This is a genomic window from Devosia sp. Z11_6 (assembly GCF_058133665.1).
Genome location: NZ_JBYUNQ010000003.1, coordinates 450726 through 506712 on the forward strand (window position 1 = coordinate 450726; position 55987 = coordinate 506712).

56 protein-coding genes (2 of these 56 only partly in view) are annotated in these 55987 nt (G+C 63.3%); 41 read left to right on the forward strand and 15 right to left on the reverse strand.

Annotated elements, in window-relative coordinates:
• From AC3YMN_RS11665 to AC3YMN_RS11680, 4 genes are all read right to left on the reverse strand, one after another.
• A protein-coding gene (locus tag AC3YMN_RS11665; RefSeq protein ID WP_489890198.1) for an ABC transporter substrate-binding protein crosses the window boundary here: on the reverse strand, nt 1–637 show its 5' portion. 344 nt of this gene lie to the left of the window's left edge; 637 of the gene's 981 nt are visible here — the first part of the coding sequence; it begins with the start codon at nt 635–637; the stop codon falls past the left edge of the window.
• A 219-nt stretch (nt 638–856) separates the two neighbouring features.
• Complete coding sequence (locus AC3YMN_RS11670; RefSeq protein ID WP_489890199.1) at nt 857–1582, reverse strand: SDR family oxidoreductase; 726 nt, start codon at nt 1580–1582, stop codon at nt 857–859.
• On the reverse strand, nt 1572–3227 hold the full coding sequence (locus AC3YMN_RS11675) for a GMC family oxidoreductase (RefSeq protein ID WP_489890107.1): 1656 nt from the start codon (nt 3225–3227) through the stop codon (nt 1572–1574). Before AC3YMN_RS11675 ends, AC3YMN_RS11670 begins: the two co-directional genes overlap by 11 nt.
• Before the next feature lie 43 nt (nt 3228–3270).
• Nucleotides 3271–3963, reverse strand: coding sequence for an FCD domain-containing protein (locus tag AC3YMN_RS11680; protein WP_489890108.1), 693 nt, complete (start codon nt 3961–3963; stop codon nt 3271–3273).
• 212 nt (nt 3964–4175) lie between these two features.
• On the opposite strand from AC3YMN_RS11680, the gene AC3YMN_RS11685 reads away from it, so the two are divergent.
• From AC3YMN_RS11685 to AC3YMN_RS11710, 6 genes are all read left to right on the forward strand, one after another.
• A complete protein-coding gene (locus AC3YMN_RS11685; RefSeq protein ID WP_489890109.1) occupies nt 4176–5654 on the forward strand; it encodes an aldehyde dehydrogenase family protein in 1479 nt (492 codons plus the stop codon).
• A 5-nt stretch (nt 5655–5659) separates the two neighbouring features.
• The gene (locus AC3YMN_RS11690) at nt 5660–6751 is read left to right on the forward strand and encodes a mandelate racemase/muconate lactonizing enzyme family protein (RefSeq protein ID WP_489890110.1); all 1092 of its coding nucleotides are present in this window, start codon (nt 5660–5662) and stop codon (nt 6749–6751) included.
• 229 nt (nt 6752–6980) lie between these two features.
• Nucleotides 6981–8003: a sugar ABC transporter substrate-binding protein gene (locus AC3YMN_RS11695; protein WP_489890111.1), complete on the forward strand. Its 1023-nt coding sequence runs from the start codon at nt 6981–6983 to the stop codon at nt 8001–8003.
• 73 nt (nt 8004–8076) lie between these two features.
• Nucleotides 8077–9153, forward strand: a complete 1077-nt coding sequence (locus tag AC3YMN_RS11700; RefSeq protein WP_127752772.1) for an ABC transporter permease — start codon at nt 8077–8079, stop codon at nt 9151–9153.
• Nucleotides 9150–9926 carry an ATP-binding cassette domain-containing protein gene (locus tag AC3YMN_RS11705; RefSeq protein WP_173087593.1) on the forward strand — a complete coding sequence of 259 codons (777 nt, stop codon included), beginning with the start codon at nt 9150–9152 and terminating at the stop codon, nt 9924–9926. The genes AC3YMN_RS11700 and AC3YMN_RS11705 overlap by 4 nt, the downstream gene beginning before the upstream one ends.
• A gap of 2 nt (nt 9927–9928) precedes the next feature.
• Complete coding sequence (locus AC3YMN_RS11710) at nt 9929–10714, forward strand: SDR family NAD(P)-dependent oxidoreductase (RefSeq protein ID WP_489890112.1); 786 nt, start codon at nt 9929–9931, stop codon at nt 10712–10714.
• Nucleotides 10715–10818: 104 nt separating this feature from the next.
• Here the strand turns inward: AC3YMN_RS11710 and AC3YMN_RS11715 are convergent, their stop codons facing one another.
• Nucleotides 10819–12477 carry a Na/Pi cotransporter family protein gene (locus AC3YMN_RS11715; protein WP_489890113.1) on the reverse strand — a complete coding sequence of 553 codons (1659 nt, stop codon included), beginning with the start codon at nt 12475–12477 and terminating at the stop codon, nt 10819–10821.
• Between the two features lie 277 nt (nt 12478–12754).
• Between AC3YMN_RS11715 and ugpB the strand changes: the two genes are divergently transcribed.
• The 6 genes from ugpB (at nt 12755) to AC3YMN_RS11745 (ending at nt 18530) form a co-directional block, all read left to right on the forward strand.
• Nucleotides 12755–14080: a sn-glycerol-3-phosphate ABC transporter substrate-binding protein UgpB gene (gene ugpB, locus AC3YMN_RS11720; protein ID WP_489890114.1), complete on the forward strand. Its 1326-nt coding sequence runs from the start codon at nt 12755–12757 to the stop codon at nt 14078–14080.
• 69 nt (nt 14081–14149) lie between these two features.
• Complete coding sequence (ugpA, locus tag AC3YMN_RS11725) at nt 14150–15034, forward strand: sn-glycerol-3-phosphate ABC transporter permease UgpA (protein ID WP_127752767.1); 885 nt, start codon at nt 14150–14152, stop codon at nt 15032–15034.
• A 10-nt stretch (nt 15035–15044) separates the two neighbouring features.
• Nucleotides 15045–15893, forward strand: coding sequence for a sn-glycerol-3-phosphate ABC transporter permease UgpE (gene ugpE, locus AC3YMN_RS11730; protein WP_127752766.1), 849 nt, complete (start codon nt 15045–15047; stop codon nt 15891–15893).
• Nucleotides 15894–15895: 2 nt separating this feature from the next.
• A complete protein-coding gene (locus tag AC3YMN_RS11735) occupies nt 15896–16948 on the forward strand; it encodes a sn-glycerol-3-phosphate import ATP-binding protein UgpC (RefSeq protein WP_489890115.1) in 1053 nt (350 codons plus the stop codon).
• 46 nt (nt 16949–16994) lie between these two features.
• A complete protein-coding gene (locus AC3YMN_RS11740; RefSeq protein ID WP_489890116.1) occupies nt 16995–17741 on the forward strand; it encodes a glycerophosphoryl diester phosphodiesterase in 747 nt (248 codons plus the stop codon).
• Between the two features lie 6 nt (nt 17742–17747).
• The gene (locus tag AC3YMN_RS11745; RefSeq protein ID WP_127755195.1) at nt 17748–18530 is read left to right on the forward strand and encodes a DeoR/GlpR family DNA-binding transcription regulator; all 783 of its coding nucleotides are present in this window, start codon (nt 17748–17750) and stop codon (nt 18528–18530) included.
• Between the two features lie 46 nt (nt 18531–18576).
• On the opposite strand, the gene AC3YMN_RS11750 is transcribed toward AC3YMN_RS11745, so the two are convergent.
• The 5 genes from AC3YMN_RS11750 to AC3YMN_RS11770 form a co-directional block, all read right to left on the reverse strand.
• Nucleotides 18577–18837, reverse strand: coding sequence for an SWIB/MDM2 domain-containing protein (locus AC3YMN_RS11750; protein ID WP_127752763.1), 261 nt, complete (start codon nt 18835–18837; stop codon nt 18577–18579).
• A gap of 118 nt (nt 18838–18955) precedes the next feature.
• Nucleotides 18956–21655, reverse strand: coding sequence for an ATP-binding protein (locus AC3YMN_RS11755; RefSeq protein ID WP_489890117.1), 2700 nt, complete (start codon nt 21653–21655; stop codon nt 18956–18958).
• Entirely contained in the window at nt 21655–21888 is a 234-nt protein-coding gene (locus AC3YMN_RS11760) for a hypothetical protein (RefSeq protein ID WP_489890118.1), read from the reverse strand. Before AC3YMN_RS11760 ends, AC3YMN_RS11755 begins: the two co-directional genes overlap by 1 nt.
• Nucleotides 21875–22258 carry a response regulator transcription factor gene (locus AC3YMN_RS11765; protein ID WP_127752760.1) on the reverse strand — a complete coding sequence of 128 codons (384 nt, stop codon included), beginning with the start codon at nt 22256–22258 and terminating at the stop codon, nt 21875–21877. The genes AC3YMN_RS11760 and AC3YMN_RS11765 overlap by 14 nt, the downstream gene beginning before the upstream one ends.
• A gap of 53 nt (nt 22259–22311) precedes the next feature.
• Nucleotides 22312–23934: a helix-turn-helix domain-containing protein gene (locus AC3YMN_RS11770; RefSeq protein WP_489890119.1), complete on the reverse strand. Its 1623-nt coding sequence runs from the start codon at nt 23932–23934 to the stop codon at nt 22312–22314.
• A gap of 179 nt (nt 23935–24113) precedes the next feature.
• On the opposite strand from AC3YMN_RS11770, the gene AC3YMN_RS11775 reads away from it, so the two are divergent.
• The 7 genes from AC3YMN_RS11775 (at nt 24114) to AC3YMN_RS11805 (ending at nt 31948) form a co-directional block, all read left to right on the forward strand.
• Nucleotides 24114–25472: a substrate-binding protein gene (locus AC3YMN_RS11775; protein ID WP_172123042.1), complete on the forward strand. Its 1359-nt coding sequence runs from the start codon at nt 24114–24116 to the stop codon at nt 25470–25472.
• A gap of 174 nt (nt 25473–25646) precedes the next feature.
• On the forward strand, nt 25647–26675 hold the full coding sequence (locus AC3YMN_RS11780; protein WP_489890200.1) for a branched-chain amino acid ABC transporter permease: 1029 nt from the start codon (nt 25647–25649) through the stop codon (nt 26673–26675).
• Nucleotide 26676: 1 nt separating this feature from the next.
• Nucleotides 26677–27825 carry a branched-chain amino acid ABC transporter permease gene (locus AC3YMN_RS11785; RefSeq protein WP_489890120.1) on the forward strand — a complete coding sequence of 383 codons (1149 nt, stop codon included), beginning with the start codon at nt 26677–26679 and terminating at the stop codon, nt 27823–27825.
• Between the two features lie 11 nt (nt 27826–27836).
• Entirely contained in the window at nt 27837–28604 is a 768-nt protein-coding gene (locus tag AC3YMN_RS11790; RefSeq protein WP_489890121.1) for an ABC transporter ATP-binding protein, read from the forward strand.
• Nucleotides 28601–29371: an ABC transporter ATP-binding protein gene (locus AC3YMN_RS11795; protein WP_489890122.1), complete on the forward strand. Its 771-nt coding sequence runs from the start codon at nt 28601–28603 to the stop codon at nt 29369–29371. The genes AC3YMN_RS11790 and AC3YMN_RS11795 overlap by 4 nt, the downstream gene beginning before the upstream one ends.
• A 117-nt stretch (nt 29372–29488) precedes the next feature.
• Nucleotides 29489–30178, forward strand: coding sequence for an alpha/beta hydrolase (locus AC3YMN_RS11800; RefSeq protein ID WP_489890123.1), 690 nt, complete (start codon nt 29489–29491; stop codon nt 30176–30178).
• 144 nt (nt 30179–30322) lie between these two features.
• Nucleotides 30323–31948, forward strand: a complete 1626-nt coding sequence (locus AC3YMN_RS11805; protein WP_489890124.1) for an MFS transporter — start codon at nt 30323–30325, stop codon at nt 31946–31948.
• Between the two features lie 72 nt (nt 31949–32020).
• On the opposite strand, the gene AC3YMN_RS11810 is transcribed toward AC3YMN_RS11805, so the two are convergent.
• The 3 genes from AC3YMN_RS11810 to AC3YMN_RS11820 form a co-directional block, all read right to left on the reverse strand.
• Nucleotides 32021–32671, reverse strand: a complete 651-nt coding sequence (locus AC3YMN_RS11810) for an SH3 domain-containing protein (protein WP_489890125.1) — start codon at nt 32669–32671, stop codon at nt 32021–32023.
• A 232-nt stretch (nt 32672–32903) separates the two neighbouring features.
• Nucleotides 32904–33506 (reverse strand): SH3 domain-containing protein, encoded by a 603-nt coding sequence (locus AC3YMN_RS11815; protein ID WP_489890126.1) that lies wholly within the window; start codon nt 33504–33506, stop codon nt 32904–32906.
• 150 nt (nt 33507–33656) lie between these two features.
• On the reverse strand, nt 33657–34304 hold the full coding sequence (locus AC3YMN_RS11820; protein WP_489890127.1) for a DUF2161 domain-containing phosphodiesterase: 648 nt from the start codon (nt 34302–34304) through the stop codon (nt 33657–33659).
• 268 nt (nt 34305–34572) lie between these two features.
• Between AC3YMN_RS11820 and AC3YMN_RS11825 the strand changes: the two genes are divergently transcribed.
• The 8 genes from AC3YMN_RS11825 (at nt 34573) to AC3YMN_RS11860 (ending at nt 40816) form a co-directional block, all read left to right on the forward strand.
• The gene (locus AC3YMN_RS11825) at nt 34573–35688 is read left to right on the forward strand and encodes a sugar ABC transporter substrate-binding protein (protein ID WP_489890201.1); all 1116 of its coding nucleotides are present in this window, start codon (nt 34573–34575) and stop codon (nt 35686–35688) included.
• 56 nt (nt 35689–35744) lie between these two features.
• Nucleotides 35745–37289 (forward strand): sugar ABC transporter ATP-binding protein, encoded by a 1545-nt coding sequence (locus AC3YMN_RS11830; RefSeq protein WP_489890129.1) that lies wholly within the window; start codon nt 35745–35747, stop codon nt 37287–37289.
• The gene (locus tag AC3YMN_RS11835; protein WP_127752747.1) at nt 37286–38272 is read left to right on the forward strand and encodes an ABC transporter permease; all 987 of its coding nucleotides are present in this window, start codon (nt 37286–37288) and stop codon (nt 38270–38272) included. The genes AC3YMN_RS11830 and AC3YMN_RS11835 overlap by 4 nt, the downstream gene beginning before the upstream one ends.
• Nucleotides 38273–38279: 7 nt before the next feature.
• Complete coding sequence (locus AC3YMN_RS11840; protein ID WP_489890130.1) at nt 38280–39269, forward strand: ABC transporter permease; 990 nt, start codon at nt 38280–38282, stop codon at nt 39267–39269.
• A gap of 67 nt (nt 39270–39336) precedes the next feature.
• On the forward strand, nt 39337–39591 hold the full coding sequence (locus tag AC3YMN_RS11845; protein WP_489890131.1) for a helix-turn-helix domain-containing protein: 255 nt from the start codon (nt 39337–39339) through the stop codon (nt 39589–39591).
• A 98-nt stretch (nt 39592–39689) separates the two neighbouring features.
• Complete coding sequence (locus AC3YMN_RS11850) at nt 39690–39890, forward strand: hypothetical protein (protein WP_489890132.1); 201 nt, start codon at nt 39690–39692, stop codon at nt 39888–39890.
• Between the two features lie 52 nt (nt 39891–39942).
• Complete coding sequence (locus tag AC3YMN_RS11855) at nt 39943–40410, forward strand: GFA family protein (protein WP_489890133.1); 468 nt, start codon at nt 39943–39945, stop codon at nt 40408–40410.
• Nucleotides 40411–40423: 13 nt separating this feature from the next.
• Complete coding sequence (locus AC3YMN_RS11860; RefSeq protein ID WP_489890134.1) at nt 40424–40816, forward strand: ester cyclase; 393 nt, start codon at nt 40424–40426, stop codon at nt 40814–40816.
• Between the two features lie 53 nt (nt 40817–40869).
• On the opposite strand, the gene AC3YMN_RS11865 is transcribed toward AC3YMN_RS11860, so the two are convergent.
• On the reverse strand, nt 40870–42783 hold the full coding sequence (locus tag AC3YMN_RS11865) for a glucose/sorbosone family PQQ-dependent dehydrogenase (protein WP_489890135.1): 1914 nt from the start codon (nt 42781–42783) through the stop codon (nt 40870–40872).
• 320 nt (nt 42784–43103) lie between these two features.
• Between AC3YMN_RS11865 and AC3YMN_RS11870 the strand changes: the two genes are divergently transcribed.
• Nucleotides 43104–43784 (forward strand): spermine/spermidine synthase domain-containing protein, encoded by a 681-nt coding sequence (locus AC3YMN_RS11870; RefSeq protein ID WP_489890136.1) that lies wholly within the window; start codon nt 43104–43106, stop codon nt 43782–43784.
• Nucleotides 43785–43807: 23 nt separating this feature from the next.
• Here the strand turns inward: AC3YMN_RS11870 and AC3YMN_RS11875 are convergent, their stop codons facing one another.
• A complete protein-coding gene (locus AC3YMN_RS11875; protein WP_489890137.1) occupies nt 43808–44164 on the reverse strand; it encodes a hypothetical protein in 357 nt (118 codons plus the stop codon).
• Between the two features lie 281 nt (nt 44165–44445).
• On the opposite strand from AC3YMN_RS11875, the gene ytfQ reads away from it, so the two are divergent.
• The 13 genes from ytfQ to dld all read left to right on the forward strand — a co-directional run.
• Entirely contained in the window at nt 44446–45417 is a 972-nt protein-coding gene (gene ytfQ / locus AC3YMN_RS11880; RefSeq protein WP_489890138.1) for a galactofuranose ABC transporter, galactofuranose-binding protein YtfQ, read from the forward strand.
• A 54-nt stretch (nt 45418–45471) separates the two neighbouring features.
• Nucleotides 45472–47055, forward strand: a complete 1584-nt coding sequence (locus AC3YMN_RS11885; RefSeq protein ID WP_489890139.1) for a sugar ABC transporter ATP-binding protein — start codon at nt 45472–45474, stop codon at nt 47053–47055.
• A complete protein-coding gene (locus tag AC3YMN_RS11890) occupies nt 47052–48056 on the forward strand; it encodes an ABC transporter permease (RefSeq protein ID WP_127752737.1) in 1005 nt (334 codons plus the stop codon). Before AC3YMN_RS11885 ends, AC3YMN_RS11890 begins: the two co-directional genes overlap by 4 nt.
• Nucleotides 48053–49030, forward strand: coding sequence for a galactofuranose ABC transporter, permease protein YjfF (yjfF, locus tag AC3YMN_RS11895; RefSeq protein ID WP_172123023.1), 978 nt, complete (start codon nt 48053–48055; stop codon nt 49028–49030). The genes AC3YMN_RS11890 and yjfF overlap by 4 nt, the downstream gene beginning before the upstream one ends.
• Nucleotide 49031: 1 nt before the next feature.
• Nucleotides 49032–49808, forward strand: a complete 777-nt coding sequence (locus AC3YMN_RS11900; RefSeq protein ID WP_489890140.1) for a FadR/GntR family transcriptional regulator — start codon at nt 49032–49034, stop codon at nt 49806–49808.
• Nucleotides 49809–50038: 230 nt separating this feature from the next.
• Complete coding sequence (locus AC3YMN_RS11905; protein ID WP_489890141.1) at nt 50039–51019, forward strand: TRAP transporter substrate-binding protein; 981 nt, start codon at nt 50039–50041, stop codon at nt 51017–51019.
• 136 nt (nt 51020–51155) lie between these two features.
• Nucleotides 51156–51683, forward strand: a complete 528-nt coding sequence (locus AC3YMN_RS11910; RefSeq protein ID WP_489890142.1) for a TRAP transporter small permease — start codon at nt 51156–51158, stop codon at nt 51681–51683.
• Nucleotides 51684–51688: 5 nt separating this feature from the next.
• A complete protein-coding gene (locus AC3YMN_RS11915) occupies nt 51689–52972 on the forward strand; it encodes a TRAP transporter large permease (protein WP_489890143.1) in 1284 nt (427 codons plus the stop codon).
• 3 nt (nt 52973–52975) lie between these two features.
• A complete protein-coding gene (locus tag AC3YMN_RS11920; protein WP_489890144.1) occupies nt 52976–53704 on the forward strand; it encodes a FadR/GntR family transcriptional regulator in 729 nt (242 codons plus the stop codon).
• Nucleotides 53705–53725: 21 nt separating this feature from the next.
• The gene (gene kduI / locus AC3YMN_RS11925; protein ID WP_489890145.1) at nt 53726–54568 is read left to right on the forward strand and encodes a 5-dehydro-4-deoxy-D-glucuronate isomerase; all 843 of its coding nucleotides are present in this window, start codon (nt 53726–53728) and stop codon (nt 54566–54568) included.
• Nucleotides 54565–55329 (forward strand): 2-dehydro-3-deoxy-D-gluconate 5-dehydrogenase KduD, encoded by a 765-nt coding sequence (gene kduD, locus AC3YMN_RS11930; RefSeq protein WP_489890146.1) that lies wholly within the window; start codon nt 54565–54567, stop codon nt 55327–55329. Before kduI ends, kduD begins: the two co-directional genes overlap by 4 nt.
• 4 nt (nt 55330–55333) lie before the next feature.
• Entirely contained in the window at nt 55334–55660 is a 327-nt protein-coding gene (locus tag AC3YMN_RS11935; RefSeq protein WP_248306945.1) for a cupin domain-containing protein, read from the forward strand.
• Between the two features lie 128 nt (nt 55661–55788).
• On the forward strand, nt 55789–55987 hold the 5' end (the start) of the coding sequence (gene dld, locus AC3YMN_RS11940) for a D-lactate dehydrogenase (protein WP_489890147.1). Its footprint extends 1487 nt past the window's final position; the window shows 199 of its 1686 coding nt (coding positions 1–199); its start codon is at nt 55789–55791; the stop codon falls past the right edge of the window.

Below are 55987 nucleotides of genomic sequence, written 5' to 3' on the forward strand. Positions count from 1 at the left end.
GGCGGCCCTTGTCGCGGGCGAAGTCGCCGGACTGGGAGGCCACGATCTGGAAGTCCGAATGCTGGGCAATGACGTCATCAAAGCCCTTCTTGCGATCATTGGCGGGCGAAGAGCCGGTGGTGCCTTCAAGTTCGATGATGACCTTTTTGTCGAGGCCGAGACCGACCAGATATTCGGCCACGCGCTGGCCTTCTTCCACGAAATTGGAGCCGATGAAGGTCACGTAATCTTCGCCGGGCTTGGCGAGGCTCTGGTCCACATTGCGATCGAGCAGGATGATCGGAATGCCGGCGCCCTTGGCGGCCATGATGGCGGGGATCAGCGGCTTTTCTTCGCGCGGGGCGAGGAAGATCAGATCGACGCCCTGGGCAATCATGGAGTTGACGTCGGCCACCTGCTTGGCGGCAGAGCCGGCCGCATCGGTATAAACCAGCTGCCAGCCGCGGGCGGCGGCTTCGTCCTGCATGGACTTGGTTTGCGCGAGGCGCCAGGGATTGTTGCTTTCGGTCTGGGCAAAGCCGACCTTGTAGGTGTCCTTCTGTTCCAGCGGGGGCGCGGCGGCAAAGGCACGCGAGGCCAGAATGGACGCTGCGGCGCTGGCGGCCGAAGCAATCAGCAGACTACGACGGGTAATCATCATGTAGTTTTCCTCCCAGTTTGGCCGCTATTGCGCGACCAGTGGCTTGAGCCACGAACCATGATAGTTGACCAAATAATCTTGCGACGTCAATGCAGCTAATTAGCCTTAACTAGCTGATATTCTTGATGTATTATGCGACACGCACCTGCGCCCGGAGCATGGCCGGAACCTGCGTCTACCTCCCTCACATTTCCTGCCGGGCTCCCTCTGCTTGCTTCAGTTCACGGCGAAACCCGCATCTATCGGCAGGGCGACGCCATTGATCATGGCGGCCGCGTCGCTGAGTAAAAACAGGATCACGGATGCGACCTCTTCGGGCTGCACGAACCGCCCGAGGGGCATGCGGCGCAGCATGGGATCGGCCTTGGCCGGATCGCTCCAGGCCTTGACCGCCATGGGCGTCAGCGTAATCGCTGGATTGACGGTGTTGACGCGGATGCCATGTCGGCCAAGCTCATTGGCCATGACGCGGCTCATGGCATCAAGGGCACCCTTGCTGGCGCAGTAAGCGGCGTGATCAGCCCAGCCCATCCATGCCGCATTGCTCGAGACATTGACGATGGCGCCGCCCAGACCGCGGCTGATGCGATCGCGCGCATATTCCTGGGCGAGCAGCATCGGGGCGCGCAGGTTAACGGCCATCAACTGATCGAGGCTGTCGACGCTGGTTTCGAGGAAGCTTTCGAGAATGGTGGTGCCGGCATTGTTGACGAGATAGTCGACCGGTCCACCTGCATGGGCTGCGGCGACAGTAGCCTCAGGGTCGGACAAGTCTACGACGACGGGGGTGCAGCCAATTTCCTCGACGAGGCTATCCAGGTCAGACTCGGTGCGGCTGAGCGCCACGACATGGGCGCCCGCCTTGGCGAGCATAAGAGCGGTGGACCGGCCGATACCCTTGCCCGCACCACTGACCAGAACTGATTTGCCTTCAAGCGACATGGCCAACGCGTACTCCGTCCATTTGATTGACTGTGCTGCCCAAGATGAAGTTGGCGCAGCGATCGCCCAGCATCATGGCCGGCGCCGCGGTGTTGCCGGCATTGATGGTGGGGCACGCCGACATATCAGCGACGCGCAGATTGTCGATGCCGCGCACCTGCATCTGGGCGTCGAGGACGGCCAAGGGATCGCCATCAGGCCCCATGCGACAGGTGCCGGCGGGGTGGTAGTTGGTCTTGACCATGCGCTTGCAGTGGGTGGCCAGCGCCCCGTCACTGAGGTCAGCCGGGTCGGGGCGCAGGATCTTATCCACGCGCGAGCCCAAGGGGCCATTCTGGAAGGCACGGAGGAAGAAGCGCTGGCCGGCGATCATGGTGGCCATGTCGTCGGGGTGCTTGAGCAGATGGGGGGAAACGATGGGCATGTCGGCGGGGTTGGCGGAGCGGAGTTTCACAAAGCCGCGCGATTTGGGCTTGGTGACGACGGTGGTGACGGTGACACCATGGGTGGGCGCGATGAGCTTGAGCAGGTCGCGGTCGAGATACACAAAGGGGACGCAGAAGGCCTGGATGCTGGGTTCGGCCTCCGCGTCGATGGGATTGACGAAGGCCCCGGCTTCAACGCCCGCCGAGGTCACCATGCCGGAGCCAAAGACCTTGAATTGCAGGCCGTGCATCAGCATGCGCCAGCCATCGGTGTGGCCGAAATAGCCATAGGGACCATTGAAGTGCGCAAGGATCGGTACTTCGGGATGATCGATCAGGTTCTGGCCGACGCCGGGCGCGTCAAGGGTGACGGAAAGTCCGTGCCCGCGCAGTTCATCGGCGGGGCCGATGCCCGAGAGCATCAGCAGCTTGGGGGAAACCAGCGCCCCCGAGCAGACGATGATATCGGCGGCGGAATGGGCGGTGTGCTCGCCCGAGCTGTCGGCGTAAACGACGGAGGTCGCCCGCTCCTTGTCGATGACGAGGCGCTGCACGGCGGCGTTGAGCTTGACCGTGAGGCGCGGATGCTTGAGCAGCGGCTCGATGAAAGCGTAAGCGGCGCTGGAGCGTTTGCCGCGCCGGTTCATGAACTGGTAGAAGCCGACCCCGGTTTGGCGGGGGCCGTTGAAATCGGGATTGAAGGGGACGCCCAGGCCCTGCATGGTTTGCACGAACCAGCGCGACACATCGTCGATGTGGCCGGGATCGGACACGAGCAGCGGGCCGCTGTCGTTGTGGCGCTCGTCAAAGAAGCGGTTATTGCCTTCCATGCCGCGAAAATGGGGGAGCACATGCTCCCAGTCCCAGCGCACACCGGCATTGTTGCCGCGCAAGAGCTCGTCCCAGGCATCGTAGTCGGATGGGCGGCCGCGCATATAGACCTGGGCGTTCACCGAAGTGCCGCCGCCCAGCACATTGCCCTGGCTGATCTCATGGACGCGCCCGTCCAGATGCTCCTGAGGCGTCGTGGCGTGATAGCGCATGAATTTGGAGCCGTTGATCATCTTGAAGATGCCCGGCGGCATATCGAGCAGCGGATGATGGTGGGAGTGCCCGGCTTCCAGGAGCAGCACCCGGCGCCCGGCCTCGACCAGCCGCGCGGCCGCCACGCAGCCCGACGCGCCGCCGCCCACAACGATATGATCGTATTCCTGCGTCACGCTTGGTGGTCCTCCTCGGGTGGGCGTCCTCTCTTGGCGGAGTTCAGCCCTGGTCGAATGTTCCTCGTACATATTCCCAGGCGGCGGTCAGGTGGCCATTGAGGGCGCGCTCGGCCCCCTCGGGGTCACGTTCGGCAATGGCCTGGTAGATTTCGCGGTGGCTGAGCCAGTTGGTGCGGTTGCGCTCCGAGGAGCGATCCATGCGCTCCCAATGGGGGCGCAGCCAGCCGGTGAAGGCGCGATGGATCGAGGGCATCACCGGATTGCGCGGCAGCTCATAAAAGACGGCGTGAAAAGCCATATCGGTGCGATAGAATTCAGCGGCATCACCGATGGCAGCTTCATTGGCCTCGAGCGCGGTGCGCAGGGCGGCGAGATCGTCCTTGCGGGCATGAAGCGCGGCATGGCGCACCAGCGCGGCTTCGAGAAAAACGCGGGTGTCGTAGAGGTTTTTGACGCCCGCGGTCTGGCCGAGCAGCTGACCGACAACGCCACCGAGGGCTGAAAGGGCCGCATCATAGCCGGCGCGGCGCACGACTGGGCGGAAGCGCGGGCGGGTTTCGACCAGCCCCCTGCCCGCCAGTTGCGCCACCGCTTCGCGCGCGACGGTGCGGCTGATGTTGAACTGGGCCATGAGTTCGCGTTCGGCGGGCAGATAGCTGCCATCGGGCAGTTCGCCGCTGCCGATCATGGCTTCGAGCCGGGCCACGACCATATCGGCGGCGCGATCACTCACTCCGCTTCGGTGTTCCGCTGCCAGCTCCATTGTACCCGTCACGTCACCGCTCTCCTTTGCCCGATACCTCAACCAAGTTCGCATCAGAATGCAAGCGCAAAACGTGGTTTGGTCCGTCCAAAGTTTCGATGAACTGCGGCGGGACTTGACTTTCGCCGGCCGGACGGCCTCACTTGTGCTGGTTTGGTCGGAGCAAAGCGGAGGAGCCGTTGATGCTGCAGGAGATGTTGGCGGAGCTGGCCGGTAGCGGGGTGTATCGCGGGCAGATGCTGATCGACGGGCGCTGGACCGATGGGGGCGCGCGCGATGTGTTCGAGGTGGAGAACCCGGCCAACCAGCGCATCATCGGCACCATCCCCCAAGGCGGGCCCGAGGATGCGGCGGCGGCAATCGAGGCGGCGCGGCGGGCACAGCCGGCCTGGGCGGCACTGCCGCCGATCGAGCGGGCCAAGCTGCTGTTCAAGCTGGCCGATGCGGTGCGGGCGAATGATGGGGTGCTGGCGCGCATCGTCGTGGCCGAACAGGGCAAGCCGCTCAACCAGGCAATGGGGGAGATCGGGGCGACGGAGACTTTTCTGCGCTATGCGGCGGAGTCGGCGCGGCGCATCGAGGGGGATATTTTTCCCTCGGACATGGCCAATGAGGAAGTGTGGATCCGGCGGGTGCCGCATGGGGTCGTGGTGGGGCTGACGGCGTGGAACTTCCCCGCGGCGCTCGCCACGCGCAAGCTGGGGCCGGCGCTGGTGGCGGGCAATACATTCGTGCTCAAGGCGCATGAGTTCACGCCGTTTTCGGGGCTGGCCCTCGCGGCACTGGCGCAAGAAGTGGGGTTCCCGCCGGGGGTGTTCAATGTGGTGACGGGCGCTGGGCGGAGCGTCGGGGAAGCGCTGGTGACCCATCCCCATGCCGACCTCATCACCATGACCGGCAGTACGCGGGCGGGCAAGGAAATCTACCGGGCGGGCGCCGACCAGATCAAGGTGCTGCGGCTCGAACTCGGGGGCAAGGCACCGTTTATCGTCATGGACGATGCCGATGTGGATGCGGCCGTCGAAAGCGCGGTGGCGGCGCGGTTCAGCAATTGCGGGCAGATCTGCACCTGCAATGAGCGAATGTATCTGCATCGCGCCATTGCCGATGAATTCCTGGACAAGTTCGTGGCACGCACGCAGCGGTTGCGGATCGGCGATCCGCTGAGTGACCCCGATCTTGGGCCCAAGATCAGTGGACCGGAGGTGGAAAAGGTCGCCGCTATCGTCGCGCAATCGATAGCGGCGGGCGCCGAGGTGCTGCTCGAGGGCGGGCCGCTGCGGGAGGGGGAGTTTGCCCGCGGGCATTGGTATGCGCCCACGGTGATGAAAGTGCCCAACAACTCGGTGCCGGCGATGCAGCAGGAGATCTTCGGACCCGTGGTGCCGGCCATGGTGGTGGGGGATTTCGAGGAGGCGCTGAGCCTCGCCAATGATAGCGAATATGGACTCTCCGCCTATGTTTATACGCAGAACTTCAAGCGGCTGATGCGCTTGGCGGAAGCGCTGCAGTTCGGGGAAATCTACTGCAACCGCTCGAGCGGCGAGCTGGTGCAAGGTTTCCATACCGGCTGGGGGCAATCGGGGCTGGGCGGGGAGGACGGCAAATATGGGCTCGACGGCTATTTCCGCAAGAAAACCATGTATGTGAACTGGTCCTGAACCCCATGAACACGCCACTGATCGAGGCCGTGGAGGCCCATCTGTTCCGGGTGCCGCTCCCCAAGGTGATGGTGGATGCCAAGCATGGCGCGCACACCCATTTCGAGCTCGTGACCGTCACCATCCGCACCAGCGAAGGGGTGGAGGGCACCGGCTACACTTATACCGGCGGCAAGGGTGGACGGGCGATACTCGCCGTCGTCGAGGATGACCTGACACCCATGCTCCTGGGGCGCGATGCCGGGGAGATCAACGCCATCTATGACGCGATGTGGTGGCACATCCATTATGTGGGGCGCGGCGGGATCACGGCGTTTGCGATGTCGGCGGTGGATATTGCGCTCTGGGACCTCAAGGGCAAGCGCGAGGGGCGGCCGCTCTGGCAGATGGCCGGCGGCGCGGGAGCAACGGCCAAGGTTTATCGCGGCGGGATCGACCTCAACTACACGCTGCCCGAGCTACTGGAGAGCATTCAGGGGTATCTGGCGGCAGGATTCAGGGCGATCAAGATCAAGGTGGGCAAGGACGACCTCGCAGAGGATGTCGAGCGGGTGCGGGCGGTGCGGGCGCTGATCGGGCCGGATACCCCGTTCATGGTGGATGCCAATTATGCGCTGGATGTGCCCCGCGCCGTTGCGGCGGCGAGAGCGTTCCAGCCCTTCGACCTGCTCTGGTTTGAGGAGCCGATCATCCCTGATGATTACCTCGGCTATGCGGCGATCGTCGAGGCAACGGGGATGCCGCTGGCGATGGGGGAGAACCTCCACACCATCCACGAGTTTGAATACGCCTTGGCGCAGTCGCAACTCTCGTTCATCCAGCCCGATGCCTCCAACTGTGGGGGGATAACCGGGTTCCTGCGGGTGGCGGAGCTATCGCGCTCCCACGGCATTCCGGTGTGCAGTCATGGGATGCAGGAATTGCATGTGAGCCTTGTGGCCGGACAGCCCAATGCCGGCTGGGTCGAGGCCCACAGCTTTGACATCGACCACTACACCATCCGCCCCCTGCAGTTGCGCGACGGGTTGGCGGTGGCGCCGGATGTGCCTGGCACGGGCGTGGAGTTCGATTGGGGTAAATTGCGCAGCGTTACGTAAAGCAAATGCACAAGGAAACGGCAGCATATACTTGCCGCCAGGCTCTCGCACCAAGATAGGACGGAAGCAACAGCAACAAACGAGCAAAGCCCCATTCCGGTTGATTGACAGGCCCCAAGGTGGCGTGCTGACATCATCTTTATCGAAGCGGCGCACGAGGAGTGCGCGCGAACTTCGCAGCGGTCGTGACCGGAAAAATCCGGGACGTCCATGTTCTGGAGGAGAACACATGAACAGGTTCTGGAAAGCCACGGCGGCTAGCGCCGTGCTGCTCGGCCTTGCGTCCGGCTCGGCCTATGCGCAGGAAATTGTCGGACTGATCACGAAGACCGAGGGCAATCCCTTCTTCGTCAAGATGCGCGAAGGCGCGCAGGCCAAGGCGCAGGAACTCGGGCTCGAGTTGCGCACCTTTGCCGGCGAGTTCGATGGCGACAATGAAAGCCAGATCGCCGCTATCGAAAGCCTGATCGCCGCGGGCGCCAAGGGCTTTGCCATCGTTCCTTCGGATTCGTCAGCTATCGTGCCCACTATTCAGCAGGCCCGCGATGCCGGGCTGCTGGTCATTGTGCTGGATACCCCGCTCGACCCGATGGATGCGGCCGACGCGACCTTTGCCACCGACAACCGGCAGGCGGGACGGCTGATCGGGCAATGGGCCGCTGGCACGCTGGGCGATGAAGCGGCCAATGCCAAGATCGCGTTCCTCGATCTGGCAACCAACCAGCCCACCGTCGACTATCTGCGCGACCAGGGCTTCATGGAAGGCTTCGGCATCGATGTGAAGGATCCCAATCGCTATGGCGACGAGGACGATCCGCGCATTTGCGGGCATGAAGTCACCGGCGGCGCCGAAGAAGGCGGGGTGACCGCGATGGAAACGCTGCTGCAACGCTGCCCGGATGTGAATGTGGTTTATGCCATCAACGAGCCGGCGGCGGCGGGGGGCTACCAGGCCCTGCAGTCGGTGGGCAAGGATGATGGTTCGGTGCTGATCGTGGCCATCGATGGCGGCTGCCCGGGCGTGCAGAACGTCAAGGAAGGCATTATCGGCGCGACCTCGCAGCAATACCCGCTCGACATGGCATCGCTCGCCATGGAGGCAATCGCCAAGTTTGCCGAGGACGGCACCAAGCCGGAAGTCGATCCGGAACTGGGCTTTTACGATACGGGGGCACGCCTTGTGACCGACAAGCCGGTGGACGGCGTGGAATCGATCGGCACCACCGAAGCTGCCGAACTCTGCTGGGGCTAAGCGCCTCCTCGGCCTCTCCGGCCACTTGCCGGAGGGGCCCACTGCATTCCGCTCACCCCAGGAGGAGCAGGCGATGAGTGACGACGCCAGCGGCGTGACGACGGCAGAGCGCGGCCTTGGCAGCGGACCTGCCGGAGTGGCGAGCTTTGAGGACGAGGCACCCGGTGCGGGGCGCCGGATCCAGCACTTCTTTCACCAGAACCCAACAGCGATTCCCGCCATCATCCTGCTGGTGGCGGTGGCGGTGTTCGGGTTCGTGACCGGCGGTCGGTTTTTTGGCTCACTTAACCTGTCGCTGATTTTGGCGCAGGTGACGCTGATTGCCTTGTTGGGCACGGCGCAGACCCTCGTGATCATCACTGCGGGGATCGACCTGTCCGTCGGCGCGATCATGGTGCTGTCCTCCATCATCATGGGCAAGCTGGCGGTGGACTACCAGGTGCCGGTCGCCATCGCCTTTCCCGCGGGATTGTTGACGGGGCTGTTGTGCGGCTTCCTCAATGGCCTTCTCGTTACCGCGCTCAAGCTGCCACCGTTCATCGTGACGCTGGGCACCTGGAGCATTTATGGGGCGCTGATTACGCTGGTGTCCAACGCCGCGACGATCCGGGCGCAGGCGCTGGATCAATATGCGCCGTTTCTGCGCTGGATGGGTGCGCGCATTCCGCTCGGAGGTGGCGCCTTCTTGATGTATGGCTCGATCCTGATGCTACTAGTCGCGGTGGTGATCTGGTATCTCCTGAGCCGCACGGCCTTTGGGCGGCATGTTTATGCCATTGGCGATGATGCCAATGCCGCACGGCTTGCGGGCATTCAGGTCAACCGCACCCTTTTGGGCGTTTATACCCTGGCAGGGCTGCTGTGCGGGATTGCCGGTTGGGTACTGATCGGCCGGGTGGGCGCCGTGTCGCCGCTGGGCAATCAAACCGCCAATCTCGACGCCATCACCGCCGTCGTGATCGGGGGCACGTCGCTGTTTGGGGGACGCGGCTCGATTCTGGGGACGCTGTTTGGCGCACTGATCGTGGGCGTGTTCGATTCGGGATTGTCGCTGACCGGGGTGGATCCCTTGTGGCGGCAGCTAACCGTGGGCGCGCTGATCATCATCGCCGTGGCGATCGACCAATGGATCCGGAGGGTTTCGGCATGACCCAGCCCATTCTCGAAGCGCGGCAACTGACCAAGCGCTATGGCCGGGTGGTGGCGCTCGACCATGCCGATTTCGAGTTGATGCCCAACGAGATCCTCGCCGTGATCGGGGATAATGGTGCGGGCAAATCCACCCTGATCAAGGCGCTGTGTGGCGCGGTGCTGCCCGATGGCGGGGAGATCCTGCTGGAAGGCAAGCCGGTCAATTTTCGCTCCCCGCTCGAGGCCCGGATGGCGGGGATCGAGACGGTGTACCAGGATTTAGCGCTATCCCCTGCCCTCTCGATTGCCGACAACATGTTCCTGGGCCGGGAGTTGCGCAAGCCCGGCATCGTTGGGTCGGTGTTTCGCGGCCTCGACCGGGCGCGGATGCAAAAGATCGCGCGCGAAAAGCTGTCTGAGTTGGGACTGATGACGATCCAAAACATCAACCAGGCGGTGGAAACCCTGTCGGGCGGGCAACGGCAGGGCGTCGCGGTGGCGCGGGCCGCGGCCTTTGGCAGCCGGGTCGTGATCATGGATGAGCCGACAGCGGCGCTCGGGGTCAAGGAAAGCCGGCGCGTGCTGGAACTGATCCTTGATGTGCGGCGGCGCGGCTTGCCGATCGTGCTCATCTCGCACAACATGCCCCATGTATTCGAGGTGGCTGATCGCATTCACATCCACCGCCTCGGCAAGCGAATCGCAGTGATCAACCCCAAGGACTTTTCCATGTCCGATGCGGTGGCGATCATGACCGGGGCGATGCCGCCGCCGGTAGAACAAAAGGTTTGAGCATGGATTTGGGTTTGCGGGACAAGGTCGCGGTGATCACCGGCGGCACGGTGGGGATTGGGCTGGCGGTGGCCGAGGGGCTGGCGACAGAAGGGGCCAATCTGGTGCTGGTCGGGCGCGATGGGGAGCGCGCCGAGCGGGAAGCCATCCGCATTGCCGAAACCTATGGGGTCATTGTTTCCGCAATTGCCGCGGATGTGGCCACGGCCGAAGGCTGCGAGGCGGTGATCGCCGGGGCCAAGCGCGGCTTTGGCGGGGTCGATATCCTCATCAACAATGCGGGCACCGGCTCCAACGAAACCATCCAGGAGGCCGATGACGCCAAATGGCAGTATTACTGGGACCTGCATGTGATGGCGGCGATGCGGCTGGCGCGCGGGCTGGTGCCCAGCATGAAGGCGCGGGGCGGCGGCGTCGTGCTGCACAATGCCTCGATCTGCGCGGTGCAGCCGCTTTGGTATGAGCCGATCTACAACACCACCAAAGCTGCGCTCATGATGTTCAGCAAGACGCTCTCGACCGAGGTCGTCGGCGACAATATCCGCGTCAACACCATCAATCCCGGGCTGATCCTGACGCCAGACTGGATCAAGACGGCCAAGCAGATCGCGGGCGAAGATGGCTGGGAAGCCCATCTGCAGGGCGTCGCCAACGAGGCGGGAGGCATGAAGCGCTTCGCCAGCCCCGAGGAACTGGCGAATTTCTTTGTGTTCATGTGCTCGGACAAGGCGAGCTATTCGACGGGCTCGACCTATTTCGTCGATGGCGGCTGGCTGAAGACGGTTTAGCTTAGAGGGAGCGACGTGCGCAAAAGCGCACGCGCGGGGGCGACGAACGCTAGCGTTCGCGCCGGGTTTGCGCTGCGCGACAAACGCGGGGCGTTTGCGCTGGACTAACCCGTCTGCACGAGGCGGGTGCGGAGCAGCTCGCCGCTGTCGCTGAGGATGGAATAGGCGATACCGGTCAGCAGGGAATTGATCCGGCGCAGCGCGTGCACGGTTTCAAGGTGCAGGTCGCTGGACTGGATGCTGGTAGGGTTGCCGTCGCGCATGCGGCTGAAATGCTGCTCCATGCTGCGCCGCTCGAGCACGCCGATCTCGTCCTTTTCAGCCACGAGCTGGCGGGCCGAATCGGTGTCCTCGGACACAAGCACATTGAAGGCCAGCTGCATGTTGCCCAGGACGCGCGCATGCAGGTCCGTCAGCTCGTTCCAGCCCTGGGACGAAAAGGCGAGGCGCCGCTCCTGCTTTTGCTCGGCGAGCTTGAGCAGCTGCTTGACGATGATGTCGCCGGCCTGTTCGAGGCTGATGGCGAAATTGGTCAGGTCCTTGGCGCGGCGGGTCTGGGCGGCGTCCATTTCCTCCCATTCAAGGCGCGTCAGGAACAGCTTGATCTCACGATTGGCCTGATCGACCTCGGACTCGAGCGCCTTGATGCGGCGGATGGCTGTCTTGTCGCAGCTTTGGAAGATTTCCATCACCGGCTGGAGCATGACCTCGACCGTTTCGCTCATGCGCAGCAACTCGCGCGTGGCGCTGGCGAGCGCGGCATCGATGTTGCCGGTAGGGGTCGAGAGCAGAGCGTTGCTGCGCAGCCGCGCGACATTGAGCTCGCCTTCGACCGGCGCTTCGCTGATGAAGCGTTCGGTCAGGCGGGCAACAAGGCCGGTCAGCGGCAAGCCCAGCGCGAGAACGGCGAAGTTGAAGCCGATATGGAGGATGCTGGCCTGGAGGCCGACACTGCCTGGAATAGCGTCAAGCAGATGGGGCAGCAGCTGGACCAGCAGCAGAACGAGAATCGCGGCGCCGCCGCGGAAGGCCAGCGCGCCAACAGCGATGCGGCGGGCGCGCACATCGGCGGCCCGGGTCATGCTCCAGGAGATCAGCGTGCCGCCCAGATTGGCGCCGAGCACAAAGGCGGTGGCCACTTCGAGCGGGATAAGGCCGGTGGCGCCAAAGGAGATGATGACGAGAACGCTGGCGACGGAGGAATAGGACGCCCAGGTGATAAGCGCGGCGACAAGGAAACCGGTCCAGAGATCGCCCTGCAGATAGGTGATGACCGAGCCCAGCGCGCGGCTGTCGCGCCAGGGGGCGGTGGCTTCCCCCACCATTTGCAGCGACAGGAGAACAAAAGCGATGCCCAGCACCATGCGGCCGAGCTGCTTGGTGCCGCGGCTTTGGCCGCGCAGGAACAGCATGCCGCCGATGATGATCAGCGGGGGCATGAGGACGGTGAGATCAAAGGACAGGATGCTGGCGACGAGCGCCGAGCCGAAATAGGCCCCCAGCATCAGTGCGAGGCCCGTCCCGCCTTCGAGGAGCCCGCCGGCAGCAAAGCTCGAGGCGAGCGCGGCCACGGCAGTGGAGCTTTGCAGGGCAACGGCCATGGCAGTGCCGGCAGCGGCGGCGCCGATGCGGCTTTTGTTGGCGTAAGCCAGCAAACGCTTAAGCTGGGGCGAATAGGCGCGCTCAACCGCGGTCCGCACCATGCGCACTGCCCAGAGCAGCAGCACGATGGCGGCTACCAGATGCACTGCGATGAAATACAAACGACGCCTCCTTGAGCGGCCAAATGGCCAGCCCCTATGATGTTCACATGAACCCCAGTGATGCAACTGCTTGGGGCAAAACCGCGAATGACGCTGTGCGCTGTCATAAAACGGTTAGGTGCTCCAACTAGAAGCCTAAGCAGGCTGCAGCAAGGCCATCAACCCCCCTTCTTGAATGTTCAAATGAGCATTTCAGTTTGCAAAGGAAGAATCGATGCTATCAAGTGGTGCCAAGCTTGGGACGAAAAGCTCCCAGCGCAATAACATGGGAGTGAGCATGTTCAAAAACGCTTTGCTGTTGTCTGCAGGACTGGTCGCCGTGATGTCGGCAACACCGGCCTATGCCCAGACCGAAATCACCTGGTGGCACGCCATGAGCGCCGAACTCGGCGAAAAGCTCGAGGAAGTGGCGCAGGGCTTCAATGAAAGCCAGACCGAGTACAAGGTTACCCCGGTTTTCAAGGGCACCTATCCTGAAACGCTGAACGCCGCGATTTCGGCGTTCCGCGCCAACGAGCAGCCCGCCATCGTGCAGGTTTATGAAGTTGGCACCGGCACGATGATGGCTGCCCAGGGCGCCGTTTATCCCGTGCACCAGCTGATGACCGACAAGGGCGAGCCCTGGGATCCGAGCGCGTTCCTGCAGCCAGTGGTCGGCTATTATTCGGACACCGAAGGCAACATCCTGTCGATGCCCTTCAACTCGTCCACGCCGATCTTCTACTACAACAAGGACGTGTTCGAAAAAGCCGGCCTTGATCCGGAAGTCGCGCCCAAGACCTGGGCCGAAGTGGAAGAATTCTCGCGCAAGATCGTCGATTCCGGCGCAGCCAAGTGTGGCCTGACCACGGCCTGGATCACCTGGATCCACACCGAAAACATGTCGGCGCTGCATGACCAGCCATATGGCACGCTGGAAAACGGCTTTGGCGGCCCGGCTTCCGAGCTGAGCTTCAACAATGAAGCCGTCGTCAAGCATTGGGGCAATCTCAAGAAGTGGGCTGACGAAGGCCTGTTCCAGTATGGCGGCCCGGTGGGCGGCAACGATTCACAGCCCAAGTTCGTGGCGCAGGAATGCGCGATGTTCATGAACTCCTCGGCTGGCCGCGCTGGCGTGATCCGCAATGCCGTGGACTTCGAAGTCGGCTTTGCGCCCCTGCCCTATTATGACGACCTGATCGACGAACCCAAGAACTCGATCATCGGCGGCGCGACCCTGTGGGTGCTGAACGGCAAGTCCGACGAAGTGTATTCGGGCGTCGCCAAGTTCTTCACCTATCTCAGCCAACCCGAAGTGCAGGCCGATTGGCACCAGTTCACCGGCTATCTGCCGATCACGACGGCAGCCTACGAGCTGGGCCAGGAGCAGGGCTACTACGCCAAGAACCCGGGTTCAGACATCGCCATCGAGCAGATCATGCGCGGCACTCCCACAGCCAACTCCAAGGGCGTGCGCTTCGGCAACCTGACCCAGGTCCGCGATGCCGTGGACGCCGAGTTCGAGGCCATGCTGGCCGGCCAGAAGACCGCCCAGGAAGCACTGGACAGCGCCGTGGAGCGCGGCAACGCCATCCTGCGCGATTTCGAAGCCAACAACAGCTAATCCGCTAACGCCAGGAAGACCCGCGCCAATGGTGCGGGTCTTCATCCGAGGCCCAGCCAGCGAGCCCCAATGCAGTCCAAACGCACGATTTTCCCCAACAAACTGCTGCCTTACGCGCTGCTGGCGCCGCAGCTGATCATCACCATCATCTTCTTCCTGTGGCCCGCGGCCCAGGCAGTCCGGTCGAGCTTTGAACGCGAAGATCCGTTCGGCTTCCGGACCACCTTCATCTGGTTCCAGAACTATACCCGCTTGTTCGCCGACCCCGGCTATCTGCGCGCGGCATCCAACACGGCGGTGTTCGCCGTCGGCGTCACCATCCTCTCGATGGGCGTGGCGCTGCTGCTGGCTGTGGCCGTTAACCGGCTGTTGCGCTCAGGCAAGTTCTACACCACGCTCCTGGTCTGGCCCTATGCGGTGGCGCCGATCGTTGCGGGTATCCTGTGGTGGTTCATGTTCAACCCCACGATCGGCATCGTGCCCTATCTGCTGGATGCGTTCGGCTATCGCTGGAACCACCGCGTCAACGGCAACGACGCCATGATCCTCGTGATCATCGCGGCGAGCTGGAAGCAGATTTCTTATAATTTCCTGTTTTTCGTGGCCGGTCTGCAATCGGTGCCCAAATCACTGATCGAGGCCGCCGCTATCGATGGCGCGGGCCCGTTCAAGCGGTTCTGGACCATCGTGTTCCCGCTGCTATCGCCGACGACTTTCTTCTTGATGATCGTCAACATCAACTACGCGATGTTCGACACTTTCGGCATCATCGACGGCACCACGGCCGGCGGCCCTGCGGGCGCCACCAACACGCTGGTGTACAAGGTTTATGCCGACGGCTTTGTTGGCCTCAATATCGGCTCGTCGGCGGCCCAGTCCGTGCTGCTGATGCTGATCGTTATCGCTTTGACCGTCGTCCAGTTCCGCTGGGTCGAACGGCGCGTGCAATACTAGGAGGCCGGTCATGGTCGAAAACAGGCCTTTCCTCAATATCCTCACGCATCTGCTGCTGATCGTCGGCGTTGCCGTGGTGGCGTTCCCGGTCTACCTGGCTTTCATCGCCTCCACCCATGGCGCGGACGCGTTCTCGCGTGGGCTGGCGCCCATGCTGCCCGGGCCGCATATGATCGACAATTATGCGCGGATGCTCACCAACGGCCTGTCTTCGGCCGGGGCGCCGCCGGTCTGGATGATGCTGATCAATTCCACGATCATGGCGCTGACCATCGCCATCGGCAAGATCGCCATCTCGATCATCTCGGCTTATGCGATCGTCTACTTCAAGTTCCCGTTCCGCCTGCTCGCCTTCTGGATGATCTTCATCACCCTGATGCTGCCGGTGGAAGTGCGCATCATGCCAACCTTCAAGGTGGTGGCGGATCTGGGGATGCTCAACAGCTATGCCGGTCTCACCATTCCGCTGATCGCTTCGGCGACCGCGACGTTCCTGTTCCGCCAGTTCTTCCTGACTATTCCCGATGAACTGATGGAAGCGGCGCGGGTGGATGGCGCGGGTCCGATGAAGTTCTTCCGCGACATCCTGCTGCCCCTCAGCCGGACCAATATCGCCGCGCTATTTGTGATCCTCTTCATCTATGGCTGGGTGCAGTATTTGTGGCCGCTGCTGGTGACCACCGACACGGGCTATTACACCATCGTCATGGGCATCAAACGGCTCGCGGCCAGTGCCGACACCGATCCGTACTGGAACCTCGTCATGGCAGCGGTGATGCTCGCCATGCTCCCTCCAGTGCTCGTTATCCTTCTCATGCAGCGCCTGTTCGTCAAAGGCCTGGTCGAAACGGAAAAATAGATATGGCAACCATCAACCTAGTCGACCTGCAAAAGAGCTATGGCGGCGATGTCATGGCGGTCAAAGGCATCAATCTCAGTGTCGCCGATGGCGAGATGATCGTGCTCGTCGGGCCTTCCGGTTGCGGCAAGTCCACCCTGCTCCGCATGGTGGCCGGGCTGGAAACCGTGACCTCCGGGCGGATCGAGATCAATGGCCGCGATGTGGTCAAGGCCGAGCCTGCCGAGCGCGACATCGCCATGGTGTTCCAGAACTACGCGCTTTATCCGCATATGACGGTGCGCGGAAACCTGGAATACGGGCTCAAGAACCGCGGCACCCCGCGCGCCGAGATCGACCGGCGCGTCAATGAAGCCGCTGATATCCTCGAGATCGGGCCAATGCTCGACCGCAAGCCACGGGCATTGTCGGGCGGGCAGCGCCAGCGCGTCGCCATGGGCCGCGCCATTGTGCGCGAGCCATCCGCGTTCCTGTTCGACGAGCCGCTGTCGAACCTCGACGCCAAGCTGCGCGTGCAGATGCGGGTGGAAATCCGCCGCCTGCAGCGCCGGCTCAAGACCACCAGCCTTTATGTGACCCACGACCAGCTCGAAGCCATGACCCTGGCCGACCGGCTGGTGGTGATGAATGGCGGGCTGGTCGAGCAGATCGGCACGCCGACTGAGGTTTATGACCGCCCGGCAACGCTGTTTGTCGCGAGCTTTATTGGCTCGCCGCCGATGAACCTGATCCCCATCGCGGCCCTGGCCGGCGCCGAAGGCTTCCACCTGGGCAATCTGCCGGCAAACACCGACATTGTCGGCCTACGCGCGGACCAGCTGGTGATCGAAAAGCCCGCGGGCGAAACCATCGTGCTCGATGCCGTGGTTGAACTGCTCGAGCCAGTGGGTGGCGAAAGCCACCTGCATGTGCGCCTGGCGGACCAGACGTTGATTTTGCGGGTGCCCGGGCGGCCGCAGCTGGTCGAAGGGGCGGCGATCAAGCTTTATGCCCCCGCCTCGCTGATCCACCCGTTCAACAGCAGCACGGGTCGGCGCACAGACGCCCTCGCCTGAGATCCAGGCGAGGCAGCGGACCAGGACGACCGCAGAAGGAACGCGCATGACCAACAGCACCCCTAACGGCCCGCAGCGGGACGAAGTGCAGGCCCATCGCGGCGCCTCACTAGCGGCCCCCGAGAACACCATTGCCGCCTTTCGGGCTGCCGCCGACCAGGGCGCCAAGTGGGTGGAGCTGGACGTGGCCCTGCTCCAGGACGGCACCCTGGTGGTGATCCACGACGACAGCGTGGACCGGACCACGACGGGCACGGGTTCGCTGGGCGCCTTGACCCGCAGTGCGCTGGCCGAACTCGACGCCGGCGCCCGGTTCGGGGACGCGTTCAAAGGCGAGCGCATCCCGACACTGGAAGAAGTGCTGGCGGTGCTCGGCGAGCTTGGCGTTGGCGCCAATATCGAGATCAAGCAGCACAAGCACCACCGTTCGCTCGAGCAACTGACCGGAGCTGTGCAAAGCGCCATCGAGGGGTGCCCTGCCCTGCCCCCGATCATGATTTCGAGCTTTGACCCCGCGGCATTGGCAGCAATGCATCGGCTGTTCCCGGAGATGGAGCTAGCAATGCTGTGGAGCAAGCTGCCCGCCGATTGGGCCGAGCAACTCGCGGCCATTCCGGCAAGCAGCGTGCACCTCGACTACAAGGCGCTCAGCATCGGCTTTCTGGAACAAGCGCGCGAGCGCGGCGTCAAGGTGCGGGCCTGGACGGTCAACGAGCCCGCGGTCCTGGCGTCCTTCTGGCCCGCGGGGCTAACCGGCGTGATCACCGACGACCCGAAGGTGTTTCTAGGCTAGTGCGTGATGGGGTTGAACATGCTGTCGGGCCGACAACGCGACATTCTTGCTCGCATTGAAACCGAGGGGGCTCAGTATATCGAGACCCTGGCTGCCCGCTACCGCGTGACGACGCAAACAATCCGCCGCGACATCAACACACTTTGCGATCTGGGCTTTGCCCGGCGCTTCCATGGCGGCGCCGATGTGCCGGTGGAAGCCCATAACATCTCGGTGCATGCCCGGGTGGCGCAGAACAGCGGCGCCAAGCAACGCATCGGCAAGCGTATCGCGGCGGCGATCGAGCCGGGCTCAACCGTGTTCATGGGCATTGGCAGTACGGTGCAATATGTGGCCGAGGCGATGCGCGAGCATGCGGGGGTCACCGTGGTCACCAACAATATCGACGTGGCGCTGACGCTGTGTAATGCATCCCAGATCGAAGTGCATCTCACCGGCGGGCTGCTGCGGCACAATGACCGCGACGTGGTGGGCGCCGATGTGCTGCGGTTTTTCGAGAAGTTCTATGCGTCCTACGCGGTTATTGGCGCGGGCGCCCTGCATCCCAGCAATGGGGTGCTGGACTTCAGCTATAGCGAGGCCCAGATCACCTCAACGCTGGTGGAAAATTCGCGCCTGAGTTTTCTGGCGGCAGATGCCAGCAAGTGGACGCGCGAGGCGGCGGTCAAGGTGGTGCCGTTCAGCAAGATTACCTGCCTGTTCACGGACCGGCTGCCCGACGGCGGGGTGGCGCAGAGCCTCGGCGCCTTCGGCACCCAGGTGGTGCTGTGCGACGAGGTTCTGGCCTGATCGGAATGGCTGGGCCCCGCCGAAAACGGTCGGCCCGCCGGAAGAACTAGCCGAGGTGCTTGGACACCAGGGCTGTCATCTCGAACATGGTGACGGTATCCTTGCCGCCGAACACGGTCTTGAGCTTGTCATCGGCCTTGATGTTGCGCTTGTTCTGGGGGTCCTGAAGGTCGTTCTTCTTGATGTATTCCCAGACCTTCTTGGTGACGTCGGGGCGGGACATCGGGCCTTTGCCGACAATCGGCACCAGGTCGGGACCGACCTCCACAGGCTTGGATAGTCCGGAGTTCGCCTTCTTTTCGGCCATTCATCAGCTCCAATATGTGTCAGCGTTCGGCATAAACGATGGATAAGCGATATTGTTCAAAATAGGCAGAATAGGTCAGAAGGGCGCAGTATAGGGCGGTCTGCCCCTCAGCACCGGATCAGCAAGCTAGTTGCAGCTGCACGCGGAAGCAAGCGCCCGGCAAGGGGCCATCGACGAGTTCGAGCGTGCCGTGCATGCGCTCGACGATTTGCCGGGAAATGGCAAGGCCAAGGCCGGCGCCGCCTTTTTCGGTGAGGCCCCGCTTGCCGCGGCTGAATTTCTCGAAGATGAGCGTGCGCTCATCGGTGGGAATGCCGGGGCCGTTGTCCACCACCTCGACGGCGTAACTGCCTGAACGAACAGCGGTTTGCACCCGCACAACGGGCGCGGGCGCGTTGTTGTAGCGGATGGCGTTGATGATGAGGTTGATGAAGACCTGGCAGAGGCGATCGGCGTCGCCTTCGACCAGCGCGGCGGGAGCGCGCTCGCCCAATTCGAGCCGGACGCCATGCTGGCGCAGGGCGGCTTCGCACACCACCAGCGCTCGATCGAGCGCCGCCTGGGGATCGGTGGGCGTGTTTTCCCAGGCGCGTTCGCCGCGCTCAAGGGCGCTGAGATCGAGAATTTCGTCGAGCAGCTTGGTCAGGCGCAGCGATTCCTGGTGGATGGTCCCGACGAAATGCTGGCGCTGGCGCTCGCTGATGTCGGGCTCTTCGAGCAGGATTTCGGAAAAGGAGCGGATGGAGGTCATGGGGGTGCGCACTTCGTGGCTGACCTGGCTGAGGAAATCGTCCTTGCGGATATCGAGTTCGCGCAAACGGCCATTGGCGTCTTCGAGCTGGCGGGCGGTGGAGCGCAGCTCGGCTGAGGTGAGCTCGAGCTGCTGGGAATATTCAATGACCTGCTGGGTTTCGTCGGCCATCTGCATCATTTCCTCGAGCGAGATGTCGCTGCCCGAGACGACCTTGGAGAGCATCACATGGGCGGACGCGGCCCCGATGGAGCCGGCCAGTTCCCGTTCGAGCCGGCCGATGAATTCGGGGGTGGGATCAAGCTGGTCTGCCCCAACGCCGGCTTCACGGGCGGCGGTTTCAAACAGGGCGGCGGCGCGGCGCTCGCCCAGGACGCGTTCGGCGACGAAGTAGAGATCGTTGGCCGTGGCCGAGCCGAGCACGAAATTGCCGCGGGCGTGCTGGCCCCGCTTGAATACATCGAGGAAGACGCTCGCCTGAATGCGCTCGAGGGCTGACTGGCGGGTCAGGAGCGAGACGATGGTCAGGGTGAGGACGTTGACGGTGAGGCTCCAGAAGGCGGCATGGGCCAGCGGGTCCCAGCCATCCAGCCCGAACATGGCTTCGGGCCGCAGCCACGATATGCCCCAGGGCCCGTGGGCGAGGAGCATGGCGACCGCCGGGGAAACGGACTGGAAGGACGGCAGGAAGCTGCACCAGACCCAGAAGACAAAGCCCAGCGCGATGGCAGAGGTCGCGGCCTTGAGCGAGGCTTCGCGCCAAAACAGGGCGGCGAGCACGGCGGGGAAGAACTGGGCAATGCCGGTAAAGGAAATGAGGCCGATCGGCGCCAGGGCGTCGGAGTCGCGGGTGAAGAAGAAGTAGAAAAAGCCCAGCGACAGGATCAGCACGATCGAGACGCGCCGGGCATTGAGCAGGAGCGTCGTGACCCCCTGCCCGTCCCCGCTGCTGCCGGCACTGAAGCGCAGGATCAGGGGCATGAGGATGTGGTTGGAGACCATGATCGAGAGGGCAATGGACTCAAGGATGATCATGGAGGTGGCGGAGGAAAAGCCGCCGATGAAAGCGAGGAGCGCGAGACCATCCTGGCCAAAGGCCATGGGCAGGGTCAGGGCGAACATGTCGGGGTTGGAGCCTGCGGGCATGGTAGTGAGCCCGAACACCGCAATGGGCAGGATGAAGAGGCTCATCAACAGCATATAGGCGGGGAAGGCCCAGCTCGCGACGCGTAGATGGTTCTCGTCGGAGTTCTCGACCACGGTGACCTGGAACTGCCGGGGCAGGCAAACAATGGCGGCGACCGAAAGGGCGAGCGTCGTCAGCCAGCGGCTATCGAAGGTGTTGGCGGCATCAACGGCGACGCCCAACTCGGCCGCCCGGCTGAAGATGGCCTCAAAGCCACCACCGACAAAAACCACGAAAATGCCGACGGTCAGGAGCGCGGCGAGCTTGACCACGGCTTCAAAGGCGATGGCGGCGACAACGCCGTGGTGCTGCTCCTTGGCGTCCACATGGCGGGTGCCAAATAGGATGGTGAAGAGCGCCATGCCCGCCGCGATGCCGAGCGCGAGGCCGACATCATCAATGCCGGCGAGGCTCCCCTGCCCGAACTCCGAGGACCCGGCGACAGCCTGGATGGACGAGGTGACCGCCTTGAGCTGGAGCGCGATATAGGGGGCGATGCCGACCACCGCGATGCAGGTGACGAGCACGGCAAGCCGGTTGGATTTGCCGAAGCGCGAGGACAGCAGATCGGCCACCGAGGTGATGCGCTGGTGGTGGCTGATGCGCACAAGGCGGCGGAGCAAGAACCACCAGCCCACGAAAACGAGCGTGGGGCCGAGATAAATGGTGAGGAATTCGAGGCCGCTGCGGGCGGCATTACCGACGGCGCCGTAGAAGGTCCAGCTGGTGCAGTAGACGGAGATGGAGAGGGTATAAACGGCGGGGGAATGGAGGAACGAGCGCTGGTTAGCGCGGGCGCGGCGATCGCCCAGATAGGCCAGCACAAAGAGCAGTCCAACATAGCCGATGGCTGTCGCAATCACGAAATCGGCCGACAGCATCAGCGTTCACCCTCGCCGGCATCGGGATCAGCCGGCTCGGGCGGGAGCGCGCGGGCGAGCAAGGCGGTGCCGATAATCAGGGCCAGCCAAAGGGCGAACAGGTAAAAGACGATCTGGGGGATGCCGAAATGGGCGATGTCCTGGTTGAATACATAGACCAGCGGGGGCAGCATCAGCATGGCGCCCAGTATGGTGAGCACCAGCATGGCCGGGATGAGCCTAGAGCGGTCCACCGGGCTCGCCCAGCAATTGCCTGACCGCGCCCACCACCTCGGCATTGGCATAGGGCTTGGTGACGAAATCACTGGCGCCCAGTTCGGCGGCAATGCGACGGTCCTGCTGCTGGCCCTTGGCGGTCAGGATCAGCACCGGCAGGTGCTCGGTATCGGCATTGGCGCGGATATGCTTGAGCACCTCAAAGCCCGAGCGCTTGGGCAGCATGACGTCGAGCACCAGAATGCGCGGGCGCAGGCGGCGCACGGCCTCGAGCGCCGCATCGCCGTCGGTGACGGCGCTGATGGTCCAGCCGGCGCGCCGCAGAATGAAATCGAGCGATTCCAGAATGCTCGGTTCATCCTCGGCAATGACAATATCGATTGTCAAAGTCCCCCCTTACCTGCGGTCTCCCCTCCGCAAGTTCATGCACTAAAGCGCAATCACGCCGGATCGCCAAGGCCAAACTGGTGCGGCAGCAAGGGCGCGCGATCCGGAGCCGTGCTGCCGCCGGGGGCAAGAGGTTCTTCCTGCCGGCTGGCGCAGTCGCGCCGGGTGCACAGGCGACAGGCGGGGCCGACGGGAATATCGGCGGCTGGATTGGAGAGATCGAGGCCGGCGCCATAGATCGTGCGGTCGGCATGGAGCACGTCGCAGGCCAGCATCACCGAGGAGATAGCGGGTTGTTCGCGAAAGGAACCGGCGCGGCGCTGCACGGTGCGGGCAAGGAACAGGTAGCGGGAGCCATCGGAGAAGCGAACGACCTGGCGGAGCAGCGCCTCAGGGGTCCGGAAGGCGCCATAGATGGCCCAAAGCGGGCAGGCATGGCCGCTATTGGGCAGCAACAGGCCCGGCAAGGGGAAATGTTTGGTGAGGCGCCCGGCCGGATCGGACCGCAAAAAGCCAAAGGGGATCCCCTCCTGCCCCGCCCGGCGCAGGGTTACGAGGCGATGGGCGACTTGCTCATAGCTGGCGTTGAAGCTCTGGCGGAGGTGATCGAGGTCATAGGCGCAGCTTTCGGCGCGCTGCAGCATCTGCCCATAGGGGAAAACGATGGCCCCGGCGAGATAGGAGCCCGCGGCGCGGGCGGCGAGGCGCCGGGCTGTGGGCGTGGATAGCAGCGCATTTTGCAGGGTGAGCGCGATGGCATCGGGAGCGGCCAGCTCCCCATACAGGCGGGCCAGCTGGAACTGGCGCGTGGCAAGGGTGGAGGCGCCAGCGAACCACATCCGGCGCGTTGCCGCATCAAAGCTGTATTGACCGGGAAAACCTGGCTCGGGCGGCGGGCCGCCAGCCGTAACTTCAATGCCGAAGCGGGTGGCGAGCAGAGTCGTCAAGGTGGCGGGGCCAAAGGGGCCGGCGCGCTCAAGCTCGGCCCGCACGTGCTCGGCCGCCTCTTCGAGCAGGGGGAAATGGTTGTGCTGCTCGATGATGAGGTCATCGATCTCGCGCGCGGGTGAGCCACTGCGCCGGCTTTCGCTCGCGGTTTCGAACTGGCCAATGAGGTTGCGCGCCACTTCCGACAGCGTGCGCGCTTCCCGGCCAATGGCGGCAAGGAACTGGCGCCGCTCGGCCTCATCCAGATCCCCAACATCTTCAAGAATTTCGGCGCTGGAGCGCACGGCGGTGATGCCCGAGAGGATCTGGTGGAGCAATTCGCCCAACAGGGGATCCGAGCGCAGCCGATCGGCATAGGCATCGGCATTGGACTGGGCGGTGGCGTAGGCCCGATGCAGCCGCGCCAGAGCGGTGGCGCTGGCGGGATATTGCGCAACGAGTTCACGCCGTTCATCGGACCGGAAGGGCAGCGACTCAAGCAAGGGGTCGGCATGGGCTTCCTCGAGCTCCTGGAGCAGCTTTTGCTCGGTGCGCCCGGCGAGCTCATCGATTTCGATCTGCAACTGGGCTGCGACGCGGTTCAGCAGCGCCCCACCGATGTCGCGCTTGTTGTTTTCGATGAGGTTCAAATAGCTCGGCGAAATACCAAGGCTGCGGGCCAGGGCTGCCTGAGAAATCTTGAGCGATTTCCGCCGGTTGCTGATGCGAAACCCGATCGGCGCCCGCATGCCCTCCCCTCCCCTTGTAAATTGATTGACTGGTTATCGGCCCGGCCTGATCAACAATTTACAGAATAGAGCTGCAATAACAATGCACTATTGCTGTCGTTTTACTGAGGTGGAAATATTCCCCGGCGGTGAGCGGCTGGCTATGCATCAGTTGCCCCGCGCCAAAAGGAGGAACACCAATGACACTTCTCAAGCGTGGCCTGTCCCGCCGCAGGGTTTTGCAGACCGGCCTGGCCGGCATTATCGCCACAGGCGTCGCCCCCGCCATTTTCACCCGCGGCGCCTGGGCGCAGGAATTCTGCAACAATCCCACGGGCGACACCGTCACCTTCGGGCTCAACCTGCCGCTGACCGGCGCTTATGCCGAAGAAGGCGCGGACGAGCAGAAGGCCTATGAACTGGCCGTCAAGCACCTCAATGGCGAGGGCGACGGTGGGCTCGTCGCCATGCTCAAGCCCACCGCGCTCAAGGGCAATGGCATTTTGGGCAAGAAGGTCGCGTTCGTGACCTCGGACAGCCAAACCAAGGCTGATGTGGCCCGCGCCGGCGCCACCCGCATGATCGAGCGCGATGGCGCCATCATGGTCACGGGCGGCTCGTCCTCGGCCGAAGCCATTGCCGTGCAGGGCCTGTGCCAGGAAATGGGCGTCATCTTCATGGCGGGCCTCACCCATTCCAACGACACCACCGGCAAGGACAAGCGCCGCTACGGCTTCCGCCATTTCTTCAATGCCTACCAGTCGGGCGTGGGTCTCGCCCCGGTGCTTGGCCAGGAATATGGCGCCGACCGGCGCGCTTATCACCTGACGGCCGATTATACCTGGGGCTGGACGCAGGAAGAATCGATCAAGAACGCCACCGAGGCGCTGGGCTGGCAAACGGTGCAGGCCGTGCGCACCCCGCTGGGGGCTGCCGATTTCAGCCAGTATCTGACGCCGATCCTCAATTCGGGCGCCGATGTGCTGATCCTCAACCACTATGGCACGGACATGGTCAATTCGCTGACCCAGGCGGTGCAGTTCGGCATGCGTGACCGGCAGGCCAATGGCAAGGACTTCCAGATCGTCACCCCGCTGATTTCCGAGCTGATGGCCAAGGGCGCCGGCGAGAGCGTCAAGGGCATTTTCGGCACCTCGAACTGGCACTGGAACCTGCAGGACCCCGGGACGCAGGCCTTCACCAAGTCGTTTGGCGCCGCCTATGGCTCCCCGCCATCGCAGGCCGCGCACACCGCCTATGTGCAGGCGCTGCTTTATGCCGATGCGGTGGAGCGTGCCGGGACATTCTATCCGCCAGCAGTGATTGCGGCGCTGGAAGGCTTCGAGTTTGACGGCATGGGCAATGGCCCGACGCTCTACCGCGCTGAAGATCACCAGTGCATCAAGAACGTGCTCGTGGTGCAGGGCAATCAAAGCCCGACCAGCCAGTTCGACGTGCTCAACATCGTCCAGGAAATCCCGCGCGCGGATGTGGCTTACGATCCCGCCATGTTCGGCGGCGATCTTGGGCCGGCCGAGCCGGCGCCGATCTGCGCTTAGCCAAGTTTCCCCGCGCCACTCCCCCCGTGGCGCGGGTTTTTTGTTCAGAAGAGCTCATCCAAAGCCTGTTGACGGGTGAGGCGCGCCACTAGGCCGCGAGCCACGTCCTCGTGGTTCGACAGGCTCACCATGAGGACGACTGCGGATGCCGCCGAGTTCGAGAACCAGACCATGATCGACGTGATTTTCCTGCAGTTCCTCAATGGGCTCGACAAGGGCGCCGCTTATGCGCTGATCGCGCTGGGGCTGACGCTGGTGTTCGGAACGCTGGGGGTGGTCAATTTTGCCCATGGCGCGCTGTTCATGCTGGGGGCCTTTTGTGCCGTGCTGTTCCGGCAGTCCCTGACGCTGGAAACAGTAACGGTCGACCCCACCAAGCTTTCGCCCTGGGGCACGCCGCTCGAAGTGCGAGAGCCGCTGGTGCAGGCCTGGTTCGGCGATTGGGGCGCGGTGCTGGTGAACTATTCAGTGCCGGTGTCGATCATCGTCACCATCCCCATCATGCTGGTGATCGGGGTGGCGCTCGAGCGCGGGATCATCAAGCATTTCTACAAGCGCCCGCATGCCGAGCAGATCCTCGTGACTTTTGGGCTCGCCATCGTGGCGCAGGAATTGATCAAGGCGTTTTTCGGCCCCAACCCCATTCCCCAGCCGATGCCCACCGATCTGCGCGGTGCTGCCGATATCGGGGCGTGGCTGGGCATGCAGGCCAATGTGATCACCTATCCGATCTGGCGGCTGATCTATTTCCTGTTTTCGGCGGCGATCATCGGCGGCGTGTTTGCTTCCCTGCAGTTCACCACTTTTGGGATGGTGGTGCGTGCCGGGATGGCGGACCGCGAAACCGTGGGGCTGCTGGGGATCGATATCGATCGGCGCTTTACCATCATGTTCGGCCTCGCCGCGGTGGTCGCGGGGCTGGCGGGGGTGATGTACACGCCGCTGCTGCCGCCCAACTACCATATCGGCATGGACTTCCTCGTTCTCAGCTTCGTGGTGGTCGTGGTGGGCGGCATGGGTTCCCTGCCTGGCGCGGTGGCTGCGGGGTTCCTCCTCGGGATCCTCCAATCCTTTGCCTCGATGACGCAGGTGAAGGCCCTTATTCCCGGCATCGATCAGATCATCATCTACCTGGTTGCCGTCGTGATCCTGTTGGTATTGCCGCGCGGGCTGTTTGGCCGCCGTGGCGTGATGGAGGGCTGAGATGCGCGCCGTGTCCCGCAACGACCTGCTGCTGTTTCTGGGCTTTTCCGCCGCGGTGCTGCTGATGCCGATCTGGCTGCAGCCCTTTGGCGCCGCCTATCCCGACCTGCTGCAGCGCTTCATGATCTTTGCCATCTTCGCGGTGGGGTTCAACATCCTCTTCGGGCTGACGGGCTATCTCAGCTTCGGGCATGCCGCGTTTTTCGGCGTCGGCTCCTATGCCGCAGTGTGGTCGTTCAAGCTGCTGAGCCTCGATGCCATCCCGGCGCTGATCTTTGCCATCGTGGTCTCGGGCGTGTTTGCGCTCCTGATCGGCTATGTGAGCCTGCGGCGGTCGGGGATCTATTTCTCCATCCTGACGCTCGCCTTTGCACAGATGAGCTACAACCTCGCTTATTCTGTGCTGACGCCCATCACCAATGGGGAGACGGGGCTGCAGCTGACGCTCAATGATCCGCGTCATCTCGATGCCGCGATCGGGCAAGGCAGTGTCGGGCAACCCGTGCCGACGCTGCTGGGACAATCGCTCGGGGGCTTTGCCGGCTTTTATTTCTGTGCAGGCTTTTTGATCCTGGCGTTCTTTATAGCCCAGCGCATCACCGGCTCGCCCTTTGGCATGATGCTCAAGGGGATCAAGTCCAACCAGACGCGGATGAACTATACCGGCTTCAACACCAAGCCCTATACGCTGGCGGCTTTCGTGATCTCGGGCATGTATGCCGGGCTCGCAGGGGCTTTGCTGGCCGTGACCGATCCGCTGGCCGGCGCCGAGCGCATGCAGTGGACGGCCTCGGGCGAAGTGGTGCTGATGACCATCCTGGGTGGCGCGGGCACGCTTGTCGGTCCAGTGATCGGGGCCTGGCTGATCAAATATTTCGAGAACATCTTTTCGGCGATCAATGATTCGGTGCTGCGCCGCTTCTTTGGTTTCCTGCCTGACGGGGTTGCAGAGGGATTCGTGACGGTCACCAGCAAGTTCGTCGGGGAAGGCTGGTTCCTGACCCTAGGGCTCGTTTTCGTGCTGATCGTCGTGTTCCTGCCCGGCGGGATCATGGAAGGGGTGCGCCGGATCGCTGGGTTATTCAACCGCTCGCGTCCCTCGCCCACCGTGCCTGGCAAGCCCCTCCGGCAAGCGCAACCGGCTGAATGAGGACGCCAGCGATGACCACACCCAATGTCGTTCTTCACGTTGCCGATGTGCACAAGCGCTTCGGGGGCCTGCATGCCCTGGCCGATATCGATTTGCAGGTCGAGGAAGGCCAGACCCACGCCATTATCGGGCCCAATGGCGCGGGCAAATCGACCCTGCTCAATGTGATCATCGGCAAGCTCGCACCTTCGAGCGGCCAAGTGGTGTTCGATGGCGCGGTGCTGACGGGGCGCAAGCCTTATCAGATCAACCAGCTCGGCATCGCCCGGGTGTTCCAGACCCCCGAGATCTTCGCAGATCTGAGCGTGCTGCATAATGTGATGATCCCGGCGCTGGCCAAGCGCGATGGCGCGTTCAAGCTCAACCTCATGCGCTCGCTCAACAGCGAAACGGCCATCCGCGATGAAGCCGAGCACATGCTGGAGGATGTCGGCATGCATAGCCGGCGAGAGATGGCGGCGGGAAGCCTGAGCCGTGGCGACAAGCGGCGCATGGAACTGGCGATGTGCCTGATCCAGCATCCCCGCCTGTTGCTGCTCGATGAACCCACTGCCGGCATGAGCCGGCACGACACCAATACCACGATCGAGCTGCTGCAAAAGATCAAGGCGCGGGGCATGACCAAGGTGATTATCGAGCACGACATGCATGTGGTGTTTTCGTTGGCCGACAAGATTTCGGTGCTGGCGCAAGGTCGCATCATCGCCGATGGCACGCCCGACCAGGTGCGCGGCAATCCTAAAGTGCAGGAAGCCTATCTGGGGGGAGCGCACGCATGAGCACGATCACGCTCGAGGGACAAAAGACGCGCGTTGCCCAGGCCGCGGTGGTGGAAACCACCCGCCCATTCTTTTCCGTGCGCGACCTGCACGCCTATTACGGCGAAAGCTATATCGTCCAGGGCGTGTCGCTGGATGTGCGCAAGGGCGAAATCCTGGCGCTGCTGGGGCGCAATGGGGCGGGCAAGACTTCGACCCTGCGCACGATTGCCCGGACCGACAATCCCCAATTGCGGCAAGGCGAAATCTGGCTGGATGGTCAGCCCATCCACCAGATGAAGTCGTTCCAGGCCGCGCGCGCCGGTATTCAGCTCGTACCCGAAGACCGGCGCATCATTGCCGGGCTGACTGTCGAGGAAAACATTACATTGGCCAAGGTGGCGCCCGGCAATGGCTGGGGCCTCGAGCAAATCTACCAGAGCTTTCCGCGCCTGGCGGAGCGACGCAAGCAGGAGGGCGTGACGCTATCGGGCGGCGAGCAGCAGATGCTGGCGATCGCCCGGGCGCTGGCGCGTGACCTAAAACTGCTGCTGCTCGATGAGCCTTATGAAGGCTTGGCTCCGGTGATCGTGCAGGAGATCGAACGGATTCTGCATTCAATCAAGCCGCTGGGGATCACGACGATTATTGTGGAGCAGAATGCGATTGCGGCGCTGAACCTGGCGGACCGGGCGGTGATCCTTGATACGGGGGAAACGGTGTTTAGTGGTACGGCGGCCGAAGTGCTCGACAATGCCGAGCTGCGCCAGGAATATCTCGCGATTTAGGCGCTATAGGGCGCGCCGGCAGGACTCTGTCGCTCGCGAGTGCTGTTTGAGCCTGCCGAGGATTACACCGGGGAACCGCGGCGGCGCATCGAAGTTGGAGGGGCAAGGAGTTTTGCCATGCCCACAGCTCAGGAACTCTGGCGCGCGGCGGTTCTGAGCGCCCAGCCCTCTTCCCAGCGCCAATCTCATCCGCCCCATGCGGGCCGCATCTGGCCTTTGGGTGAAGGCGAGCGGCAGACTGCGCTGTTTGTGCCCAGGAACTTGCCGCAGACACCGGTTCCGCTCGTCGTGTTGCTGCATGGTGCCGGCGGGACCGCTTCGGATATCTTGCCGGTGCTGCAGGAGCATGCCGATGCGCTCAAATTCCTGATCCTGGCGCCGCAATCGCGCGCCCCGACTTGGGATGTGATCGCGCATCAGTATGGGCCAGATGTCCGGCAGATCGACGAGGCGCTGGCAACGGTGTTCAGCACTTTCGCGGTGGATCCCGAGCGTGTTGCCGTGGCGGGTTTTTCCGACGGTGCCTCTTATGCCTTGAGCCTTGGGCTCAGCAATGGGCAGTTGTTCGGGTCAGTCCTCGCATTCTCGCCGGGTTTTCTCGCCCCCAGCCGTGAGGAGGGCAAGCCGCGCATCTTTATCTCCCATGGGCGCCAGGACAATGTGCTGCCGGTCGAGCGCTGCAGCCGCCGCATTGTGCCCGCCCTCGAAGCGGGCGGCTATGAGGTTCGGTATGACGAGTTTACGGGCGGGCATATCGTGCCCAGCAGTGCGGTAAAGGCGGCATTGGACTTGTTCCTGACCCCTTGATGAGGTTGGGTGCGGCAGCAGCGGATCGAGCAGCGACTCGAGGCGCTGAGGCTGCCGATTTGAAGCAATGTTGCAGGCAAGTTGGGCCCGCAACCTGTTGGCCGCGATGGTGTTCCATCACCAGGCGCATGAAAAGGAACTGGTATGTCTGAACGAGCGTCCGTGCTTGCTCCCTTCCGGCACGAGACCTTCCGTTTGCTTTGGCTGGCAACGCTCGCCTCCAATCTTGGCGGGCTGGTGCAGTCGGTTGGCGCCGGCTGGATGATGACCACGCTCACCGACTCCCACAATATGGTAGCGCTGGTGCAGGCCTCGACCACCTTGCCCATCATGATCTTTTCGCTGGCGGCGGGTGCCTTGGCGGACAATTTCGACCGGCGCACGGTGATGATCATTGCCCAATGCGGCATGGCGCTGGTGTCGGTTGCGCTGGCGGTGATGGGCTATCTTGGCTTGCTCAATCCCTGGCTGCTGCTGACATTCACCTTCCTGATCGGCTGCGGCACGGCCCTGTTCAATCCGTCCTGGCAGGCCTCAATGGGCGATATCGTGCCGCGCTCGGACCTGCCAGGCGCGGTGACGCTCAACAGCGTCGGCTTCAACATGATGCGCAGCGTTGGACCGGCGATTGGCGGGCTGATCGTGGCCATTGCCGGGGCAGCCGCGGCGTTTGCGCTCAATGCCGTTTCGTATCTGCCGCTGATCGTGGCGCTGGGGCGCTGGAAATCGCCGCCGCTCAACACCAAGCTGCCGCGCGAGCGCTTTGGCAGCGCGATGTGGGCGGGCATTCGCTATGTGTCGCTATCTCCCAACCTGACCATTGTCCTCTTTCGTGGGTTGCTGTTCGGGCTGGCGGCTATTTCGGTGCTGGCGCTGCTGCCTTCGGTGGCCAATGAATATGTGGGGGGTGGCGCCTTTGTTTATGGCAGCCTGCTCGGCTTTTTCGGGCTGGGGGCGATTGGCGGCGCGTTTCTGAACGGCGCAATCCGCGAGCGCTACAGCAATGAAACCATTGTGCGGATCGCCTGCGTGGTATTTGCGCTGAGCTGCGCGGCCTTGGGATTCAGCCGGCAACCGGTGCTCAGCCACCTGGCGCTGCTGCCGGCGGGAGCGAGCTGGGTGCTGGCGCTGTCGCTGTTCAATGTCTCGATCCAGCTTTCGACACCGCGCTGGGTGGTGGGGCGGGCGTTGTCGCTCTACCAGACCGCAACCTTTGGCGGCATGGCGGCGGGAAGCTGGCTGTGGGGGAGCGTTGCCGATCTGTGGGGTCCGGACTGGTCGCTGGCCAGCGCGGCCCTCGCCCTGCTCGGCTGCGCGCTGATCGGGTTCGTCTTGCCCCTGCCCCAGTTCAGCTCGCGCGATCTGACGCCGCTCAACAAGTTCAACGAGCCGGTGCTCCGACTGGAATTACGCCCCCGTAGCGGGCCAGTGATGGTGATGGTCGACTACCAAATCGCCCAGGAAGACGTGGAAGAGTTCCTCGCGCTGATGAATGAGCGCCGCCGCATTCGCCGGCGCGATGGGGCCCGACAATGGGCGCTGTTGCGGGACCTCGAAAAGCCCGAGATCTGGACCGAAACCTACCATGTGCCGACCTGGATCGATTATGTGCGCCACAATATGCGCCGCACCAAGGCCGATGCCGACAATCTCGAGAAACTGCGCGCCCTGCATCGTGGGGAGAACCCACCACTGGTGCATCGGCTGATCGAACGGCAAACCGTGCCGCTGACCGACGACATGCCGATGCGGCCGGGCCCCCAGATCTGAGTTTCCGAGGCTTATGCAAGAAAGCCGCGTCCTGAACGGGCGCGGCTCCTGTGCGATTTTGTGGAAGAGTTCTTAGTCGATGCGCGGCGGTGGCAGGGGCGGTCCCCCATTGCCTCCGGAGCCTGAACCGGAGTTCGGCGGGGGTGGTGGTGGGCCACCGTCCGAGCCAGGTCCGGGTCCAGGTCCGGGTCCAGGTCCGGGTCCAGGTCCAGGTCCGGGTCCAGGTCCAGGTCCAGGTCCAGGTCCGGGTCCAGGTTCAGGTCCAGGTCCGGGTCCGGGTCCGGGTCCGGGTCCGGGTCCAGGTCCGGGTCCGGGTCCAGGGCCGGGTCCAGGTCCAGGTCCAGGTCCGGGTCCAGGACCGGGAGGCGGTCCCGGAGGAGGGCCAGGTGGACGAGGCGGCGGCCGAGGAGGATTCCAATCCGGCGGGCCGAAATTGAAGCTGAACACCGTCGCGGGCACCCTGGGGCGCCGCAGTTCGGCCAGATAACGGCCGGAAACCCAGCCTTCGGTGCGCCGGGTTTCGACGTAGCACCAGCCGCGGCGGCAGCCATCGACCTCGACGCGATCCCCTTGCCGCAGGACGGCGACTGGCGCGTAGTTGGTCCCAGGTCCGGTTCGAACATTGACGTTTGTTGTCGCCACGGCGGGCGCGGCAAGTGCAGCTCCGGCCATGCCGAAGAGCATCAAGCCGCCTAAGGCGGCGGGTAGCGATTTCGATTTCATTGCCGGAGTGTCCTCTTTGGTTACGAGCGCTTTGCGCCCTTGGCGCAAGCGGCGCCTCGTGAGGTCGACACCAGCATTAATGGCGGCGGCGTGAAGCCTGTTCCGTCACCGATGGTTGATAAGAATGAAGGGAAAATATGCTGTAAATCAGCGGGTTAGCAGCGGATCACCTGCTATGTGCAAGAGGCACGAAAAAGCCGCGCCACCAAGTGGGGCGCGGCTGTTTTGCTTCTTAGCTACGGTCGCAATTGGGCCAGTTGGGCATGCCCAAAGTGCACTTGGCGCCGTCATCGCGCGGACGATCAGGACCGGCATTGCCGCGGTCCGGACCATCGCCACGGCCTGGGCCATCACCGCGGCCGTCGCCACGCCCCGGACCGTCGCCACGGCCATCACCGCGACCCGGGCCATCGCCGCGCCCGTCACCACGGCCGTCACCGCGGCCAGGACCACGGCCGTCCCAGTCACGATCAGGGCGGCGCGGACCGTCCCAGTCACGGCCTGGACGATGGCGCGGGGCTTCCCAACGTGGGGGCGCACCAAAATCGAACTGGAACACGGTGGCAGGACGCGAAGGACGGTTGCGTTCGGCCAGGTAGCGCCAGGAAACCCAACCCTCGGTGCGGCGGGTCTCGATATAGCACCAGCCGGCGCGACAGCCTTCGACATCAACGCGATCACCACGGCGCAGCGTATCGACAGCGTAGTAATCGGTCCCGGGACCGGAACGAACATTGACGTTGGCGGTGGCAATAGCGGGCGCGGCAAGTGCGGCTCCGGCCATGCCAACCAGCATGATGCTGCTCAAGGCAGCCCTTAGCAATTTCGATTTCATTGCCGCGATGTCCTTTTAAGTTAGGGGGCGATTCCGCCCTGAGCGCACAAAGCGCCTAATGAGGTGAACGGCGGATGAACGGCGCACGGCCCGGCTTGTTCCCTCGCTGCGCGGCAGGCAAACTTGACGAATGTGGTTCGGGCGTCGCCCCTAGTCGGCCGGTGAAACAGATGAGCGACCAAGCTCGGTCAGGCCATAGACGCCCCGGCTTTCACGCACGAACCAGCCATAGACATTGCGGCGCAGGATGATGGGAGCGCGATCGACGATTGTGCGGAGCTGCTTGGGCGATTGGGGGCCCTCGAGGAGCGCGCGGGCACAGGCGATGCAATCCTGCCGGTAGGCGGTCATGATGGGCTGGCGGTTGCCGCCGCCCTTGTTGGGATCGCCAATGCGGCGGCGATGCTCGTCAAGGAGGCGCGAGCGCCGCTTGGGGTTGCGGCGCGGGGTGGCGGCAAAGGGGGCCACCAGCACCTCGACCGCGCCGGATGCCGACACGCCGAGCAGGCCAAAACCCAAGCGACGGCAGAGATTGCGATAGCGCGCATCGGCTTCGCGCCCCCTCCCCGCCTTGGACAGGCGCGCGGCCAGCCAGACTTCGTCGCAGGCGGGGGCGCGATCCACGCCCTGCAGCACGAGTTCGAGATTGAAGCTGAGCTTGAGCTCGCAGACCACCAGAACGGGCGGCTCGCCTTCGCGCACACCCAAGAGGTCGCAGCCATTGACCTCGCCTTTGACGGTGAAGCCCTGCTGTTCCATGAAGCGTTTGAGGGGAGGATAAAGGTCGCTTTCGGCCATGGCACCGCTGTTGATTTGCCGGGGACATGGACAGCGCGGCAGCCCGTCGCGCCGGGCCGGATGGGGGCGAAAGACGCGGGGGCGGCTCGTGTTGCAAATGTCGCTCACGGGGGCTCGCAGCCCCCAAAACGGCATGTTAGCATGATTCTGCGCAAGCCTCCGGGGCGAGCGGAAACGGGTGGATGCTGGCAAACCAGTGCACAACAACCCGGCCGCCGAGACCCCGACCTTTGCGCAAGCCAAAGTTCTCTGGGAGGAGACAATGAACATGCTACGCACCACTTCGGTGGCTATCGGCGTCTTGCTGCTTTCGACCGGGCTGACTGCCGCGCAGCCCGAGATCGTCGAAGGCCCGGCCGACGACGCGGAATGCTATGTGCCCACAACGGGAGACACCCAGTTCTTCCAGTTCCCGGCCAAAACCGGGCCCTATCGTATTGCACTGGCTAATGGCTATGTCGCCAATACCTGGCGCATCCAGATGATCCAGACGGCCAAGGCCTATGCGGCGCAGCCCGAGGTCGCCGAGCGGCTGGAGGAATTCAAGGTCGTTTCCACCGGCGAGGACGTGGCGGCGCAGATTTCGGCCATCAACAATTTCATCGATTCCGGCTACGACGCCGTGGTCGTCAACGCGCAGAATCCGCAGGCTTTTGCGCCGGTGATCAAGCGCGCCAAGGATGCCGGGGTGATCCTGGTGGCCTTCGACAATACGCTCGACACCAAAGACGCCATCAACGTCAATGTTGACCAGAAGGGTCTGGGCGAGCTCTGGGGCAACTGGCTGGTGAAGCACCTGCCCAAAGGCGGCAAAATCCTGGAAGTACGTGGGGTCGCCGGCACTTCGGTCGATACCGATCGCCATAACGGCATCCACGAAGTGTTCGCCAATTCCGGCAAGACCTTTGAAGTGGTCGAGGTCGTGGGCAAGTGGGACGATGGCGTGGCCCAGAAAGCCGCGGCCGACGCCTTTGCCGTGCATGGCCAGTTCGACGGCATTACCGCGCAGGGCGGTGACACCGGCGTGGTGCAGGCCATGCTCGATGCCAAGCACCCGATGGTGCCCTTTGGCGGGGAAACCGAGAACGGCTTCCGCAAGTTCTGCGCGCAATATTCGGCCGATGGCCTCAAATGCTCTTCGGCGGGCTCGGGGCCAGCGCAGGTCGCCGTGGCGATCAAGACCGCCATCGATGCGCTCGACGGCAAGGTGATCCCGCAGGCGATCAACCTGCCGCTCGACATCACCGAAGATCCCAACTTCGTTGATGGCACCAATTTCTACACCGCCGAATCCGACAATTTTTTTGTCGGCAACTCCTTTCCCACCTGCGGCATCAATTTCAGCGCGCAGGAGATCATGAGCCAGACCGAAGGTAATCAGTAAGTGCGTGGCGCGGGAACCTTCGGGCTCCCGCGCCCGGTCGATGGCTTGGGGGTGACATGGACAACACCGCTCCGCTCTTTCGCATGGAAGGGATATCCAAACGCTATGGTGGCGTGCGGGCGATGGAGAAGGCCGACCTCGTGGTCGAGGCCGGGCGCGTGCACGCCATCCTCGGCGAAAACGGTGCGGGGAAGTCGACGCTGATCAAAATCATGTCGGGGGTGGTGGCGCCCGACGAAGGGCAGATGTTCCTCGATGGCCGGCCGGTAAGCTTTCCCGATCCGGGGGCGGCGAATGCGGCGGGGATCGTTTGCATCTTCCAGGAACTCTCGCTGATCCCCGAGCTTTCGGTGGCCGACAACATCATTGCCGCCAACCCGCCGACACGCTTCGGCCTCATCAACCGGCGCGAGCAGCGGCGGCTGGCCGAAGCGGCCCTGGCCCGGGCGGGGGCCGAGGACATCCATCCCCTGGCGCTGATCAAGGATTTGCCGCTGTCGCGCCGGCAATTGGTGGAGATCGCCAAGGCGCTGGCGCGCAAGCCGCGGCTGCTGATCCTGGATGAAGCCACTTCGGCGCTGACGGCGGCTGACGTCGCCAAGGTGTTTGGCGTGCTCAAGCGGTTGCGCAGCGAGGGGCTGGGACTGCTCTATATTTCGCACCGCATGCATGAGATCGCCGAACTCGCCGATACCTGCACGGTGTTTCGCAATGGCAGCAAGGTCGCCAGTTTTGCGGCGGGCACGCGCAGCGATGGCGAAGTCATCGAGATGATGATCGGGCGGGAATATTCCAATGTGTTTCCGCCCAAGCCGGCGCCCCTGCCCGCTTCGGTCAAGCCCGTACTGGCGGTGCGCAACCTGACCTGGACCGACCGGCTCAACAACATCTCCTTTGGTGTGCGGTCCGGCGAAGTCCTCGGGCTCGGGGGGCTCGACGGCCAGGGGCAACGCGAATTGCTGCTGGCGCTCTTTGGAGTCTTGCGCGGCACCGGCGGCGAGATCCTGATCGACGGGCAAGCGCGAAAACTCACCGGGCCGCGCGCGGCCAAGGCGCCGCCAGTCGGCATGGCGCTGATCCCCGAGGATCGCAAAACCGAGGGGCTGATGCTGCCTATGTCGGTGATGGAGAATTTGAGCCTGGCCAGCATGAGCCGCATTTCCCATGCCGGCATCATCGACAAGGCGGCCGAACGGCGAGCGGCCGACGAGATGATCAAGCTCTTGGCCATCAAGACGGCGAGTACCGAGGTGCCGGTGGCGGCGCTTTCGGGCGGCAACCAGCAAAAGGTGGTGATTGCCAAATGGCTGATGGGGCAGCCGCGCATCATCCTCCTCAATGATCCCACCCGCGGCATCGATGTGGGCACCAAGCAGGAAATCTACCAGCTACTGCGCCAGCTGGCGGATGCGGGCGCGGCGATCATTCTCTACTCCACCGATTATGACGAGCTGATCGGCTGCTGCGACCGGGTGCTGGTGATGTATGACGGCGCGATCAAGCGCGAACTGGTGGGCGAGGAGATCACCGAGCGCGCGCTGATCGGCAGCGCCCTCAACGTGGAAATGACGAGGGAGGCCGGCGCGCCGGCGCAAGCATGAGGGACTGGCGCTTTCATTTCGCTGCCCAGCGCGGCACGCTGCTGGCGTTGCTGATCTTTGTGGCGATGTTCACGCTCTATGTCGCCAACCACCCCGCGGGGTTTACCGCCAATGTGGTGCAGACCGCGGCCAACAAGGGCGTTTTGCTGGCCTTCGTCGCGATGGCGCAGACCTTTGTGGTGCTGACCGCCGGGATCGACCTCTCGGTAGGAATGATCTTCATTCTCGCCAATTGCGTCGCCTCGTATCTCCTGGGCGGCACGAGTTGGGAAACGGGCTTGGGGGTTTGTGCTACCCTGCTGGTGGGCCTGGCTTGCGGAGCGATCAACGGCTTGATCGTGATCTTTGGGCGCTTGCAGCCCATCGTAGCGACTATCGCAACGGGGGCGGTCTATTTCGGCATTGCCTTGATCCTGCGCCCCTTTCCCGGCTCAGATCCCAATTTTAACTCCGGCTTGGCCGACGCGCTCACCGGGCGCTTGTTCGGCGTCGTGCCGACGAGCCTCGTCGTGCTGCTCGGGGTCGTGCTGGTGATCTGGGTGCCATTCCAGCGCTCGGTGCTGGGGCGCGCCGCCTATGCGGTCGGGTCGGCTGAGATGGCCGCCTATATGTCGGGCATGCCGATCCGACGGGCCAAGTTCCTCGCCTATGTGCTGTCGGGCCTCCTCGCAGCGATCGGCGGGATCTTCCTGACCTTCTTCACCTATTCGGGCGAAGCCTCCCTATCCAACGGCAACACCTACACGCTCTATGCCATTGCCGCGGTAGTGCTGGGCGGGGTGTCGCTGTTTGGCGGGCGCGGCTCGGCGATCGGGGCGATCTTTGGCGCCCTCGCCTTCCGCGCCATCGGTGATCTGCTGTTCGTGTTCGATCTTGATCCGCTTTACCAACCGCTGTTCCAGGGCATTGTGCTGCTGCTGGCGGTGTCGCTCGGTTCGGCCCGGTTGTTCCAGGTTCGCAACCGGCTCGACCTGTTTACGTGAGGCCGCGATGAGCATTCAGGCGCATTCCGCTCCAGCCGACCGGTGGAGCACGCTGCGACAAAGCCTCGATCTGCCGGTGCTGACTGCCTTTGGCTGCATCATCGTGCTGCTGGTGGTGGGGAGCCTTTATTCCCCCAACTTCCTGTCGCCAGAATATCTGCTGCAGCAACTCAAGGTGGGGGCGTTCCTGGGCATCATTGCCACCGGCATGATGCTGGTGATCCTCTTGGGCCAGATCGACCTGTCGGTGCCCTGGACGGTAACGGTGGGGGCGATGATGGCTTCGGCGGCCGCCGCCTATGGGCCGATGGGCGAGTTCTTCGCCATTCCATTTGGGGTGCTGTGCGGAGTGTTGCTGGGGCTGATCAACGGGGTGGGCGTTGCCTATCTGCGCATCCCGTCCATGATCATCACCCTTGCGGTCAACGCGGTCGCGCAAGGGCTGATGGTGGCCTATTCCGGGGGCTCGTCGCCGCGGGATTCCGCTTCGGCGGCAATGCGCTTCATTGCAACGGGCGACCCGATCCTGGGCATCCCCAATGCGGTGATCGGCTGGGCCATTACCGGGGCGCTGGCGGTGTTCCTGCTCAACCGCACGACCTTCGGACGCTCGGTTTATGCCATCGGCAACAAGGAAAGCGCGGCTTACCTTTCGGGTATCCCCACCCAGCGGGTGGTGATGGTGGCGTTTGCGCTTTCGGGCGGGCTCGCGGCGCTGGGGGGCGTGATGCTGGCGGGGTATGGCGGCAAGGCGGCGCAATCGATGGGTGATGCCTATTTGCTGCCGGCGATCGCCGCCGTGGTGTTGGGCGGCACTTCGATCTTGGGCGGGCGCGGCAATTATCTGGGCACGGTGGCGGGGGTGATCCTGATCACGCTGCTGCAATCAATTTTGTCGGTAATGCAGATGGCCGAATATGGCCGGCAGATCATCTATGGCGTGGTGATCGTGGCCATGCTGCTGCTGTATGGCCGCTCGCCCAAGCTCAAGGCGTGAGGGAATAAGGGGAAACGCTTGCGGGCCTGCCACGTTGAGGTCCAGCTTTTCATCTCTGGAGACGATCATGGCCGCGATGCGCATTCCCCTCACCGACCACTCGCCCGTTGCCGACCGCGACCGGCGCGAACGCCTCGGCATCACCCTTGATGACCTCGCCGCACGCGCGGGGATCTCGCCGCAGGAATTGACCAGCTATGAGCAGGCCAAGTCGGAAAGCGATGCGAGCCCGACCGTGGCCATGAAAGTGGCCGATGCGCTCGACGCCTTTGAAAGCGAGCTCGAGGACGGCAGCGAAGAGCCCGAAGCGCACCCGACCTGAGGCGAAGTTGCGTGAGCGGCGCCTGAGCGCCTGCGGGCTGGTCGTTGTGCTCGGCGGCGGAGCGTGCGAAAACAGGCCACCCGGGAGGAGACAGCCGCATGTTCACGCAGATCCTGATCTATACCTTCTTTTTCGCGGCGGGCGTGCTGGCGCTGTTGGCGCTGCTGCGCGCCTTTTCGGCGCGGGATGTGCCTGATGTGACGCGGTTTCACACCCTGCTCACCGACCTGGCGCTGGCGCTGATGCTGATGGGATTCGGGCAGGTGCTGCGGCTGTTGTTTGCCATTCTCCAGGGCTAAAGAGCGCTCGCCCGCAGGCGGGCGCCGTAGATTGACAGGACGAACAGACTAGATGCCGAGAACCGGAGGCTGCGAATGCGGGGCCGTGACCTACAGGATCGCGGCGGACGAGCCGGTGCATGTTTATGCGTGCCATTGCCTCGATTGCCAGTTGCGCAGCGGCAGTGCCTTTGCGGAACACGCCATGGTTCGGGCCGCCAGCTTCGAATGCGAGGGCGAACTTGAGGCCTATCAGCGCAAGATCGAGGGCATGGTTTCCGAAGAACTGTTCTGCCGGGGATGCCATACGCGCCTGTTCAACCGCAATGATGTGCTCCCGGGCATGGTGTTCCTGCGCGCCGGCACCTTGAACGAGCGGCAGGCGATTGCGCCGGTCGCGCATCTCTGGACCAGCCGCAAGCAAGCCTGGGTGATGCTGCCCGAGGGCGTTCCGGCTTTTCCCGAGTCGCCGACGCCGGCTGAATTCGGCGCGGCGATTGCGCAGGCCCAGAGCCGGGTTGAGGCTGCGGGCGCGGTCTAGCTGGGAGGGGGCGATGGCGGGTGACGATCTGGGGGCGATCTATCGGCGCTATATCGACTGCCTCAATGCCCAGGACTGGGAGCGGCTCGGCACGTTCGTGCATACGGAAGTCAGCCATAACGGGCGGGCGTTCGGGCTGGCGGGTTATCGCGCGATGCTGGAGGAGGATTTTCGGCAGATCCCGGATCTGCGGTTCCAAATCGACCTGCTGGTCTGCGAGGCGGCCAATGTGGCGGCGCGCTTGTGGTTCGACTGCACGCCACGCGGAAGCTTTCTCGGGCTGCCGGTGAATGGGCGACGGGTCCAGTTCGCGGAGCACGTGTTTTACCGCTTCGAGGATGGGCAGATCAAAACCGTGTGGTCGGTGCTGGACAAGACGGCGGTCGAGGCGGCGTTGCAGAGTTGAGCAAAAGAAAAGGCGGGATTGCTCCCGCCTTTTGCGTCACGGTTGCAGCTCGACTAGCGCTTGGCGGCGACCTCATCGATGGTCAGCGGCCCGAAGTTGTTGCCCCAGGAATTGCGGATATAGCTGCCGATCTGAGCGATCTCCTCGTCGCTGAGCTCATCACCAAAGGGTGGCATATAGCCCAAGCCATGGATCACGGTTGAGGCGACATGGCCGGCATCGGCCAGGTTCTGGTTGCCGGCAAGCACCGCGCCGGCGCCACCCTGACCGTTGACGCCATGGCAGGCCGAGCAGGTGGAGACGAATTTAGGCTGGCCGGCACTGACGAGGGAAGCAAGATCGGCCTCCCCTGCCCCGGCGGCCGGTGCGGCGGCAGCATTGTCGGGAGCCGCGCCTTCGGCGGGTGCCGTTTCGGTCCCCTGATTGGCCGGGTTCTCCCATTCCTCGGGGCCACCGGCAGGCGGCACGGCTTCGGACGCAGGCGCTTCGGTTGGCGCCTCGCCGGCGGTGCCGATCACGCTGCCTTCCTCGCCACCATAGGTGAACTTCAGGATCGCGCCAGGATTGTGCAGCACGCTCGTGGTCAGCTCGTCACCATACAGCTGGACGACGGAGCCAAAAGCGTCGGTGGCGATGAAGACATCGCGGCCATTGGGGGCGATGATCACGTCACGATAGCGGTTCTGGCTGCCGAGCCAGGCTTCGGGCAGGCCATCAACCGATTTGCCGTCTTCGCTCATATGCTGGACGTAGAGCACGCCATGCTTGAGGGTCGGCATCAGGATGGAATTGTCCCACTCGGCAATGCCGTTCTCGCCGGCTTCGTAGAACAGCACCGATGCGGGGGCGATGGTGGGGTTGCAGATGAAGCCGCACTGCTCGCCAAAGGGGAAGTCACTGTCGACGGTGAAATAGGTGGCGAGCGGATCCACCATCTCGCCCTCGAACTCGGTTTCAGCCGTTTGCGGGACCGTGTCGGGCACTGGAGTAACGATGCGCTCGATATCGGACGGGGCCTCGCTCCAGTTGATATAGGAATAGGCCATGTCATCCTTGAAGCCGGCGACATTGGGCCAGCCATAATTGCCGCCGGGCTGGATGATGTTGAGCTCGTCGTCGCTCGAGGGGCCATGCTCGGCTTCGTAGAGCGTGCCATCGGGACCAAAGGCGATGCCCTGCGGATTGCGGTGGCCATAGCTGTAGATGTGGCTGCGCACCCCCTCGATCTCCGGGTTGTCCTCGGGGATGGAGCCGTCGAGTTCCATGCGCAGGATCTTGCCGGAATAGGTGTGCCAATCCTCGGCGCTGACTTCTTCGGCGGTGGGCAGGGCCTGAGCGAGATTGGGGCGGCGGAAGTTGCGGCCAAAATTGGCGCCCTGCTCGCCGATGGAATAATACAGCTTCATGTCCGGCCCGATGACGACGCGGCCGGCATTGTGGTCGTTCCAGGCCGGCAGCCCTTCGATGAGGACCGTGGGGTCGCTCAGTTGCATCGTGGCCTCGTCATAGGTGTAGCGCACGATCCGGGCGGAAGGATCGGGCTCCTCGGCCGTGCCGTTGTTGACGGTGTAGCTCAGATACACATAGTCGTTGCCGGTGCCCTGAAGCAGTTCAGGATGAAGCGCCAGGCCCAGAAGGCCCTCGTGCTGCACGCCGGTGTAGACGTCATCAAGGGTCAGCAGCACCTGCTGGTTGCCGGTCTCGGGATCAACGCGAGTAACTTCTCCACTGGTGCGCTCGGTGACCCAAATCTGGTCGTCGGGACCCCAGCGCATGGCCCATGGATTGCTGAGAGCCGTGGACACAACGCGAGAGGAAAACAGCTCGTTCTGACCCTTGGGGATCTCGACGGGCGTTTCTTGCGCCGAGGCAAGCATGGGCATGGCGAGCAGGCCGGCCAGTGCTACTCCAGCGAGCAGGCTTTGGGTGGATAGGCGACCCATGCTGGTCTTGGCGCTTGAATTCATTGATATTCCTCCTGAACGAACTGACGCTGCGGCATTTTGGCCGCTAAGGCGCCGCATGGCAACCGGCTGGTTGCAAGAAGAGCGGACAATGGCCGGCAACGTTCATAGTAAGTTCTGCAAGAGAATCCGGTCTAGCAGTCAAGCCACTGATGGCATTGGACTTCGCGAAGCTTGGCGAGTGAGTCTTAAAACGGCCCTGCTTGATCTTGCGGGGTACGGCTCCTATGACACCGCCTTGGTTGTCGCCGTGCCCGGACAGGTCTGTCCGGGCTACCTGCCGCGGCAGCGTTGCCGTTTGCACCAGCCAGGACGGGCCGCCGATGAAGCCTTGGATCGAGCTTGATACCGCCAGCGTACCGGGTGGTGACACGCGGCTGCGGCTGATGCAGCGCGGGGACGAATATTCCATCATGCTAGGCACCAACGAGCTGATGAATAGCCGGCTCAGCGGCTCCGAAGAAGAACTGGCGCGGCTTGCCTGCGACCCGATCAAGGCGCGCCCCAAGGCCCATATCCTGATCGGCGGGCTCGGAATGGGATTTACCCTGCGCGCCGCGCTCACGCTGCTCAATGCCGATGCGCGGATCACAGTCGGCGAGATCGTGCCGCAGGTGATTGCCTGGGCGCATGGGCCGCTGGGGCCGGTGTTCGGCGATTGCCTCGCCGACCCCAGGGTGAGCGTGGTCGAGGCCGATGTGCGGCGGCTGATCGGCGCGGGCGAGAACGCGTATGACGCGGTGCTGCTCGATGTCGACAATGGCCCTGACGGGGTCAGCCGGGAAGGCAATGATGCGCTTTATAGCCGGGCGGGACTGGCGGCGGCGCGGGCGGCACTGCGTCCGGGCGGGGTCCTGGCTGTGTGGTCAGCCCATCCCAGCGCGGAGTTCACGCGCCGCCTCGAGGGCTCCGGCTTTGCCAGTGTCGAGGAAAACAGGGTGCGGGCTCGCTCTGGTGGGCGCGGGGCGCGTCACATGGTTTGGACGGCGCGGAAGGCTGGGTAACCTAAGGAGGCGACGGCCCGACGTTAGAGGCCTGGGCCGGACCAGCCATTGTCCGTCGGTTCAACCGGGCAGCGGAAGGGCAGGAAGGTGCTGGCCGTCCCGGCATTCATCATTGCGAGCGTGAGCGCATTGGCGATGTCCAGTTCCACCCGCGAGCGCGGGCAAGCTTCCACCGGTTCGGTGCAGCCACCGGCGATGAAGTTCTCATTGGCGGCAATGAAGGCATAGTTGACCTGGGTCTCGTCCGCCGCGGCAACGGCCTCCGCCCAGGCGGCTTGGTAAGCCCCGCACTTCTGCTCGACCCAGGAAGCCGATTGCTCCTGCCCTTGGGCAGGCACGATCATGGTCAGCAAAATGGCCGTGAGGGGGAGCAGCTTCATGGGTTTTCCTTGGCCTGCGGTTGCGCGGCGAGTCTCTCGCCCTGCTCCTTTGCCGGTGCTTTGGGGAAAGATCATGTCCGGGAGAAAGACTGGTGTGGTTGCACCCCGGCAAAATGCGGGCTCACCCCCCTGCTCTCTGCCGAGGAAGTATAGGCGTCGCCGGTTACTTGGGTCTGCTGCGGAGCGGCCCCTCAACCCACTTTACATATAATAGTACTTTTAGTAGGAGTGCATCACCGTCGCAGGTGAATACGCCGCGACTGGCACATGGGAGGTTACCAGTGAACATCATTACCAAGCTTGCCCTCGCGGCAGGCCTCGCTACCGCCTTGTCTTCCGCTACCCTGGCGCAGGATGTTTCCGGCAAGGTCATCGGCTTTTCCCAGATCGGCTCGGAATCGGGCTGGCGCGCGGCTGAAACCGCTGTGACCCGGCAGGAAGCCGAAGCGCGCGGCGTCGATCTCAAATTCGCCGATGCCCAGCAAAAGCAGGAAAACCAGATCAAGGCCATTCGCGGCTTTATTGCCCAGGGCGTTGACGCGATCCTCGTCGCGCCAGTGGTGGCGACCGGCTGGGACGACGTGCTGTCCGAAGCCAAGGAAGCCGAGATCCCGGTCGTGCTGCTCGATCGCGGCGTCGATGCCCCTGAGGATCTGTACCTAACTTCCGTCGCCTCCGATCAGGTCGAAGAAGGCCGTGTGGCCGGCCAGTGGCTGGTCGACAATGTTGGCGACGAGGACTGCAACGTCGTCGAGCTGCAGGGCACCGTTGGCTCCACGCCCGCGATCAACCGCAAGAAGGGCTTTGAAGAAGCCATTGCCGGCCACGACAACATCACGATCGGCCAGAGCCAGACCGGTGACTTTACCCGCGCCAAGGGCAAGGAAGTGATGGAAGCCTTCCTCAAGTCGTCCAATAACGGCGCCGATATCTGCGCCGTTTACGCTCATAACGACGACATGGCGGTTGGCGCCATCCAGGCGATCAAGGATGCCGGCCTCAAGCCCGGCACCGACATCAAGGTCGTGTCGATCGATGCCGTGCCCGACATCTTCCAGGCTATCGCGGCCGGCGAAGCCAATGCCACCGTCGAGTTGACGCCAAACATGGCCGGTCCGGCCTTTGATGCGCTGGCCGCTTACTGGGCCGATGGTACCGAGCCCGAGAAGTTCATCATCACCCAGTCCAAGCTCTATACGGCCGAGAACGATCCCGAGGGCGAATACGAGCGCCGCAAAGATCTCGGTTACTGACCTGATCGCATCGCAATTGCATCCCGGCTCCGCGCCGGGGTGCAAGTCAGACCCATGACCAAGGCTGACCAGCTGGCCGACCGAGTCATCCAAGCGGGTCGGCTGAACCAGGAGGCGGTTTTGTCAGACGGCCCTTATGCGCTTGAAGCGCGCGGTATCACAAAGATTTTCGGCAATCACCTGGCGCTCGACCAAGTCGATTTCAGCCTGCGCGCGGGCGAGGTGCATGCGCTGCTGGGTGAGAATGGCGCCGGCAAATCCACGCTGATCAAGATCCTCACCGGCGCCTACCAGCCCGATGGCGGGCGGATCCTCGCAGAAGGGCGGCCAATCGTGCTGGCCAATCCGCAGCACGCCCAGACCCATGGCATCGGTACGGTGTATCAGGAGGTCAATCTCCTGCCCAATCGCTCGGTCGCCGAGAACCTGTTTCTGGGGCACCAGCCGACGCGATGGGGCCTGGTGGACCGGCGCCGCATGGAGCGCGAAGCACGCGTGGTGCTGGCGCGCTATGGGCTGGCGCTCGACCCGGGCAGCGAGCTGGGTACCCATTCGGTGGCGGTGCAGCAGATCGTTGCCATTGCCCGGGCCGTCGAGCTTTCGGGCAAGGTGCTGATCCTCGACGAACCCACCGCGAGCCTCGACCGCAATGAAGTGGAGCGGCTGTTCGAGGTCATCAACGGGCTCAAGGCCCAAGGCATGGCGGTGGTGTTCATCACCCATTTCCTCGAGCAGGTGTTTGCCATCGCCGATCGCGTCACCGTGCTGCGCAACGGCAAGCTCGTGGGCACGCGCGACATCGATACGCTCAATCGCAGCGAAGTGGTGCGCCTGATGCTGGGCAAGGATATCGCCTTTTCCGGTGCCACCAGCCTTGAGGCCGATGGGGCGCGCGGCGAGGTGCTGCTGGAGTTCAAGGGCTATGGCCGCAAGCGCAGCGTTCATCCCTTCGATCTGACCATCCGCAAGGGCGAGGTGATCGGAGTCGCGGGCCTGCTGGGATCCGGTCGCACGGAAATGGCGCGCATCATGTTCGGGGCCGATGCAGCGGACGAAGGTAGCGTGTCGATGGAAGGCGTGCAGCTCGTCATCAATCGCCCAACGGATGCGATCAATCACGGATTTGGCTTTCTGCCCGAAGATCGCAAGATCGAGGGCATTTTCGGCGATCTGTCGGTGCGCGAAAACATCGTCATTGCGCTGCAGGGCAAGCTCGGGTGGTTCACCGCGCTCAGCCGCGACGAGCAGCTCGAGATTGCCGGCAAGTTCGGGGAATCGCTCGATATTCGCGCGGCCTCCCTCGACATGCCGATCAAGCTCCTGTCAGGCGGCAACCAGCAAAAGGCGATCCTCGCGCGCTGGCTCGCGACCGATCCGGCCTTCCTGATCTTGGATGAGCCCACGCGCGGCATCGATGTGGGCGCCCATGCCGAGATTGTGCGCACCATCAACCGCCTGCGCGACGATGGCATGGCACTGGTGGTGATCTCGTCCGAGCTCGACGAAGTGGTCGCTTATTCCTCGCGCATCGTCGTCATGCGCGACCGTGAACTCGTAGCCGAACTGCATGGCGAGCAAATGAGCCCGGCCGTGATCGTGCAGGCCATCGCCAACCACAAGGAAGGAGAGGAGGCATGATCCGCCAGTCACTCAACCGCCTCGCCAATCCGCAGCTCCTCGCCCTTGTCGGGGTGCTGCTGATCAACTGGCTGCTATTTCCCAACTTCTTCCGCATCACCTGGCAGGACGGGCGGTTCTTTGGCAGCCTGATCGACGTGCTCAATCGCGGCGCGCCCGTGGCTATCCTTGCCATCGGCATGGCGGGTGTGATCGCCACCAAGGGGGTGGATCTGTCCGTGGGCGCCATCATGGCCGTCGCGGGCGCGGCGGCGGCGAGCCTCGTCGTTGCGGGTTATCCGGCGCCCATTGCTGTAGCGGCGGCGCTGGGGCTGGGGCTCGCCTGCGGGTTGTGGAACGGACTACTGGTGGCGGTATTCAACATCCAGCCGATCATTGCCACGCTGGTGCTGATGGTGGCGGGGCGCGGGATTGCCCAGCTGATCACCGAAGGCTCGATCGTCACCTTCAACAATCCCCTGCTGGTCTTTATCGGTACCGGCTCGTTTCTCGGCTTCCCCATGGCGGCAGTGATTGCGCTGGTGCTGATGGTGGGGGTGACGCTGCTGGTGCGACGCACCGCGCTCGGGCTCTTCATCGAGGCTGTCGGGGTCAATCGCGCCGCAGCGAGCCTCTCGGGTATTCGCAGCCGCATGCTGCTGTTCTTTGTTTATGCCCTCTCGGGACTATGCGCCGCGATCGCCGGGCTGATCGTCACTGGAGATATTCGCGGTGCCGACGCCAATAATGCCGGGCTGTGGCTCGAACTCGACGCGATCCTGGCCGTCGTGATCGGGGGCACCTCGCTGCTGGGCGGGCGCTTTTCCGTGCCGATGGCGGTGGTGGGGGCGCTCATCATCCAGGCCATGAACACCGGCATTCTCGTCTCCGGGTTCCGGCCCGAGTTCAACCTCATCGTCAAGGCTGGCATGATCTTCCTGATCCTGCTGGTGCAATCGCCGCTCGCCGGCCGGGTCATGCCGCGCAAGCTGGTGGCCGTGCCCAAGGTCAAGACCTCATGAATCGCAGTCTCCGGCCGCTTCTCGCCACCCTCGTCATTTTCCTCGTTGCCTATGGGCTGGCCGTGCTCCAGTTCCCCGGGATGTTCTCCACGCGCGTCCTGGGCAATTTCCTTACCGATAATGCCTTTCTCGGCATTGCGGCGGTGGGCATGACCTTTGTGATCATCTCGGGTGGCATCGATCTCTCGGTGGGCGCGGTGATCGGGTTTACCGGCGTGCTTGTTGCCGTGCTGATTACCTGGATGGGGCTGCATCCAGTGCTGGCTTTTGCCATTGCGCTGGGCGTAGCGGCGGCGTTCGGCGCCACAATGGGGCTGGCGATCCATTTCCTCCAGGTGCCCTCGTTCATCGTCACGCTCGCGGGCATGTTCCTCGCCCGTGGTGGCGCTTCGGTGATCACCCAGGATTCGGTGGGGATCGACCACCCGTTTGTGGATTGGCTCACAAGCCTTATCATCCGCTTGCCCGGTGGCGGGCGGCTGAGCTTTATCGGCCTCCTAATGCTCGGGATCTTCGCCTTGGGCGCGGTGCTCGCGCATCGCACCAAGTTCGGCTCCTATGTCTATGCCATTGGCGGCAATGCGACTTCGGCGGCGCTGATGGGGGTGCCGATGGCGCGCACGACGGTGCTGATCTATATCCTGTCGAGCACCATGGCCGGGCTGGCGGGGATCGTGTTTTCCATCTACACCTCCGCCGGTTATCCGCTGGCGGCGGTTGGCGTCGAACTTGACGCGATCAGCGCGGTGGTGATCGGGGGCACGCTGTTGACGGGTGGCTATGGCTTTGTAGTCGGAACCCTCGTGGGCGTGATGCTGCTGGGACTCGTGCAAACCTACATCATCTTTGATGGCACGCTTTCGAGCTGGTGGACCAAGATCGTCATCGGGGTGCTGTTGTTCCTCTTCATCGTGCTGCAGCGGCTGATCTTCGCGGCCTCCGGTCCGGGGGAAAAGGTACCCGAGAAGGCCTGAGATGATCGAACCTGGCAGCCTTATCCGCTCGCTTTCCGGGCGGCCCGCTGCACGGAACTTCCATAGCTTCGTGATCAACGAAATCGGGCAAGCCATTGTGGACGGAAGCTTTCCCGTCGGCTCCACGCTGGCCAGCGACGCGGAGATGATGGAGAGCTATGGCGTGTCGCGCACCGTGTTGCGCGAAGCGCTCAAGACGCTTGAGGCCAAGGGGCTGGTGGAAGCGCGGCCCAAGATCGGCACAAGGGTGTCGCCGCAAAGCCGCTGGAATTATTTCGACCCGCAGGTGCTGTCCTGGCACTTCTATGCCACCCTGCCCGGCCCCTTCATCGAGGGTCTGTTCGAGGTGCGCGCGCCGCTTGAGGCGCAGGCAGCGGAACGGATGGCGCAGCGACGTACCGCCGAGCAGGTGCGCCTGATGAAATATTGGCTGCACCAGATGAGCACGGCCGACAGCAGCGCCGAACAGTTTGGCCTCGCCTGTCTCGAAATCCACCGCGTGCTGGCGGATGGATCGGGTAACCCCCTCCTCCGCTCGGTGCTGGGCGTGGTGGAACTCACCCTGGCGCTCGCGGTCTCAAAGGGCGGAGCCAATGTGCTGCCGCAATACGCCACCTGCTCGATCGGTCTACATGATGAGCTGATCCACGCCATCGAAGCGGGCGACCGGGCTAAGGCGCGGGCGGCGATGGAAGCCAGCATTGCGCTTGATCTGGCCGAGGTGCTGCGCAGCGCCAAAAATGGCGCCGGCGGAGTCACTCGGCCGAGTATGCTTTAGCTTGGACGCGCCTATACTTACCCTTCTGCCCCCTCAACAATAGCTCCGCAGACGCTCGCGCGATTCATCATACAAGTTTTGGTATTTGTATGTTGACTGGATTTGAGCCGTTTTCTACCAATCATGCAGTTCCCAAAGCGCAATAGCGCTGCCGGTGCTGGCCAGAATGCAGCCAGCAGGGGTGCCGATGCCTAGAGCAAAGCGCACGGACATGCATATGGGAGGATACCATGTTTCATCTGCCTAAATTGGCAGCGACGGCGCTCGTCGCTACGACCCTGATGCTTTCGACTGCCAGCGCGCAAACCGTGCTGCGCTCGTCCGACACGCATCCCGACGGCTACCCAACGGTGGAAGCAGTCAAGCATTTCGGCGAATTGCTGAGCGAGAAAACCGATGGCCGCTATAGCGTCGAAGTGTTCCATTCCGCCCAGCTGGGCGAGGAAAAGGACACGATCGAGCAGACCCAGTTTGGCGTCATCGACATGAACCGCATCTCGATCGGTGCCTTTGGTACGCAGGTGCCGGAAGCCACGGTCACGCAGCTGCCCTATATCTTCCGCTCGGCCGATCACTTCCATGCGGTGCTGGATGGCCCGATCGGGGAAGAAATCCTGGGCGCCTTCGACAAGGTGGATGTGGTGGCGCTTGCGTTCTACGATGGTGGCGCGCGCTCGTTCTACAACAGCCAGAAGCCCATCACCTCCCCGGCTGACATCTCGGGCATGAAGATGCGCGTCATGCAGTCCGATATCTTCGTCGATATGGTCGCCGCCTTTGGTGGCAATGCCACGCCCATGCCCTATGGGGAAGTTTATTCGGGCATCCAGACCGGCGTGATCGATGGCGCGGAAAACAACTATCCCAGCTACGACACGGCCGGACATGCGGAAGTGGCGAAATACTATTCGCTCGACGAGCACCTGATGGTGCCCGAAGTGCTGGTGATCTCCAAGGTGGTCTGGGATGGCCTGACGCCAGAAGACCAGGCGCTGTTCCGCGAAGCCGCCAAGGAGTCCGTCGCCAAGCAACGCGAGCTCTGGGCGGCCAAGGAAGTGGAATCCAAGGCTGCCGTGGAAGCACTCGGTGCCGAGATCAACGAAGTCGACAAGGCTCCCTTTATCGAAGCGATGAAGCCGGTCTACGACAAATATGTCACCGACCCGGCGCTGCAGGATCTGGTTGCCCGCATCCAGGCCACCGAAGGCTAACCGGAAAAAACGGAGGCCGGCGCTCGGGCGCCGGCCAATTCCACCGCGCTCCGCCGCATGGCGCTGACGGGGGCGCGTGACGACTTGCGGGCCACCACGGGTGGCTCGGCAGGCTCACCCATGAGGTCCAACTGCAATGCGAACCTGGCTCTTGCCCACCAGCCGCCGGCTGGGACAGCTCTCGACCGTCATTTTATGGCTGGCCGGCATTGGCCTTGTGGCGATGACGGCGATCGTTGCCTACCAGGTGTTCATGCGCTTTGTGATCAACGCCTCCCCCGCCTGGACGGAGAGCGGCTCGATCATGCTGATGACCTGGTTCATCTTCCTGGGCGCAGCCGTGGGGGTGCGCGAGAACTTCCATATGGGCTTTGACGTGCTGCTCTACGTCCTGCCGCCGGGCGCCAAGCCATGGCTGCGGGCCCTCAGCGATCTGTGCGTCTTGGCCTTTGCTTTGGGCATGGTGGTTTATGGCAGCGAATTGGCGGTGCGCTATTGGTCGACCCGCATTCCCGTGCTCGGCCTGCCTACATCCTTTACCTACTTCCCCATCGTCCTGTCTGGCGCGCTGATGTGCCTGTTTGCCGCCGAGCGCCTGCTGCTGCGCCTGGCCGGCGAGCCGATCGATGATGTTGCCGCCGACCCGACGATCACCGAGGCCTGAAGACAATGGAATACTGGATCCTTTTCGGCGTCTTTACCGTGCTGATGGTGATCGGCACCCCGATCGCCTTTTGCCTCGGGATCGCGAGCTTTGCCACCATCGTTTATCTCGGACGCCCGCCGGTGGTGGTGTTCCAGCAGCTCAATTCGGGTGTGTCGGCGTTCAGTCTGCTTGCCATTCCGTTCTTCATCTTTGCCGGCGATCTGATGATGCGGGGCGGGATTGCTTCGCGCATCATCTCCTTTGCCGGCTCGCTGATCGGGCATGTGCGGGGCGGCCTCGGGCAAGTCAATATCGCGGCCTCGACCCTCTTCGGTGGCATTTCGGGATCCGCCGTGGCCGAGGCTGCTGCGGTGGGTGGCATCATGATCCCGCAGATGAAGGCGCGCGGCTATGGCGCTGATTATGCGGTCAATGTCACGTCCATGGCGGCGCTGATCGCACTGCTGCTGCCGCCCAGCCACAACATGATCATCTATTCGCTTTCGGGCGGCGGCAATATCTCGATTGCCGATCTGTTCACCGCCGGGATCATCCCGGGTTTGCTGTTGGCGGTGGTGCTGGCGATCACCGCTTATTTCGTTGCCGTCAAGCGGGGCTACCCCACCGAGCCTTTTCCGGGCTTCCGGCGCGCCGGCTACTTCTTCCTTGTTTCCATCCCTGGCTTGATGCTCATCGTCATCATCTTTGGCGGGGTGCGCTCCGGGATATTCACCGCGACAGAAAGCTCCTGCATCGCGGTGATCTATGCGCTCCTCGTGACCCTCATCATTTACCGCTCGCTCAACTGGAGCGAGTTCGTCCACGCGGTGCTGGGGGCAGTGCGGACCACGGCAATGGTGTTGTTTATCATCGGAGCGGCGGCGAGCTTTGCCTGGCTAATGGCCTATCTGAAGGTCGCGCTCATTCTGACCGAAGGCATGGCGACGATCTCCTCGGACCCCCTGCTGGTCCTGCTGATGATCAATGTGGCCCTGCTGCTGCTGGGCACCTTCATGGATATGGGACCACTGATCATCATCACGACGCCGATCTTCTTGCCGATGGTGAAGGCATTTGGGGTGGACCCCGTGCATTTCGGGGTGATCATGATCCTCAATCTCGGGATCGGGCTCAATACGCCACCGCTCGGGCCGGTGCAGTTCGTGGCGGCTGCGGTGGGCAAGATCAGCGTGATGGAGGCGATGAAGAGTATCTGGCCGTTCTACCTTGCCGGGATCGTGGTATTGGGCCTGGTCACCTATATCCCTGCCCTGTCGCTGTGGCTGCCGGCGTTGTTCAGGGGATAGGCGATGAGCGCGACCGAAAGCTCCCCTGCCCTGCGAAGACCAAAGCTTGCTGACCTCGTGACCGGAACGCTGCGCCGGCGGATCGCGGCGGGCGAATATGATGCGAGCGGCAAACTGCCTACTGAGGGGCAGATGACGACGATCTTCGGCGTCAGCCGCACGGTGGTGCGCGAGGCAATCGCAGCTCTTGCAGCCGACGGGCTGGTGCAGTCGCGCCAGGGCGCCGGGGTGTTCGTTGTGCCCAGTCCGGCCAGCCCCTTCAACGCCCTGGGGGCGGAAAGCGCCAACAAGATTTCCGTCGCCATCAACGTGCTTGAAGTGCGCATGGGCATCGAGATCGAAGCCGCGGGTCTGGCAGCGGTGCGGCGCAGCGCCAGCCAGGAAGCTGCCATTCAGGAGGCCTGGAACGAGTTTGGCCGTTTGCTCAAGCTGGGAATTCCCACGGGGAAGACCGACTTCGCTTTCCATCGCGCGATTGCCGCGGCAACCAACAACCCATTCTACACCGAGGTGCTCGAAGCGCTGGGTAGCCGAACCATTCCGTGCGATGTGGCCTCGCCCTGGAGCACCGAAACTGTTCTAAGCCGTGAGTATCAGGCGGGGCTGCAGCGAGAACACCGCGACATCATGGAGGCGATCTCGGCACAGGACGCGGCCGCCGCACGTGAGGCCATGCGCCAGCATCTTTCCCGCAGCCAGGAGCGCTATCGCGCCCGCCTGCGCACCGTCTAACCCGCTTACCGAGGACCAGTTATGACCACTGAACATGAAATTCGCTTTGCCATCGACCCGGTCAGCGCGGCCACCATGAACACCGAGGAATTGCGGGAGCATTTCCTGATCGAGAGCCTGTTTACGCCGGGCGGAGTAAACTGGACCTATACCCATTATGATCGTATGGCCGTGGGTGGCGCCATGCCGGCAGGCTCGCCGCTCACGCTTGTATCCATTGCGCCTACTGGCACGGCGGCTTTTCTGGATCGGCGCGAACTGATTGCCGTTAATGTTGGCGGGCCCGGCAGCATCGAGGTGGATGGCACCAGGCACGAACTCGCGCCGCGCGACATGCTTTATATCGGCATGGGCAGCCAAGCGGTCAGCTTCGCTTCGGCCGGCGAGAGCGAGCCGGCCAAGTTCTACCTGCTGAGCGCACCGGCACATGCCGGGTACCCGACCAAGCTCATCCGGCAGAGCGACGCCAAGCGGCTCGACCTCGGCAGCCAGGAAACGGCCAACGAGCGGTCGATCTTCCAGTTCGTCAACGCCGATAGCGTGCAGACCTGCCAGTTGGTGGTCGGGCTGACGAGTTTTGCCCCGGGTTCGGTGTGGAACACCATGCCGGCCCATGTGCATGACCGGCGCATGGAGGCTTATCTGTATTTCGACCTCAAGCCCGACGCTCTGGTGGTGCATCTGATGGGCGAGCCGGAAGAAACCCGGCACCTGATCGTGCGCAACGAGCAGGCGGTGATCTCCCCGCCCTGGTCGATCCATGCGGGTGCGGGCACGGGGTCCTACACCTTTATCTGGGCGATGGCCGGCGACAATGTCGACTATACCGATGTCGAAAAGGTCGGCATGGAGCAATTGTTGTGATCGACCTTTCGGCATTCAGCCTTCAAGGCAAAACGGTGGTGGTGACCGGCGCCAATACGGGGATCGGCCAAGGCATCGCAGTATCGGTCGGACGGGCCGGCGCGCGCGTGATCGGGGTTGGCCGATCCAGCATGGATGAAACTGCGGGGTTGCTGGCGGAACTGGCGGCCCCGTTCGTGCCAGTGCAGGCAGACCTGAGTTCAACCAGCGCCGCCCAAGCCATGTTCGATGCCGTATGGGACCAACATGGCCCGGTGGATGGGCTGGTCAACAATGCCGGCATCATCAGGCGGGCCGATGCGGTTGACCTCACGGAAGCCGATTGGGACGATGTGATGGACACCAATCTCAAGAGCATGTTCTTTCTCTGCCAGGCTTTGGGACGAAAGGCGCTGGCGGCGAACCGTCCGGCGCGGATCGTCAACATTGCGTCCATGCTCAGCTTCCAGGGTGGCGTGCGGGTGGCGAGCTATACGGCGTCCAAGAGCGGCGTGCTCGGCATCACCCGGCTGCTGGCCAATGAATGGGCGGCGCAGGGCATCAATGTGAATGCCATAGCCCCCGGCTATATCCAGACCAACAATACCGCGGCCCTGCGGGCCGATCCGGAACGTTCGTCCGCGATCCTCGGGCGGATACCAGCGGGGCGCTGGGGTGCCCCTGCCGATATTGGCGATGCGGCAGTGTTCTTGCTGTCAAACGCTGCAAACTACATGCATGGCGCTGTCATCCCCGTGGATGGCGGCTGGCTCGCGAGGTAATGAAATGAAGCTCTTTGCACAGGCCGAAGAAACCCCTTGGACCGAGCTGGGCCCCGGCAATAAACGACGGGTGCTGATCCACTCCGACGAACTGATGCAGGTCGAGTTCGCCTTCGAAGCCGGTGCGATCGGCGCCTTGCACAGCCATCCCCATATCCAGGTGAGCTATGTGGCGGAGGGCTCGTTCGAAGTCACCATCGACGGGGTAACCCAAACCGTCGGCCAAGGGGGCAGCTTCATCGTGCCGTCAGGGCTGGTCCATGGCGTCAAGGCGCTTGAGCGGGGCCGCCTCGTGGATGTGTTCACGCCACATCGTGCCGATTTCCTCTAAGCAGTTCTGCGCCCCTGCGGTCTGCCGATGAAAAGCGCTGATTATTGAACGTCTCGGTCACCTCGGAGGCGTGAAAACTAGTTTGCGCTGTGCTAAGCGGCAAATGTCTGAAATTTCGGAGCTGCAGCATGGAACGGCTGATCGACACTTTCGAAGCGATTGTGGGACCGGGACATGTGCATGTAGGCGAGCGAGCCACCCGCCGCTTCCGCAAGGGCTATCGTTATGGCGATGGAGAAATCCTGGCTGCGGTGCGGCCGGCGACGCTGCTCGAGCAATGGCGGGTGCTCGAGGCCTGCGTTGCGGCCGATGTGATCGTCATCTTCC

What these genes read in the sequence shown, in the direction of transcription:
- AC3YMN_RS11735 (WP_489890115.1), top strand. Translation starts at nt 15,896, where the DNA reads ATGGCAACCATCAACCTAGTCGACCTGCAAAAGAGCTATGGCGGCGAT.
- AC3YMN_RS11805 (WP_489890124.1), top strand. Translation starts at nt 30,323, where the DNA reads ATGTCTGAACGAGCGTCCGTGCTTGCTCCCTTCCGGCACGAGACCTTC.
- AC3YMN_RS11770 (WP_489890119.1), bottom strand. Translation starts at nt 23,934, where the DNA reads ATGCGGGCGCCGATCGGGTTTCGCATCAGCAACCGGCGGAAATCGCTC.
- AC3YMN_RS11875 (WP_489890137.1), bottom strand. Translation starts at nt 44,164, where the DNA reads ATGAAGCTGCTCCCCCTCACGGCCATTTTGCTGACCATGATCGTGCCT.
- AC3YMN_RS11860 (WP_489890134.1), top strand. Translation starts at nt 40,424, where the DNA reads ATGGCGGGTGACGATCTGGGGGCGATCTATCGGCGCTATATCGACTGC.
- AC3YMN_RS11785 (WP_489890120.1), top strand. Translation starts at nt 26,677, where the DNA reads ATGCGCGCCGTGTCCCGCAACGACCTGCTGCTGTTTCTGGGCTTTTCC.
- AC3YMN_RS11935 (WP_248306945.1), top strand. Translation starts at nt 55,334, where the DNA reads ATGAAGCTCTTTGCACAGGCCGAAGAAACCCCTTGGACCGAGCTGGGC.
- ugpB (WP_489890114.1), top strand. Translation starts at nt 12,755, where the DNA reads ATGTTCAAAAACGCTTTGCTGTTGTCTGCAGGACTGGTCGCCGTGATG.
- AC3YMN_RS11815 (WP_489890126.1), bottom strand. Translation starts at nt 33,506, where the DNA reads ATGAAATCGAAATTGCTAAGGGCTGCCTTGAGCAGCATCATGCTGGTT.
- AC3YMN_RS11870 (WP_489890136.1), top strand. Translation starts at nt 43,104, where the DNA reads ATGAAGCCTTGGATCGAGCTTGATACCGCCAGCGTACCGGGTGGTGAC.
- AC3YMN_RS11695 (WP_489890111.1), top strand. Translation starts at nt 6,981, where the DNA reads ATGAACAGGTTCTGGAAAGCCACGGCGGCTAGCGCCGTGCTGCTCGGC.
- AC3YMN_RS11755 (WP_489890117.1), bottom strand. Translation starts at nt 21,655, where the DNA reads ATGCTGTCGGCCGATTTCGTGATTGCGACAGCCATCGGCTATGTTGGA.
- AC3YMN_RS11920 (WP_489890144.1), top strand. Translation starts at nt 52,976, where the DNA reads ATGAGCGCGACCGAAAGCTCCCCTGCCCTGCGAAGACCAAAGCTTGCT.
- AC3YMN_RS11825 (WP_489890201.1), top strand. Translation starts at nt 34,573, where the DNA reads ATGCTACGCACCACTTCGGTGGCTATCGGCGTCTTGCTGCTTTCGACC.
- ugpE (WP_127752766.1), top strand. Translation starts at nt 15,045, where the DNA reads ATGGTCGAAAACAGGCCTTTCCTCAATATCCTCACGCATCTGCTGCTG.
- AC3YMN_RS11865 (WP_489890135.1), bottom strand. Translation starts at nt 42,783, where the DNA reads ATGAATTCAAGCGCCAAGACCAGCATGGGTCGCCTATCCACCCAAAGC.
- yjfF (WP_172123023.1), top strand. Translation starts at nt 48,053, where the DNA reads ATGAATCGCAGTCTCCGGCCGCTTCTCGCCACCCTCGTCATTTTCCTC.
- AC3YMN_RS11795 (WP_489890122.1), top strand. Translation starts at nt 28,601, where the DNA reads ATGAGCACGATCACGCTCGAGGGACAAAAGACGCGCGTTGCCCAGGCC.
- AC3YMN_RS11775 (WP_172123042.1), top strand. Translation starts at nt 24,114, where the DNA reads ATGACACTTCTCAAGCGTGGCCTGTCCCGCCGCAGGGTTTTGCAGACC.
- AC3YMN_RS11685 (WP_489890109.1), top strand. Translation starts at nt 4,176, where the DNA reads ATGCTGCAGGAGATGTTGGCGGAGCTGGCCGGTAGCGGGGTGTATCGC.
- AC3YMN_RS11705 (WP_173087593.1), top strand. Translation starts at nt 9,150, where the DNA reads ATGACCCAGCCCATTCTCGAAGCGCGGCAACTGACCAAGCGCTATGGC.
- AC3YMN_RS11845 (WP_489890131.1), top strand. Translation starts at nt 39,337, where the DNA reads ATGGCCGCGATGCGCATTCCCCTCACCGACCACTCGCCCGTTGCCGAC.
- AC3YMN_RS11745 (WP_127755195.1), top strand. Translation starts at nt 17,748, where the DNA reads ATGGGGTTGAACATGCTGTCGGGCCGACAACGCGACATTCTTGCTCGC.
- AC3YMN_RS11740 (WP_489890116.1), top strand. Translation starts at nt 16,995, where the DNA reads ATGACCAACAGCACCCCTAACGGCCCGCAGCGGGACGAAGTGCAGGCC.
- ugpA (WP_127752767.1), top strand. Translation starts at nt 14,150, where the DNA reads ATGCAGTCCAAACGCACGATTTTCCCCAACAAACTGCTGCCTTACGCG.
- AC3YMN_RS11700 (WP_127752772.1), top strand. Translation starts at nt 8,077, where the DNA reads ATGAGTGACGACGCCAGCGGCGTGACGACGGCAGAGCGCGGCCTTGGC.
- AC3YMN_RS11850 (WP_489890132.1), top strand. Translation starts at nt 39,690, where the DNA reads ATGTTCACGCAGATCCTGATCTATACCTTCTTTTTCGCGGCGGGCGTG.
- AC3YMN_RS11790 (WP_489890121.1), top strand. Translation starts at nt 27,837, where the DNA reads ATGACCACACCCAATGTCGTTCTTCACGTTGCCGATGTGCACAAGCGC.
- AC3YMN_RS11820 (WP_489890127.1), bottom strand. Translation starts at nt 34,304, where the DNA reads ATGGCCGAAAGCGACCTTTATCCTCCCCTCAAACGCTTCATGGAACAG.
- AC3YMN_RS11855 (WP_489890133.1), top strand. Translation starts at nt 39,943, where the DNA reads ATGCCGAGAACCGGAGGCTGCGAATGCGGGGCCGTGACCTACAGGATC.
- AC3YMN_RS11710 (WP_489890112.1), top strand. Translation starts at nt 9,929, where the DNA reads ATGGATTTGGGTTTGCGGGACAAGGTCGCGGTGATCACCGGCGGCACG.
- AC3YMN_RS11910 (WP_489890142.1), top strand. Translation starts at nt 51,156, where the DNA reads ATGCGAACCTGGCTCTTGCCCACCAGCCGCCGGCTGGGACAGCTCTCG.
- AC3YMN_RS11885 (WP_489890139.1), top strand. Translation starts at nt 45,472, where the DNA reads ATGACCAAGGCTGACCAGCTGGCCGACCGAGTCATCCAAGCGGGTCGG.
- AC3YMN_RS11800 (WP_489890123.1), top strand. Translation starts at nt 29,489, where the DNA reads ATGCCCACAGCTCAGGAACTCTGGCGCGCGGCGGTTCTGAGCGCCCAG.
- AC3YMN_RS11830 (WP_489890129.1), top strand. Translation starts at nt 35,745, where the DNA reads ATGGACAACACCGCTCCGCTCTTTCGCATGGAAGGGATATCCAAACGC.
- AC3YMN_RS11840 (WP_489890130.1), top strand. Translation starts at nt 38,280, where the DNA reads ATGAGCATTCAGGCGCATTCCGCTCCAGCCGACCGGTGGAGCACGCTG.
- kduI (WP_489890145.1), top strand. Translation starts at nt 53,726, where the DNA reads ATGACCACTGAACATGAAATTCGCTTTGCCATCGACCCGGTCAGCGCG.
- AC3YMN_RS11900 (WP_489890140.1), top strand. Translation starts at nt 49,032, where the DNA reads ATGATCGAACCTGGCAGCCTTATCCGCTCGCTTTCCGGGCGGCCCGCT.
- AC3YMN_RS11810 (WP_489890125.1), bottom strand. Translation starts at nt 32,671, where the DNA reads ATGAAATCGAAATCGCTACCCGCCGCCTTAGGCGGCTTGATGCTCTTC.
- AC3YMN_RS11690 (WP_489890110.1), top strand. Translation starts at nt 5,660, where the DNA reads ATGAACACGCCACTGATCGAGGCCGTGGAGGCCCATCTGTTCCGGGTG.
- AC3YMN_RS11890 (WP_127752737.1), top strand. Translation starts at nt 47,052, where the DNA reads ATGATCCGCCAGTCACTCAACCGCCTCGCCAATCCGCAGCTCCTCGCC.
- AC3YMN_RS11670 (WP_489890199.1), bottom strand. Translation starts at nt 1,582, where the DNA reads ATGTCGCTTGAAGGCAAATCAGTTCTGGTCAGTGGTGCGGGCAAGGGT.
- AC3YMN_RS11905 (WP_489890141.1), top strand. Translation starts at nt 50,039, where the DNA reads ATGTTTCATCTGCCTAAATTGGCAGCGACGGCGCTCGTCGCTACGACC.
- AC3YMN_RS11750 (WP_127752763.1), bottom strand. Translation starts at nt 18,837, where the DNA reads ATGGCCGAAAAGAAGGCGAACTCCGGACTATCCAAGCCTGTGGAGGTC.
- AC3YMN_RS11915 (WP_489890143.1), top strand. Translation starts at nt 51,689, where the DNA reads ATGGAATACTGGATCCTTTTCGGCGTCTTTACCGTGCTGATGGTGATC.
- AC3YMN_RS11835 (WP_127752747.1), top strand. Translation starts at nt 37,286, where the DNA reads ATGAGGGACTGGCGCTTTCATTTCGCTGCCCAGCGCGGCACGCTGCTG.